The organism is Variovorax endophyticus, assembly GCF_025376855.1.
Lineage (GTDB): Bacteria > Pseudomonadota > Gammaproteobacteria > Burkholderiales > Burkholderiaceae_C > Variovorax.
This window is the reverse complement of sequence record NZ_JAHUTH010000016.1, coordinates 109,525-164,648: the sequence shown is the minus strand read 5'-3', so window position 1 is coordinate 164,648 and position 55,124 is coordinate 109,525. Positions and strand designations below refer to the sequence as shown.

The window sequence follows — 55,124 nt, the reverse complement described above, 5'->3', positions numbered from 1 at the left end:
GCGCCACAGCCTGCGCGAGTTCATGACCACGCATCCGAAGATCACCATCGACCTCGACGTGGCCAGCACCGACGAGATCGTGCGCCGCGTGGTCGAGGAGCGCGCCCACATCGGCATGCTGTTCCAGCCGCCGCGGGACGAGCGGCTGACCTCGCACCAGTCGCATCCGCAGCCGATCCAGGCGCTGGTGCTGCGCTCGCATCCGCTCGCGCAGCTGGGCCGGCCGCTCAAGCTCGCCGACCTGCTGCCCTACCCGGGCGCCACGCTGCACCGCAACTTCGGCGTGCGCCAGCACATCGAGGCGGCCGAGATCAGCGAAGGCGTGCGGCTGCCTTCGGTGCTGACCACCACCTCGTTCAGCGCGCTCGGCCATTTCGTCTCGGCCGGGCTGGGCTACACGCTGGGCACGCGGATCTCGCTGACGCCGAATGCCGACCATCCCGAGCTGATCGAGCTGCCGATGAAGAACCCGCTGCTGTCGCAGGGCCGCTCGCATATCGTGTCGCGCCACGGACGCCTGCTGTCGCCGGCCGCGGCCGAGCTGCTGCGCTGCGTGGTGCGCGACATGAAGCGCTACGCGGACGCCGGGCCGGCCAAGGTTCGCAAGCCGGCGCCACGCGCGCGCGCGGGCTGAGGGGCGCGCGGGGAGATCGTTGCGCGCAGCGGGCTTCGGTGGTCTGATCGCCGCCATGTCCTACCTGCTCCCGCTCTTCGTCCACCTGCTGTGCGCCGCCTTCTGGGTCGGCGGCATGGCCCTCATGCACTTCGCGGTGCGCCCGGCCGCCGTCGCCACGCTCGAGCCGCCGCTGCGCCTGCGCATGATGGCCGCGACCCTGCGGCGCTTCTTCGTCGGGGTCGATGCCTCGGTCACGCTGCTGTTCGTGACGGGCGTGGCGATGATCCTGGCCACGGGCGGCTTCCGCGGCGTGCACTGGCGCGTCGAGGCGATGATGGGCATCGCGATCGTGATGGCCGCGATCTACGTCTACATCCGCGCCTCGGTGTTCCGCGCGATGCGGCGCGCGGTCGACGACGGCGCCTGGCCGGTGGCCGCGGGCCGGCTCGACCTGGTGCGCAAGCTCGTGAGCCTGAACCTGGTGCTGGGCGTGGCGGTGTTCGCGGTCGCGGTGCTCGGGCGCGGTTAGGCCGCTGGCCCCTTGAGCTCGACGCCGTTGCCGTCGGGGTCGCGCAGGTAGATCGAGGGCCCCGTGCCCTCGGCCCCGTAGTTGTTCTGCACCTCGCCATCGACCTCGACGCCATGGCGCGCCATGCGCTCGCGGATCGCGGCCTCGTCGAAGGGCTCGATGCGCAGGCACAGGTGGTCGAGGTTGCGGCCTTCGCGGCCGGCCAGCGCGCCACCCGCGCGACCCAGCTTGCCGTCGTGCGCGACGAGGTCGATCAGGCTCGCGCCCGCGCGCAGGTGCACCAGGCCGAGGTCGTCGCGCCGCTTGTCGACCGTGCAGCCGAGCACGCCGACATAGAAGGCGATGGAACGCTCGGCATCGCGCACGCGCAGCACCACGTGATCGATGCGCCGCAGCGCGAACGGCGCGGCATCGGAAGGATCGTGCGGGCGGGTCATGCCCGCCAGTGTGTCAGACCACGCCCGAGGCGCGCAATGCCTCGAAACGCGCCGCGTCGATGCCCATCTCGCCGAGCACCTCGCGCGTGTGCTGGCCCAGCGCGGGCGGCGCGCGGCGCAGCACCGGCGGCGTGGCCGACAGGCGCAGCGGGCTCGCCACGCCGGTGATGGCCGTGATGCCGTCGCCCGCGTCGCGCGGCAGCGTGACCGCGAGGCCGCGCGCCTTGACCTGCGCATCGTCGAAGGCCTGCGCGATGTCGTTGATCGGGCCGCAGGGCACGGCCTTGTCCTCGAGCAGCGCGACCCAGTCGGCCGTGGTGCGCGTGCGCGTGAGCTCCTCCATCATCGGGATCAGCACGCCGCGGTGCTTCACGCGCAGGGTGTTGCTCGCGAAGCGCGCGTCGCTGGCCCAGCCGGGCTGGCCCGCGGCCTCGCAGAAGCGCGCGAACTGGCCGTTGTTGCCGATCGCCAGCAGCATCGCGCCGTCCAGCGTCGGGAAGTCCTGATAGGGCGCGAGGCTCGGATGGGTGTTGCCCTGGCGCGCCGGCGCCTTGCCGGTGTTGAGGAAGGCGCTGGCCTGGTTGGCGAGGATCGCCATGCCCACGTCGAGCAGTGCCATGTCGATGTGCTGGCCTTCGCCGGTGCGGTGCCGCACCTGCAGCGCGGCGAGGATCGCGGTGCTCGCGTAGACGCCGGTGAAGATGTCGGTGAGCGCGACGCCCACGCGCAGCGGGCCGCCGCCGGGCTCGCCGTCGGGGCGGCCGGTGATGCTCATCATGCCGGTCATGGCCTGGATCATCAGGTCGTAGCCCGCGCGCTCGGCATAGGGGCCGTCGTTGCCGAAGCCGGTGACGCTGCAGTAGATGAGCCGCGGGTTGGCACGGCGCAGCGTCTCCTGGTCGAGGCCGTACTGCTTCAGGCCGCCGGTCTTGAAGTTCTCCACCACCACGTCGGCCTGCGCCGCCATCTGCCTGAGCAGCGCCTGGCCGTCGGGCGTGGCCATGTCGATGGTGACCGAGCGCTTGTTGCGGTTGCACGCGGTGAAGTAGCTGGCCTGGTCGCTGTCGTTGCCGTTCGCGTCCTTCACGAAGGGCGGGCCCCAGGTGCGGGTGTCGTCGCCGACGCCGGGACGCTCGATCTTGACGACATCGGCGCCCAGGTCCGCGAGGATCTGCGTGCACCACGGGCCCGCGAGCACGCGGGACAGATCGAGAACCTTGATGCCGTCGAGGGCTGCTTGGGTCATGGCGATGCGGATGGAATTCGGGCTGCCCGGACGCGAAGAACGCGAAGGTTCCGCGAAGGGCGCAAAAGATTCATTTCAAGGAAGATGGACTTCCTTTCGCGTCCTTCGCGAATCCTTCGCGTCCTCTGCGTCCGGAAGTCCGTGTCTGGCTTCAGTTCGCGAACGCGGCGATGCCCGTGATCGCGCGACCGAGGATCAGCGCATGGATGTCGTGCGTGCCTTCGTAGGTGTTCACGACCTCGAGGTTCACGAGGTGGCGCGCCACGCCGAATTCGTCGCTGATGCCGTTGCCGCCCATCATGTCGCGCGCCAGGCGGGCGATGTCGAGGGCCTTGCCGCAGTTGTTGCGCTTCATGATCGAGGTGATCTCGACCGCGGCCGTGCCTTCGTCCTTCATGCGGCCCAGGCGCAGGCTGCCCAGCAGGCCCAGCGAGATCTCGGTCTGCATGTCGGCCAGCTTCTTCTGGATCAGCTGGTTGGCGGCCAGCGGGCGGCCGAACTGCTTGCGGTCCAGCGTGTACTGGCGCGCGCGGTGCCAGCAGTCCTCGGCGGCGCCGAGCGCGCCCCACGAGATGCCGTAGCGGGCGCTGTTGAGGCAGGTGAACGGACCCTTGAGGCCCTGTACCTCGGGGAAGGCGTTCTCCTCGGGGCAGAACACGTTGTCCATCACGATCTCGCCGGTGATGCTGGCGCGCAGGCCGACCTTGCCGTGGATCGCCGGGGCGCTCAGGCCCTTCATGCCCTTCTCGAGCACGAAGCCGCGGATCGGGCCGACGGCGCCGCTCTCGCTGACTTCCTTGGCCCAGACCACGAACACGTCGGCGATCGGCGAGTTGCTGATCCACATCTTGCTGCCGGTGAGCGCGTAGCCGCCCGGCACCTTCTTGGCGCGCGTGGCCATGCTGCCGGGGTCGGAACCGTGGTCGGGCTCGGTCAGGCCGAAGCAGCCGATCCATTCGCCGGTGGCGAGCTTGGGCAGGAACTTCTGCTTCTGGCCTTCGGTGCCGAATTCGAAGATCGGCACCATCACGAGCGAGCTCTGCACGCTGGCCATCGAGCGGTAGCCCGAATCGACGCGCTCGACCTCGCGCGCGATCAGGCCGTAGGCCACGTAGTTGAGGCCGGGGCCGCCGTACTGCTCGGGGATCGTCGGGCCCAGCAGGCCCAGCGAACCCATCTCGCGGAAGATCGCCGGGTCGGTCTCGCCGGTGCGGAAGCCCTCGAGCACGCGCGGTGCCAGGCGCTCCTGGCAGTAGGCATTGGCCGCGTCGCGGATCATGCGCTCGTCGTCGGTGAGCTGCTGGTCGAGCAGGAAGGGGTCGTCCCAGTGGAAGGAAGCTTTGGCGGCCATGCGGCTGTCTCCGGAAAAGGGGAAAAGAGGGGGATCGGCCGATCCTAGCGAGGCAGGGGGCGCGGCGCAAACGATGAATCCTCACCCAGATATGCGGATCCAGAATGTCTTGGGCGTTGCCGGAACCGTGCTTTCATTGATGAAAGCCCTTCGCCAGTCATACACTCGCGGCATACATGCGCCGCAAGATCCCGCCCCTGCAGACCCTCGTGTGCTTCGACGCGGCCGCGCGCCACGAGAGCTACACGCGCGCCGCGCAGGAACTCGCGCTCACCCAGAGCGCGGTGTCGCGCCAGATCGGCACGCTCGAGGCCTTCCTCGGCGTGGCGCTGTTCCGCCGCACGCGCCACGGCGTGGCGCTGACCGCGAGCGGCGCGGCCTATGCGCGGCAGACCGCCAAGCGGCTCGAGGCGATGGAGCGCGACACGCTCGACGCGATGGCCCACCAGGGCGAGGGCGGCTCGCTGTCGCTGGCGGCCGTGCCCACCTTCGCCACGCGCTGGCTGATGCCGCGGCTCAAGGGCTTCGCGGCGCTGCAGCCCGACGTGGTGGTGCACATCGAGACGCGCACCCGGCCCTTCCTGTTCGCCGACGCGGAGTTCGACGCCGCGCTCTACGCGGGCACGGTGGCGCAGGTGCAGAACTGGGCCGGCACGCACGCGCTGCCGCTGATGCAGGAGGACGTGGTGCCGGTCTGCAGCCCCGCGCTGCTGCCGCGCGGCAAGCCGGTCTCGCCCACGGCCATCGCGCACATGCCGCTGCTGCAGCAGAGCACGCGGCCCGACGGCTGGCGCCAGTGGTTCGATGCGCAGCAGGTCGACGCCCCCAATGCGCGCGGCGGCCCGCGCTACGAGCTGTTCTCGATCCTGGCGGCGGCCGCCTCGCAGGGCCTGGGCGTGGCGTTGATGCCGACCATGCTGGTGGCCGACGAACTCGCGCGCGGCGAGCTGGTGGTGGCCTGCCCGCGGCCGCTCGCGGGCGAGCGCGCCTACTACCTCGTGACGCCCGAGCGCGCCGACCAGCGGCCGCTCTTGAAGTTCTTCAGCGACTGGCTGCTCGCGCAGGCCCGCAAGGGTTGAAGGCTATGCCGCGCGACGAGCTGCCGGCCGGCCTTCGCGCACGCCGCTGTGAACGCGGCCTGAAAGCCGCGTCCGGAAACGGCGAGCCCGAAGCCTCCGCCCGGGCCACACTCGCCCCATGCCCTCCCCCGCTTCCGTGATCGATGCGCTCGACTGGCCCCGCATCGAAGCCGACCTCGCCGCGCGCGGCTGCGCCACCACCGGCCGCCTGCTCGGTCCGCGCCAGTGCGCGGCGCTGGCCGCGATGTACGACGAACCGCAACATTTCCGCAGCCGCGTCGTGATGCAGCGCCATGGCTTCGGCCAGGGCGAGTACCAGTACCTCGCCTATCCGCTGCCCGAACCGGTCGCGGCATGGCGCGCCGCGCTTTACGAACGGCTCGCGCCGCTGGCCAATGCCTGGGCCCAGGCGATGGGCCTGCCGGCCGACTATCCCGCCGCGCACGCGGACTATCTCGCGCGCTGCCACGCAGCCGGGCAACAGCGGCCGACACCCCTGCTGCTGCGCTACGGCGAGGACGACTACAACTGCCTGCACCAGGATCTGTACGGCGAACTGCAGTTCCCGCTGCAGCTCACGGTGCTCCTGAGCCGGCCCGGTGAGGACTTCACGGGCGGCGAGTTCGTGCTGACCGAGCAGCGCCCGCGCATGCAGTCGCGCGCCGAGGTGGTGCCGCTGGCGCAGGGCGAGGCCGTGATCTTCGCGGTCAACCAGCGGCCCGTGGCGGGCACGCGCGGCAGCTACCGCGTGACGATGCGCCATGGCGTGAGCCGCGTGCGCTCGGGCCGGCGCCAGACGCTGGGGCTGATCTTCCACGACGCCCAATAGGCGCGCGCCAAGGCCGAATCTCCGACTGTCCCGGCACAGCTTTCGCCCACTTCGAGGGAGTGGAGCGAGAATCCGCCCCGCATCCGGCACTCGCCAGCATTTCCGACGCACTGATCGGACAGCGAGACCGCCGGCTGCCGATCCGCGGCCCGTCGGCCCCGGAGGCGCGTGGGCAGACAGGGAGCAGTATGAACAGATATCCGTCCGGCGTGCCGGACCCGGCCGCGCGGCCGTCTTCCGAAGCGGCCGCTTCTGTCACACGGCCATCGGATCTCGGTCCCGCCTCGAACCCGGCGCCCTCGCGGCGCCGTACCCGTCACTTCCGGGTCGACGTGGGCACCATCGTGAGCGTGGTCGCGCTCACGCAATCGCTGCTGCTGGTCGCGCTCGGCTATTGGGGCTCGCAGCGGCTGGTCTCGCGCATCGGGATATCGGCCCACAAGTCGAACCACGACCGCACCGAGGACAAGGTCAATGCCTTCCTCGCCAAAGCCGAGTCGGTGGTCGGCGCCATCGCGGGCACGCCGAGCCTGCGGCCCGCGGGCGACCGCAGCGAATGGACGGCCGAGATGCTGTGGACCATGCTGCAGCAGTCGCCCGAGCTCGACAGCCTCTATGTCGCCAACGACGAGGGCCGGATGCTGATGGCGCTGCGCTATCCCGCGCCCGCGGTCCGCTACATCGAGGCCGGGCAGCAGGGCACCACCGAGACCTGGCAGTACAAGCGGCCGCTGGCGGCCGAGGCCGACTTCCAGCAGCGCTACGAGACGATCCGCCTCGAGGCCTTCCAGAGCGGCTACGACCCGCGCACCCGCAGCTGGTTCATCGAGGCGCGCACGGCCAGGGGCCCGGTGTGGACCCAGCCCTACGTGTTCGCGGCCGCGCAGGAGCTGGGCGTGACCTACGCGCTGCCGAGCCAGCGCCGCTACGCCGACGGCAAGCCGCAGGCGCTGGTGGTGGCCGGCGACGTGTCGCTGGGCCGGCTCTCGGATTTCGTGCGGCAGTTCAGCAGCAGCGGCTTCGGCGGCAGCGCGCTGCTCACGCGCGACTATCGCGTGCTCGCGCGCAGCGACATGCCCGGCGTGCAGCACCGGCTCGAAGCCAGCACGGGCGTGCTCGACGAACTGCATCGCCACATGGTGGACGACGGCACGGCGGGCAGCCAGGTCGACACCGCGTTCTCTTTCAGCTACCAGGGGCAGCGCTTCCTGGCACAGACCTCGCGCATCCAGGCCACCGGCTGGGAGCTGGTGAGCTGGGTGCCCGAGGACGTGCTGCTCGGCAGCCTGCGCCGCGCGGTGCTGTGGTCGATGCTGCTGGTGCTGGGCTTCCTCGCGGTGGCGCTCGCGATCTCGCTGCGGCTGTCGAAGCTGGTGACGGCGCCGGTCGAGAACCTGTCGCGCATCGCGCGCCGCATCGGCATGCTCGAGCTCGACAGCCTGCCGCGCGAGCCGAGCCGGGTGCTCGAGATCCAGCACCTGGACCAGGCGCTCGACGAGTCGGCGCGCAGCCTCAAGGCCTTCAGCAAGTTCGTGCCGGTGGACGTGATCAACCAGCTCATCGCGCAGGGCCATGCGCTCGCACCCAACGGCTCGCCGCGCCGCGTGACCGTGATGTTCACCGACGTGGAGGGCTTCACGAGCATCTCCGAGTCGATGCCGCCGGCCGTGCTGGTGGGCCAGCTCACCGACTACTTCAACCTCGCGGCGCGCGTGTTCGCGCGCCATGGCGGCGTGATCGACAAGTTCATCGGCGACGGGATCATGGTGCTGTGGGGCGCGCCCGCCGACCTGCCCGATGCCGAGTACAAGGCCTGCCTCGCGGCGCTCGAGCTGCAGGCCGAGATGCGCGCGCTCAACCGCCAGTGGCACAGCCAGGCGCTGCCCGAGTTCCGCACCCGCGTGGGCATCCACACGGGCATGGTGATCGCGGGCGTGCTGGGCTCGAACGACCGGCTGTCGTACACGGCCTTCGGCGACGTGATCAACGTGGCGAGCCGCATCGAGGGCATCAACAAGCAGCTCGGCACGCAGCTGCTGGTGTCGGAAGTGACCCATGCCGGGCTCAAGGGCCGGCTCGCGACGCGCCGCGTGGAAGAGCAGGTGGAGCTGCGCGGCCGGCAGACGAAGATGGTGCTCTACGAGCTGCTCGCTTGACGAGGTGTGAATCAACCTGCCGCGCGCCCCGATCTCGCACCTGCGGTCCTCACCGTACAAGGTACGGCTCCGGTCCTCGGCGCGACCTCGGGGCGCTCGCTACGGTTTCTTCACACCTCGTGAGGCTCAGCGCGGCGGCGGCGCGGGCGTGACGCGCACCAGCACCAGGTCCGCGCGCGTGCCCTGGCCCTGCGTGAGCACGCTGTACTGCGTGTCGTTGATGAACAGCAGCTGTTCGCCGCGCACGATGCGCGCCGCCACGGCGTAGCGCATGCGCGGATCGATGCGGGCCGCGTCGACCTGCAGCGTGTAGGCGAACGGCGGCTGGCGACCGTCGGCGCGGATGCGCTGCTCGGCCAGCACGACCGAGGGCGCGTCCATGCGCGAGACGTCGAGCAGCTGCACGCGCACCTCGGCGGCGGGATCGAGCGCGATGCGCTCGCGATAGCTCACGGTGCCGCTCACGACGAGCGGCGCGGCCGCGGGTGCGGGTGCGGGTGCGGGAGTGGAGGAGGTGGCGCAGGCGCTCAGCAGCGTGGCGCCGGCCACGCCGCCGGCGATCGCGAGAAGGAGGATGTTGCGTCTGGAAAGCATCGCGCCATCATACGGACGCGCGCTGCGCCGCGAAGGCCACGTACCAGTCGAGGCTGCCGGGGTTCGCCATCGCCTCGCGGTTCACCACCTTCTCGATCGGCTGGCCCAGCAGCAGCTTCTTGATCGGCAGCTCCTGCTTCTTGCCCGAGAGCGTGCGCGGGATCTCGGCCACCTGGAAGATGTCGTTGGGCACGAAGCGCGGCGACAGCGAGGTCTTGATCGCATGGTTGAGCCGCGCGCGCACCGCATCGTCGAGCGCGACGCCGGGGCGCAGCACCACGAACAGCGGCATGTAGCTCTCGCGGCCCAGGTACTCGAGGTCGACCACCATCGAGTCGAGCACCTCGGGCAGGCCCTCGACCGCGCTGTAGATCTCGCTGGTGCCCATGCGCAGGCCCTGGCGGTTGATGGTGGCGTCGCTGCGGCCGTAGATGATGCAGCCGCCGTCGCTGCCGATCCGGATCCAGTCGCCATGGCGCCAGACGCCGGGGTAGGTGTCGAAGTAGCTCGAGACGTAGCGCGCATTGCCCTCGTCGCCCCAGAAGTAGAGCGGCATCGACGGGATGGGCTGGGTGCAGACCAGCTCGCCGACCTCGCCGATCACCGGCTGGCCCTGCTCGTTCCAGGCCTCGACCGCATGGCCGAGCTCGCGGCACTGCATCTGGCCCGGCACCTCGGGCAGCTCGCGGTGGCCGCCGACGAAGGCGCCGCAGAAATCGGTGCCGCCCGAGATGTTGCACCACCACACGTCCTTCGAGCCCGCCTCGCGCAACTGCTGCGTGCCCCAGCGTTGCACCTCCTCGGGCAGCGGCGAGCCGGTGCTGCCGAGCGCGCGCACGCGCGAGAGGTCGCCGCAGTCCTTCGCGACCAGCCCGGCCTTCATGCAGTTGCTGAAGTAGGCCGCGCCCGCACCGAAGAAGGTGACCTGGTGCCGCGCGACGAAGCGCCACAGCACGCCCCAGTCGGGCTTCTCCTTGCTGCCGGCCGGGTTGCCGTCGTAGATGCAGATGGTGGCGCCGAAGGCCAGGCCCGAGAGCTGCGAGTTCCACATCACCCAGCCGGTGGAGCTGTACCAGTGGTAGCGCTCGCCGAAGTTGTTGGCACCGTAGCTCGCGCCCACGTCGTTGTGCAGGCCGCAGGCGTGCATGGTGAGGATGATGCCGCCCTGGCCGTGCACGATGGGCTTGGGCAGGCCGGTGGTGCCGCTCGAGTAGACGATCCAGATCGGATGGTCGAACGGCAGCCACTCGGGTTCGAAGGCGGCGACCTCGGCGTCGTCGCGCGCGGTGGCCCGGGCCCAGTCGACGTCGTGCGCCACCTGGCCCGTGGCATGGGGCGAGGGCACGAGCAGCAGCCGGCGCACGCTCGGCAGCTGGCCGCGCAGTTCCTGCAGCACGGCGCTGCGGTCGAGCGGCTTGCCGCCGTAGTGCACGCCGTCGACCGCGATCAGCAGGGTGGGTTCGATCTGGCGGAAGCGGTCGGCCACGGCGGCCGTGCCCATGTCGGGCGCGCACACGCTCCAGATCGCGCCGATGCTCGAGCAGGCCAGGAAGGCCACCATGGTCTCGGGCACGTTGGGCATGTAGGCCGCGACGCGGTCGCCGCGCTTCACGCCGAGCGATTTCAGCGTGAGCGCGACCGACGCGACCTGGCGCCGCATCTCGGGCCACGACAGCTCGCGCACCTCGCCGCGCTCGTTGTCGCTGACGATCGCGGGCATGCCGGCCGCGTGGGCCGCGTCGACGTGGCGCAACACCTCGCGCGCATAGTTGACCTGGGCGCCGGGAAACCAGCGCGCGAGCGGCATGCGCGATTCGGCGAGCACGGCCGTGTGCGGCGTGGGCGATTCGATGCGGGCGTAGTCCCAGATGCTCTGCCAGAAGGCATCGAGCTCGGTGACGGACCAGCGCCACAGGGCGTCGTAGTGGTCGAAAGCGAGGCCGCGCGTGTCGCGCAGCCAGTCTTGGTAGAGGCGGATCTGGGGAATGTTGGGAGCGGGCATGGACCGAGCGTAGCGCCGTGACGGAGTGCGCTCAAGGGGGGTTGACCTCAGGGTTTGTACGTGTGTTCAACATTTTTGTACAAGCGTTCAATACACCTCCATGAGCACCCGCACACCCACCGCCAAGCGCCGCGCCGCGCGTCCGAGCGCATCGTCCGCCGCCGCTGTCGCCATCGAGACGGCGCGGCCCGATCGCAAGCAGGCGATCCTGCTGGCGGCCGAGAAGCTGTTCGCGCAGCACGGCTACCACGCGGTGACGATCCGCCAGATCGCCGAGGAGGCCGGCGTGCCGCTGGCACTGGTGGGCTATTACCACGGCCAGAAGCACGAGCTGTTCCACGCCATCTTCGAGCACTGGGCCCACTCGATCGAGGCGCGGCTCGCGGGGCTGGCGGCGGTGAACCTCGACCCCGACGACGCGCGCACGCTGCCGCGCATCATCGAGGCCTTCATCGCGCCGGTGCTGGCGCTGCGCGCGAGCTCCGAGGGCGAGTACTACGCGCTGCTGGTGGCGCGCGAACTCGCCAACACCACCGAAGAGGCCGACCGCGTGCTGCGCGCCTACTTCGATCCGCTGGCCGAGGCCTTCATCGATGCGCTGCACCTCGTGCTGCCGCATGCCACGCGCGGCGAGGTCGCCTGGGGCTACCAGTTCGCGCTCGGCGCGCTCATGAACCACCTGAACAGCAGCCGCATCGCGCGCCTGTCGCGCGGCGAGAACACGCCCGGCGATCCGGCCATGGCGCCGATGCTCGTGAACTTCATCGTCGGCGGCCTGCGCCATGCGCTGCCACGGCCGAAGAGCGCCAAGTCACCCCAGAAGAAAGCACCCCTCAGGAGAGAAAAACCATGATGAAGAGACGCACCCTGCTGTCGGCCCTGGCCGCGGCATCGACGGCCGCGGCACTGCCCGCGCGCGCTCAGCCCCAGCCGAAGATCGTGTTCGGCTACACGGCCGTGACCGATTTCGGCTCGGTGTTCGTGGCGGCCGACGAGGGCTTCTTCAGGAAGCGCAGCCTCGAGGTCGAGCTCAAGTTCATCCCGCTCAACTCCACCATTCCCGCGGCGCTGCAGTCCGACTCGCTGCAGATCGGCGGCCCCACGCCCTCGGTGTTCCTGCAGGCGGTCGACGGCGGCCTCGACCTGGTGCTGGTGGCCGGCGGCGGCCTCACCTCGAAGACCCTCACGAGCACGGGCCTGGTGGCGCGCGCGGGCAGCGGCATCAAGAGCGCGCAGGACTGCGTGGGCAAGAAGATCGGCGTGCCGGGCCTGGGCGCGTTCCTGCACGTGACCTTCCGCGCCTGGCTCAAGGACAGCGGCGTCGACCACCGCAAGGTCAACTTCGTCGAGGCCGCCTTCCCGCAGCATGCCGACCTGCTGCGCGGCGGCTCGGTCGATGCCGTCGTGTCGACCGATCCGTTCATGACCCGCATCACCGAGAGCGGCGCGGGCTACGTGGCCTCGTACTACTCGACCTTCCTGCCCGACAACAACCAGACCATCGTGCACGCGGCCAAGCGCGAATGGGTGGCGAAGAACCCGGGCGCGGCACGCGCCTTCCGCGAGGCGCTGGTCGAAGCCGCGGCCTTCATGCAGCAGCCGAGGAACGATGCGAAGGTGCGCGCCTCGATCGGCAAGTACACCCGGCTGCCGGCCGACGTGCTCGCGAAGATCCAGGTCTCGCCGCCGGGCCCGGTGGTGAGCGAGAAGCAGCTCGCCTACTGGAGCGGGCTGATGAAGGACCAGGGCATGCTGCGCTCGGACATCGACGTGGCGAAGCTGTTGGCGCCATGATCGCGACGCCCCTTCCAAACCCGGCGCGCAGCGCGCTGCCGTCGGGCGCCGCGCTGCCGGGCAGCGGCCCCGCGCGGCACGCCGCGCCCTTCCTGCGCTTCGACGGCGTGACCATCCGCCTCGGTGGCCGCGAGATCCTCTCGCCCACCTCCTTCGACGTGGCGCGCGGCGAGTTCGTCTGCATCGTCGGCCCGAGCGGCTGCGGCAAGACCACGCTGCTGCGCGCGGCCAGCGGGCTGGTCGCGGCCAGCGCGGGCGAGGTGCGGCGCAACGGCGTGAAGATGCTCGAGCCCTCGCGCGAAGTGGCCTTCGTGTTCCAGGACTACGGCCGCGCGCTGCTGCCCTGGCGCACGGTCGAGGGCAACGTGAGCCTCGCGCTCGAGGCCGGCGGCGTGCCCGCGGCCGAGCGCGCGCCGCGCATCGCCGACGTGCTCGCCAAGGTCGGGCTCGCGAAGCATGCCCACAAGTTTCCGGTGCAGCTCTCGGGCGGCATGCAGCAGCGCGCGCAGATCGCGCGCTGCCTCGCGCAGAAGCCCGAGCTGATGATGATGGACGAGCCCTTCGGCGCGCTCGACGCGCTGACGCGCCAGAGCCTGCAGGACGAGCTCGCGCGGCTGGTGCGCGAGGACGGCCTCACGGTGCTGTTCGTCACGCACGACCTCGAGGAGGCGATCTACCTCGGCGACCGCGTGATCGCGCTGCAGGCCAACCCCGGTCCCGGGCGGCCCAGCCTCGCGCGCATGATCGACGTGAAGATCCCGCGCCCGCGCGACCAGCTCACGACCAAGGAGCATCCCGACTACCTGCGGCTGCGGCGCGAGCTGTTCGCCTTCATCGAGCACGGCCATGACTGAGAACCGGCTCGTGCGCGGGCTGCGGCCCTGGGTGTTTCCGGCGCTGCTGATCGGTGCCTTCGAGTGGTACGCGCGCCGCGCGGCGGCGCTGGGCAGTGATGCGCTGGCGCCGCCGAGCGCCGCGGCCAGGGCCTTCGCCGGCGCCGCGCTCGACGGCTCGCTGTGGCAGGCCACCGGCTTCACGCTCGGCACCGCCGCGCTGGGCCTGCTGCTGGGCGCGGTGCTCGGCATCGCGCTGGGGTTGGTGCTCGGGCTGTCGCGCCGCGCGGCCCGGCTCGGCTCGGTCACGATCGAGGTGCTGCGCCCCGTGCCCTCGGTCGCGCTGATCCCGCTCGCGATGCTGGGCTTCGGCTTCGGCGTGCGCATGGAGCTCGCGATCGTCGCCTTCGCCACCTTCTGGCCGCTGCTGGTGCTGGTGCAGGCGGCGGTGCAGCAGGTCGAGCCGCGGCTGCTCGAGGTCAGCCGCGTGCTGGGCCTGTCGGCGCGCGAGCGGGCCTTCAAGATCGTGCTGCCGGCCATCGTGCCGCGCCTGTTCGTCGCGCTGCGGCTCGGCGTGGCGGTGGCGCTGGTGGTGGCCGTGACGGTGGAGATCGCGGCCAATCCCAACGGCATGGGCTACGCGATGATGATCGCGCAGCAGAGCTTCGACCCCGCGCTGATGCTGGCCTGGCTGGGCTGGATCGGCGTGGTGGGCTTCGCGATCAACGCGGCCATGCTGTGGCTGCAGCGCGGCGTGTCGCGCCGCATGGGAGCCGCGCCATGAACGGCCACGACGAACGCCAGGGCCTGGAGCGGCTCGGCGCGCTGGGCGTGCTGCTGGCGCTGGTCGCGCTGTGGTGGGTCGCGAGCAACGCGGGCTGGGTCAGCCGCGTGTTCCTGCCGACGCCGCAAGCCACCTTCGCGAGCCTGCGCGAAGGACTGAACCTGTCGGGCGAAGGCGGCGGCGAGCTGCTCGCCTTCACCGGCGCCACGGTGGGCCGCATGGTGCAGGGCTGGCTGCTCGCCTCGCTGGCCGGCGTGCTGCTCGGCGCGGCCATCGGCGTCTCGCCCGCGGTGCGTGCCTGGGTCCAGCCCACGCTGGAGTTCGTGCGCCCGTTGCCGGCCTCGGCGCTGCTGCCGCTGGCGATCTCGATCTTCGGGCTCAACCCCGGCATGGTGCTGTTCGTGGTCGCCTTCGGCGCAATGTGGCCGGTGCTGCTGGCCACGGTGCACGGCTTCGCGGCCGTGGAACCGCGCCTGGCCGAGGTGGCGCGCTGCCTGCAGATGTCGCGCGCGGCCTATGTCTGGAAGATGGGCCTGCCCAACGCGATGCCCGACATCCTGGCCGGCATGCGGCTCGCGCTGACCATCGCGCTGATCGTCGCGGTGGTGGGCGAGATGATCGCCTCGCAGAGCGGCCTGGGCCAGGCCATCCTGCTGGCCGCGCGCGCCTTCCGCGCCAGCGAGCTGTTCGCCGGCATCGTGCTGCTCGGGCTCGTCGGCTTCGCGAGCAATGCGCTGCTGGCCCAGGCCGAACGGCGCCTGCTGCGCTGGCAGCAGCCCTGATTCCTCCCTTCTTCTCTTTTCTCTCCGCTCGAACGAACACCCCACAAGGACCCCACCCATGCCACGCAAACTGGTCGACCTCTCGATCTTCCTGGAGAACGACGTGCTCTCCGACCCGCCGGCCTTCGCGCCGAAGATCCAGTACTTCACGCACGACAACACCTACGAGCAGATCGAGCCCTTCTTCCCCGGCCTCAAGAAGGAAGACCTGCCCGACGGCGAAGGCTGGGCGGTGGAGATGGTGCAGCTGTCCACGCACAACGGCACCCACCTCGACGCGCCCTACCACTTCCATTCGACCATGGACAAGGCGCTCGGCGAGAAGAAGCCCGCGATCGCGATCCACGACGTGCCGCTCGACTGGTGCTTCCAGCCCGGCGTGAAGCTCGACTTCCGCCATTTCGCCGACGGCTACGTGGTGCGCGCGGCCGACGTCGAGGCCGAGCTCAAGCGCATCGGCCACACGCTCAAGCCGCTGGAGATCGTCGTGATCAACACGCGCGCCGGCTCGCGCTACGGCAACCCCGACTACGTCTCGGCCGGCGCCGGCATGGGCTACGAGGCGACGATGTACCTGCTCGAGCGCGGCGTGCGCCTCACGGGCACCGATGCCTGGAGCTGGGACGCGCCCTTCGTCCACACCGCGAAGAAGTACGGCGAGACGCACGACGCCTCGCTGATCTGGGAAGGCCACAAGGCCGGCCGCGACATCGGCTACTGCCACATCGAGAAGCTGCACAACCTCGAGGTGCTGCCGCCCACGGGCTTCTTCATCAGCTGCTTCCCGCACAAGATCCGCGGCGCCTCGGCCGGCTGGACGCGCGCGGTCGCGATCTTCGACGACGCATTGATGGCCTCGGTCTGAGGAGTCCTCTTTCATGCACACGCTCAACCACACGCACGACGTCCACGCCCGCAGCTGGGTCGAATCGGCCAACCCCACGGCCCCGACCGGCAGCGACTTCCCGATCCAGAATCTGCCGCATGCGGTGTTTCGCCGCGCCGGCGGCAGCGAGGCCTTTCGCGGCGGCGTCGCGATCGGCGACCAGGTGCTCGACCTGGCCGCGCTGGTGCATGCGCGGCAGCTCGACGGCCTCGCGCTCGAGGCCGCCACGGCGGCCGCGCAGCCCGCGCTCAACGACTTCTTCGCGCTCGGCCCCGCGGCCTGGAAGACGCTGCGCCATGCGCTGTTCGCGCTGCTGAAGAACGATGCGCCGGTGGCCGCGGTGCAGGCCGTGCGCGCCTGCCTGGTGCCGCAGGCCGAGGCCGAGTACGCGATCCCCGCGCGCATCGGCGACTACACCGACTTCTACACCTCGATCGACCATGCGCTCAACATCACGCGCCTCTTGAACCCGGGCGGCGACGTGACCTCGAACTTCCGCTGGATCCCGATCGCCTACCACGGGCGCGTGTCGACCATCGGCGTGAGCGGCCAGCAGTTCCGCCGGCCCATGGGCCAGGCGATGGCGCCGGGCGCGAAGGCGCCCACCTACCAGGCCTGCGCGCGGCTCGACTACGAGCTCGAGCTCGGCGTCTGGATCGGCACCGGCAACGCGCACGGCGAGGCCATTGCGCTCGAGCACGCGGAGCAACACATCTTCGGCATCTGCCTGCTCAACGACTGGTCGGCGCGCGACATCCAGTTCTGGGAGATGGCGCCGCTCGGTCCCTTCCTCGCGAAGAACTTCGCGACCACGATCTCGCCGTGGACCGTGACCATGGAAGCGCTCGCCCCCTACCGCCAGCCCTGGACGCGCGCGGCCACCGATCCGCAGCCGCTGGCCTATCTCGAGGACGCGGCCAACCGCGAGGCCGGCGCGATCGACATCCGGCTCGAGGTCTGGCTCGAGAGCGAGAAGGCGCGCGCCGAGAAGCGCGGGCCGTCGCGCCTGTCGTCCACCAGCTTCCGCCACCAGTACTGGAGCGTGGCGCAGATGGTGGCGCACCACACGGTGGGTGGCTGCCAGCTCAACCCCGGCGACCTGTTCGGCAGCGGCACCATCTCGGGCCCCGGCGAGGGCGAGGCCGGCGCCATCATCGAACTCGCGCGCGGCGGCCAGACGCCCGTGGCGCTGGGCGACAGCGGCGAGCAGCGCAGCTTCATCGAGGACGGCGACGCCGTGCTGCTGCGCGGCTGGTGCGAGAAGCCCGGCCACGCGCGCATCGGCTTCGGCGAGAGCCGCGGCACGGTGCTGCCGGCGCGCGGCTGAGACCCCGGACCTTTCTCAGTCGACGAAGATCAGCGAGCGGTGCAGCGAGGCCCCGGCCCGCACGCCATCGGCCGAGGCCAGCGTGGCGTTCTGCATCGCGAGCGCCGCGTCGCCGGCCGCGAACACGCCGGGCACCGAGCTCGTCTTCATCATCGGATCGGTGCGCACCACGAGGCCCAGCGGCCCCTCGTCGAAGGCGCAACCGAGTTGCGCTGCTAACGTGCTGCCCTGGCGCTGGGCCGGCGCCACGAACAGTGCGTCGAGCGGCAAGCGGCGCCCGTCGTCGAAGCGCACCGCCTCGAGCGCGTTCGCGGGGCCTTCGAGCGCGACCACGCGGCCCGGGTCGATCGCGATGCCGCGTGCATCGAGCTGCGCGCGCGTCCTGGCATCGAGCGGCGGCATGCCGTGCGTGAACAGCGTCAGCGGCCCCCAGTCTGCCACCAGCATCGCCTGGTGCACCGACAGCTCGCCGCTGCCGAGCACGCCGAGGCGGCGGTCGATGAACTCGTAGCCATGGCAGTAGGGGCAGTGCAGCACGCTGGCACCCCAGCGCGGCGCGAGGCCCTCGATGCCCTCGGGCAGCAGGTCGTGCACGCCCGTGGCCAGCAGCAGCCGGCGCGTCACCAGGGTCTGGCCCGAAGCCAGCGTGACGGCGAAGCGGGTGTCGCCCTCTTCGGCCGGCAGCACGCGCGCCGTCTGTGCTGCGTCGGCGACGAAATCGACAGAGGGATAGGCCAGCAGTTGCGCGCGCGCCTGGTCGCGCAATGCCAGCGGCGCCGCGCCGTCGTGGCCGAAGAAGCCGTGCGAGGCCTCGGCGAAGCGGTTGCGCGGCTGGCCCGCGTCGACCACGCAAATGCGCCGGCGTGCGCGCGCGAGTTGCATCGCGGCCGACAGGCCCGCGAAGCTGCCGCCGACGATCAGCGCGTCGTAGGGAAGAGGAGAACTCGTGGAATCAGGCATGGGCAATGTCCTTGGCAGTGAAGCCGCCTTCGTGCATGCGGCGGTGGAAATCCTTCGAGAGATCGGCCAGCGTGATGCGGCCCAGGCGCGCGAGCAGCAGCGCCTCGGCCTCGCGGCAGGCGCCGTCGAGCGCGGTGTTGACCGCCTGCTCGACGATGCAGCCCGGGCTCTCGGTGCGGTTGCCGAAGGCCAGCAGCGCGGGCGCGCCCACGGCCGCGTGGATGTCGGCCAGCGTCACCGCCGACAACGGGCACGACAGCACCCAGCCGCCGCCATGGCCCTTGGCCGAGCTCACGAAGCCGGCCTGCCGCAGCCCGGCCATGAGGCGGCGCACCACCACCGGATTGGTGCGCATCGCCTGCGCGAGCGACTCGGAGGTCGCGGGCTCGTCCATCTCGGCCATGTGCAGCAGCACGTGCAGGATGGCGGAAAGCTTGCTGTCTCGTTTCATGCAACATTATGAGTTGCTTGAAATGAAAAGCACGGCGGAGCCCGGCCAATGCCCCTTCACGGGAAACGGTTGGGTTGCGTCGACCCGCGGCTCAGGACACCGGATGCCACGCGAGCGCCGCGGCGTAGCCCGCGGGCGCGTCGAGCCGGATCGCGCGCACCGCCCGCCAGGCCGGCACGCGCATGACGATGTCGATCGCCGCGCCGACACCGGCCGCGATGTCGAGCGACTGCAGATGCTCGGCGATGCCGACGCCGATCGCCTTGAGCACCGCCTCCTTGCCGGTCCAGCGCAGGTAGAAGGCCGCGAGCCGGTCGTCGGCCGCGCGCAGCGCGGCGCGCTCGGCGGGCGTGAACACGAGCTCGCCCAGGGCCTCGATGTCGATGTCCTCGCTGCGGTGCTCGATGTCCACGCCCACCTCGAGCCCCAGGGCGGGGTCGGCCAGCGCGATCAACGCCTGCGTGCCCGAATGCGCGACGTTGAAGCGCGGCGCCCCGCGCACGAACGGCTTGCCCTGCGGGCCCGCCTCGAAGCGCAGCCCGAGCGGATCGCGGCCCATGCGCTCGGCCAGCAGGCCGCGCAGCGCCGAGCGCGCGGCCGCGAAGCGCACGCGATCGGCGCGCTGTACGAAACGCTGCAGCCGCGCGTCCTCCTCGCTCGACAGCGCGGCGCGCAGCGCGGTGGGTTCGGTGGCCAGGTCCAGCTCGAGGCGGAACAGCTCGATGCCGGCCGGCAGGGAGTCATCGGCCCAGGGAAGGATGCGCATGCGGCATTGTCTTGCACGCGCTGCTATCGTCCGGCCCGCGGCGCCCCACCTTCGCCGCGCCCGCATGCCTCTTTCCGATCCCGCCCCCCTGCTGCTCGATGCCGCCCTGCGCGGCGTGCTGATGGCCCTGCTGCTCGTGCTGGCGCTGGTGCTCGGCCGCGACCGGCCGCGGCTGCCGGCGGCACGCGTCGGGGTGGCCCTGGCGCTGGGCCTCGCGCTGCAGGTGGCGGGCTCGACGCCCTCCTTCGAGGCCTGGGCGCCACGGCTGTGGCAGGCGCCGCTGGTGGCGGTGGCGGCGGGCAATGCGGTGCTGTTCTGGGTGTTCGCGCGGGCCCTGTTCGACGACGACTTCGCGCCACGACTGCGGCACGCCGTGGCCTGGGCCGCGGTGGCGCTGCTCGCGGGCGCCAACTGCGCCGTGTTGATCGGAAGCGGCCTGGCGATCGCGCCCCTCGCGCTGGGCCTGCAGCGCGCGGCGCCGCTGGTGTTCGCGCTGCTGGCCATGGCCGCGGCGGCCGCGCGCTGGCGCGTCGACCTGGTGGAGCGGCGGCGCCGGCTGCGCGCCTTCATCGTGGGGACCGGCGCGCTCTACAGCATCGCCATGATCGGCGCGCGCTGGCAGTCGCCGCGCTGGCAGCTCGGCGGGGCAATGGCAACGCTGGACGTGGCGCTGCTGCTGGCCATCGTGGCGGTGGTCGCCTGGCGGATGCTGCGGCTCGCGGGGTCGGACCTGTTCCCGGCGGCAGCGCCGAGGCCGGCGCTGCCAGAGGCGGTGCTGGCGCCGGTGCCCGACATCGCGCCGGCGCCGACGGTCGAGTCTCCTCCGCTCGCACGCCCCGAACCCGCGCCCGCCCCTCCGGCACCGCCCGAGCCGGCGCCGGACGTCGATCCCGCCGAGGACCGCCTCGCCGACGCCCTGCACCGCCTCATGACGGCCGAACGCGCCTACCGCGACGAGAACCTGGGCATCGCCCAGCTCGCCGCGCGGCTCGCGGTGCCCGAGTACCGGCTGCGCAGGCTCATCAACCAGCGGCTCGGCCACCGCAACTTCAACGCCTACATCAACGGCTTCCGCCTGCAGGAAGCGTTGGCGGCGCTGGCCGATCCGGCCAGGCGCGAGCGGCCGGTGCTGAGCATCGCGCTCGAGGCCGGCTTCCAGTCGATCGGCCCGTTCAACCGCGCCTTCAAGGCCGCCACCGGGCTCACGCCGACCGAATTCCGGCGCCAGAAGCTGGCCGATTCCTGAAATCGCCGGGCCCGAAGCCGCCCTCGCGGTTTTCGGCGAGACGCGGCCCGGGTGGCGCCGGCATCGTGCCGGCTTCGTTCCATCACCAGGAGTTCTCTTGCTTCACCGTTGCTCATCGCTCGGCCGGATCGCCGGCATGCTGGCGCTCTTCGCCTTCCTCACCGGCCTGGCCCAGGCCGCCACGCTGGGCCTGGACCAGCTTCCCGCCACCCCCACCGACGGTCCGGTCACGCTGTTCTATCCCGCCGAGTCGCCGTCGCAGCGCGTGCAGCGCGGCCCCTTCGCCTTCGACGCCGCCTCCGGCGCGGCGCCCGTGCGCGGCAATGGCCGGCTGGTCGTGGTGTCGCACGGCTCGGGCGGGGCGCCGTGGGTGCACGTGGACCAGGCGCGCAGCCTGGTCGCGGCTGGCTTCGTGGTCGCGATGCCCGAGCACCGCGCCGACAACGCGCGCGACGGCAGCGACCCCGGCCCCGACAGCTGGACGCAGCGGCCGGCCGAGGTCTCGCGCGCGATCGACGCCGTGGGCCGCGACCCGCGCTTCGCGCCGCTGCTGCGGCTCGACCGGGTCGGCCTCTACGGCATCTCGGCCGGCGGGCACACGGCGCTGAGCCTCGCGGGCGGCCGCTGGTCGCCGGCGGCGTTCGCGCGCCATTGCGACGCCCACCTGGACGAGGATTTCCAGTTCTGCGTCGGCCTGATCACGCGGCTCACGGGCGGCCCGCTCGACGGCCTCAAGCGCTGGGGCGCGCGCACGGTGATCCACCACCGCTTCGCGGCCGACACGCGGGTGCGCGAGGACCACGACCCGCGCATCGCCGCCGCGGTGGCCGGCGTGCCGGGCGCGGCCGATTTCGACCTGGCCTCGCTCGCGACGCCGCGCATCCCGCTGGCGCTGATCGGTGCCCGGCAGGACCGCTGGCTGATCCCGCGCTTTCACGGCGACGCCGTGCTGGCGGCCTGCCGGCCGCGCTGCGAACTGCTGGCCGACCTGGCGCTCGGCGGCCACGGCTCGCTGCTGTCGCCCCAGCCGCCGGCGCTCGACGGGCTGATCGGCGACCTGTTGAACGACCCGCCGGGCTTCGACCGGGCAGCGGTGCGCGCTGCAGAAACCGCGACAACCTCCTTCTTCAGCCGCCATCTCCTGCCTTGATGCCGTCATTTCCGCTTCGAACGCGCTAACGCACGAGCTCCAGATTCCGCCGACGGACAGCTCCCACAGCCAGGCGCGGCCCCGGCGCTCACGGCCCCCACCCCGCCCTTCCCTATGTTTCATTCCGAGCCGGCACCCTGCCGGCTCTGTGTTTTCAGCGATCCCCGTATCACTCGAAAAGGAAGGAATCCCAGCCATGAAACAACAACACCATCGCATCGTCTTCGGCGCCCTGCTTGCGGGGCTGCTGGCCACCGCGGGCATCCAGGCCGGCGCGCAGGTCTCCACCCCGAACGTCGGGGTGGGCGTGGGCGTGAACGCCGGAGTGGGCGCCTCGGGCGGCGGCAGCGCGGGCGGCGCACAGGCCGGCGCGCGCGGCGATGCCGCGGCGCAGACCCGCGCCAATGCCGGCGGCACCGGCGTGAATGCCGGCACGAACGCCGGCGGTAGCGCGGCCGCGGCGGGCCATGCGAACGGCCATGGCGCGGGTGCGGCCGGCAACGCCGGCGCGGGCGGCAATGCCTCGGGCAACGCGAATGGCGGCGGCCTCGGCAATGCCGTGGGCGGCGTGCTCGGCGGCGCGACCGGCGCGGTGGGCAATGTCGGCAACACGGTCGGCGGCGCCACGGGGGCCGTGACCGGTGCCACCAATGCGGTCGGCGGCGTGGCGGGCACGGCCAATGGCGCGACCGGAGCGCTCGGCGGTGCGACCAGCACCGTGGGCGGCGCGGTGAATGGCGTCACCGGCGCGGCCGGCTCGGCAGGCGGCGCGCTGAAGCCGATCGGCACCGGGGCCGGCGCGGCCGGCCAGGCCGGTGGCAGCGGTGGCGTGAAGCTGGGCAAGTAAGCACGCCCCTCCCGGCGCGACAAGGCCCGTGGCCCTTCGAGGCCACGGGCCTTTTTCGCAAGCGCTCAGTTCGAAGCGTCTTCGCGCAGCCTGAACAGGCTCGTCACTTCCACATCGAGCACCATCAGCTCGCGCTGGTTGAACAGCCGCCAGCGCCAGCGCAGGATGCCCAGCGTGGGCTTGCTCTCGGAACGGCGCACCTCGATCACGTCGGCCACCAGCCGCAGCGCGTCGCCGGGGCGCACGGGGTTCGGCCAGCGCACGTGCTCGAGGCCCGGCGAGGCGAAGGATTCGGAACCCGCGAGCGCGGCCTCGACCACCAGCCGCATCGCGATCGCGCAGGTGTGCCAGCCGCTCGCGATCAGGCCGCCGAAGGGGCTCTCACGCGAGGCCTCGGCGTCGGTGTGGAACCACTGCGGGTCGTAGCTGCGGGCGAAGCCGACCAGCTCCTCCTCGCTGAGCAGGTAGGGGCCGGCCTCGATGACCTGGCCGGCATGGAAATCGGCGAACTTCATCGGCGCAGCCTACCCGGCACCCGAGCGAGGGTCAGTAGGTCTCGAGATGCAGCCGACCTTCGCGCTTGAGTGCGGCGCCCACGGTGTCCCAGTCCAGGCCCGCCTCCTTCGCCACGTCGCGCAGCGCGAGCACCACGCCCTCCTCCATGCTCTTGAGGCCGCAGACGTAGAAGTGGCTGGCGCCGTCCTTGAGCAGCGCGGCGAGGTCGGCCGCGCGCTCGCGCATCAGGTCCTGCACGTAGCGCTTGGGGCTTCCCGGCGTGCGCGAGAACGCGAGGTTGATGTCGATGAAATCCTTGGGCAGCGACTGCAGCGGGCCGAAGTACGGCAGCTCCTGCTGCGTGCGCGCGCCGAAGAACAGCATGAGCTTGCCGCCCTCGAACTTGCCGCTCTTGCGCAGCCGGCGGCGCCACTCGGTCATGGCGCGCATCGGCGCGCTGCCGGTGCCGGTGCAGATCATCACGATGTGCGACTTCGGATGGTTCGGCATCAGGAACGAGGCGCCGAACGGGCCGACCACCTGCACGGTGTCGCCGACCTTGAGGTCGCAGACATAGTTCGAGGCGATGCCGCGCACCGGGTTGCCCTGGTGGTCCTCGGTCACGCGCTTCACGGTGAGCGAGACGTTGTTGTAGCCGGGCCGCTCGCCGTTGCGCGGGCTGGCCACCGAGTACTGGCGCGCATGGTGGCGCTTGCCGATGGCGTCGACGCCGGGCGGCACGATGCCGATCGACTGGCCCTCGAGCACCGGGAACGGGATGGCACCGAAGTCCAGCACGATGTGGTGGGTCTCGCTGTCGAAGCCGGCCTCGGTGCAGTTGAAGTTGCCCACCACGGTGGCGGTGGTCGGCGTCTTCGGCGGGAACAGGTTGGTGTAGGCGTGCGCGGCCGACCAGGGCGGCACGGTGGCGCCGTACTGGGCCGAGTGGAAGACCGGTTCGGCCGCTTCGGCGGTCGCGGCCTGCGCCGGTGCCGCTTCGGCCACCTCGGCGGCATCGGCCGCGTCGGCCGTCACGCCCGCGGCCTCGAGCTCCTCGGGCGTGAGTTCGGCCGGCAGCGATTCCCAGCCGAGCTGTTCCTCGATCGAATAGGCGCGCACCACGGGCATGGTGCGCCAGTTGTCGATCGAGCCCGTGGGGCACGGCGAGATGCAGGCCATGCAGCCGTTGCAGACGTCGGCGCGCACGACGTAGTTGTTGTCGTCGTGCGTGATCGCGTTGACGGGGCAGGTGGCCTCGCAGGTGTTGCAGCGGATGCAGATCTCGGGGTCGATCAGGTGCTGCTTGATGACCCCGGCTTCAACGGCCATGTCCATGTTGTTCTCCATCCCCTCGCCGTGGGGACGAGGGATTCATATCCAGGCTTTCAGCCGAAGCGGACGTACTCGAAGTCCACCGGCTGGCGGTTGATGCCCATCACCGGCGGCGCGATCCAGCCCGCGAACTTGCCCGGCTCGACGACGCGGCCCATCAACGATGCCACGAAAGCGAAGTCTTCGGCGCTCGGCAGCCATTCGTCGCGCTTGGCGGCCCATTCCATGTCGTTCACCACGCGGCCCTCGGGCGACATCTTGATGCCGGCGAGCGCGCCGATCTGGCGGTTGAAGGCCTTGTGCGGCACGACCAGGCGGGTGGGAATGCCGGCCTTCTCGAGCACCTTGTTCCAGCGGCCGACGCCGGCCACCGAGTCCTTGATGAAGTCGTCGCGCAGCACTTCGTTGAGCGCGTTGAGCATCGGCACGTCCTTCTCGACGAGCTGGCCGTCCTTGACCTCGAGCACCTTGTAGGTCTGGCCCTTGAGCACGTGGTCGTCGGTGCGCTTGCCTTCCTCGTAGCGGCCCTTGAGGCCCGAGCTGTAGAAGATGGCGGCGTTGCTCGACTGGTCGGCGCCGAACAGGTCGATGGTCACGCTGTAGTGGAAGTTCAGGTAGCGCTGGATGGTGCCGAGGTCGATGGCACCGGCCGCGCGCACCTTCTGCGGATCGTCGGTCTTCAGCTCGTTCATGACCTGCGCGGTGCGCGCGATCACGCGCGACACGCCGCTCTCGCCCACGAACATGTGGTGCGCTTCCTCGGTCAGCATGAACTTGGTGGTGCGCGCCAGCGGGTCGAAGGCGCTCTCGGCCAGCGCGGAGAGCTGGAACTTGCCGTCGCGGTCGGTGAAGTAGGTGAACATGAAGAACGCGAGCCAGTCGGGCGTGCGTTCGTTGAAGGCACCGAGGATGCGCGGGTTGTTCTCGTCGCCCGAGGTGCGCTGCAGCAGCGCCTCGGCTTCCTCGCGGCCGTCGCGGCCGAAATGCTTGTGCAGCAGGTACACCATCGCCCACAGGTGGCGGCCTTCTTCCACGTTGATCTGGAACAGGTTGCGCAGGTCGTACATCGAGGGCGCGGTCAGGCCCAGGTGGCGCTGCTGCTCGACCGAGGCGGGCTCGGTGTCGCCCTGCGTCACGATGATGCGGCGCAGGTTGGCGCGGTGCTCGCCGGGCACGTCCTGCCAGGCCTTCTCGCCCTTGTGGTCGCCGAAGTGGATCTCGCGGTTGGCGTCGCCCGGATTCAGGAAGATGCCCCAGCGGTAGTCGCGCATCTTCACGTGGCCGAACTGGGCCCAGCCCTGCGGGTCGACGCTCACGGCCGTGCGCAGGTAGACCTCGTGGTTGATCGAGCCCTCGGGGCCGACGTCGTCCCACCAGTTGATGAAGTTGGGCTGCCAGCCTTCGAGCGCGCGCTGCAGCGTGCGGTCTTCGCCGAGGTTGACGTTGTTGGGGATCTTCTCGCTGTAGTTGATCGTGCTCATCGTTGTTCCTTGGGTTGTACGGGCTGCAGGTTCAGACGCGGTTGAGATCGAAGCCGGCCTTCTCGCCGGTGCCGTAGACCTTGAGCGCGCCCTTCTCGCCGACGGCGTTGGGGCGGTTGAAGATCCAGTTCTGCCAGGCCGAGAGGCGGCCGAAGACGCGGGTGATCATGTTCTCCTTGCTCGCGAAGCGCAGGTTGGCCTCGAGGCCGGTCAGCGAGTCGGGCGACATGGCGGCGCGTTCCTCGATCGCGATGCGGATCTCGTCGTCCCAGTCGATGTCGTCGGGCGCGGCCGTGACCAGGCCGAGCTTGAGCGCCTCGTCGGCATCGAGCGGCTTGCCGGCGGCCGCGCGTGCGGCCTCGAGCGGCGCGGCCTCTTCGTAGAAGCGGCGCTGCAGGCGGCTCTGGTCGTTGACCATCGGGAAGAAGCCGAAGTTGAACTCGTCGAGCACCAGCCTGGGCGCGCGCTCGGCGTCGTCGGGCAGCGCGAGCATGTAGGTGCGGTCGGCCGCGAAGGCCAGCTCGGCCAGCGTGCCGGCGAAGCAGGAACCGGCCTCGACCAGCGCGAACAGGCTGCGCGAGGACACGTCGAGGCGCGCCAGCGTGCGGCGCAGCGCGCCGAGGGTCTCGCGCACCAGCCAGTGGTCCTTGTTCGCGAGCATCACGGCGTCCGAGGCCAGCACGGCCTGGGCGTCGCCCTCGGTCTTCAGCAGCCAGGTGCCGATGTCGAGTTCGTTGGTGCGCAGGTTGAGGATCGCGTCGTCGAGCTCGCGGCACACGGCCAGCGGCCACCACGCGGCGCCCGCGGCTTCGATGGCGGCGATGTCGGCCGGCTGCGCGCCGCTCGGCGCCTTCACCGTGATGGAGGCGGTGCGCTTGCTGCGGTCGATCTGCACGTTCACGTGCGAGTAGGCGATGCCGTCGGCGCTGTCGGTGCGCTCGAGGCGCGTGAGGGCCACGCCCTTGGCGCCGGCGGGACGGTCGCTGCCGGCCGCGAGCTGCGAGGCGCGTTCCTGCACGGCGGCGGCGAACTGCGCGGGCTTGGCGACCGCGTCGACCAGGCGCCATTCGACGGCACGCTGGCCGCGCACGCCTTCGACGCTGGTGCAGAAGATGTCGGCCAGGTCGTGGCGCACGTGGCGCTTGTCGGTCACGCGGGTCAGGCCGCCGGTGCCGGGCAGCACGCCGAGCAGCGGCACCTCGGGCAGCGAGACGGAGGAGGAGCGGTCGTCGACCAGCAGGATCTCGTCGCAGGCCAGCGCCAGTTCGTAGCCGCCACCGGCGCAGGCGCCGTTCACGGCCGCGAGGAACTTCAGGCCCGAGTGCTTCGAGGTGTCTTCCATGCCGTTGCGGGTCTCGTTGGTGAACTTGCAGAAGTTCACCTTCCAGGCGTGGCTCGAGACGCCCAGCATGAAGATGTTGGCGCCCGAGCAGAAGATGCGGTCCTTGCCGCTGGTCACGATCACGCTGCGCACCTCGGGATGCTCGAAGCGGATGCGGTTGAGCGCGTCGTTGAGCTCGATGTCGACACCGAGGTCGTAGCTGTTGAGCTTGAGCTTGTAGCCGGGGCGGATGCCGCCGTCCTCTGCGATGTCGAGCGTGAGGCGCGCGATCTCGCCGTCGAAGCCGATCGACCAGTGGCGGTACTGGGAAGGCTCGATGCGGTAGTCGACGCGCGGGGCGGCGGTGGATGCGGTGGTTTCGGTCATGGCGGGGTCTCCTGGGTCTTCCGTGGGCTTGAAAGGCCGCGGGACAAGGTCGATGCACGAATAATAATGCACTTTCCTGCGGCGATGACATGCATCATGCTGCATGTTTACGGGCACGTCAATGCCTGATGCGTTTTTTTTCGAGGATGTGACCGAAGCCCGTTCCGGCGCGCGGCGGCGCCGGCCGGGTCAGGCCTTCAGGCCCATCGCCTGGCGGGCCGCGGCGCGCAGGTTCTGGAAGCTCTGCGGCAGGGTCTGGCGGCTGGTGTCGACCGTGAGATCGGCCTTCGAATAGAAGGCGGCGCGGCCGTTGAGGATGCGGCGCAGGTCGTCCATGGCCTCGCGGCTGGCGGCCATCGGGCGGGTGTCGCCCTGGGCGGCCACGCGGCCCATGTGCTCCTCGGGCGCGGCCTGCAGCCAGACGGTGGTGCAGTGCGCGAGCAGCTCGTTGAAGGTGGCGGGGTCGGAGACGATGCCGCCGGGCGTGGCGATCACCACCTCGCTGTAGATCTGGATCGCCTCCTCGAGCGCGCGGCGCTCGTAGCGGCGGTAGGCATTGGTGCCGTAGAGGTCGTGGATCTCGCGCACGCTGCAGCCGGCGAGCTTCTCGATCTCGCGGCTCAGCTCGACGAACGGCACCTCGAGGTCGTCGGCCAGCATCTGGCCCAGGGTGGACTTGCCCGCGCCGCGCAGGCCCACGAGCGCGATGCGCCGGTGCCGCGCCGGGTCGACCGAGGCCGTGCCCAGCAGTTCGCCGAGCGCCACGCGCACGCGGCGCAGGTCGGCCTCGCTGCGGTGCTCGAGCAGCTCGCGGATCAACAGCCACTCGGGCGAGCTGGTGGTCACGTCGCCGACCAGCTCTGCCAGCGAGCAGTGCAGCGCGCCCGCCACCTGCTGCAGCACCAGGATGGAGGCGTTGCCGATGCCGTACTCGAGGTTGGCGAGATGGCGCTCCGACACCTCGGCCGCGATCGCCACCGCCTTGCGCGTGAGCCCGCGCTGCGCGCGCAGGTTGCGCACGCGCTCGCCGAGCGCGACCAGCAGCGGGTTCTTCACCTCCCCGGGCGCGGCGGGGGCGGCGCCTTCCGGCGCGGTGGCCAGCACCGCGTCTACATGCTCATTCATGCCATTCCTCTTGTTTCGCCGGCATTGTGCGCGCTCAGGGTAAACACCATAGATGCACTATATTGCTTGACACTGATTGTCTCGATGCTTATTGTTCGGCCACACGCAAGATACTGCACGTGCAGCATTCCTGCAAGGCAATACCAAAGTTCGAGGCCCACGATGTCCGACAGCAGCCACCCTGCCAGCCCCAGCGGCAAGGAAGCCTTCCACCAACTGATTGCCGGCCTGACCGCCGAGATCGCCGGCCGACCGCTCGACGCCGAGCTCGACCGCTGGCTCAACGCGAACCATGGCGCCGGCAGCCCCAGCTTCGCGCGGCTCGGCGCCGCCTGCCGCCAGGGCGTGGCCGAAGGCTGGCTGTGCGAGCGCGAAGGCGGCGGCATCAAGTACGGCCGCGTCTTCAAGGCCGAGGACGCGCTGCACCGCTTCTCGGTCGACGTGGTCGACATGCAGGACATCGCCGGCCCGCACCACACCCATCCCCAGGGCGAGATCGACCTGATCATGCCGCTGGACGACAGCCCCGGCGCCACCTTCGACGGCCGCCCCGCGGGCTGGTGCGTCTACGGCCCCGGCAGCGCGCATCGCCCGACCGTCGCGCAAGGCCGCGCGCTCGTTCTCTACCTCTTGCCCGAAGGGCAGATCAAGTTCACCGTATGACCGAACTCCTCGCCAATCACGTCGCCGGCCGCTGGCAAAGCGGCTCGGGCGCCGGCACGCCCCTCTTCGACCCGGTGCTCGGCACCGAGCTCGTGCGCGTCGACGCCACCGGGCTGGACCTGCCCGGGGCCTTTTCGTTCGCCCGCGAACAGGGCGGCCAGGCGCTGCGCGCCCTTGGCTACCGCCAGCGCGCCGGCCTGCTGGCCGCCATCGTCAAGGTGCTGCAGGCGAACCGCGATGCCTATTACGAGATCGCGACCGCGAACTCGGGCACGGTGAAGAACGACTCCGCCGTCGACATCGACGGCGCGATCTTCACGCTGGGCCAGTACGCGAAATGGGGCGACGCGCTCGGCGACGTGCGCGCTTTACGCGACGGCGAGGCCGCCAGGCTCGGCAAGGAACCGCTGTTCCAGTCGCAGCACCTGCAGGTGCCCACGCATGGCGTGGCCCTGTTCATCAACGCCTTCAACTTCCCCTCGTGGGGCCTGTGGGAGAAGGCCGCGCCCGCGCTGCTCTCGGGCGTGCCGGTGATCGTGAAGCCGGCCACCGCCACCGCCTGGCTCACGCAGCGCATGGTCAAGGACGTGGTCGACGCGGGCGTGCTGCCCGCGGGCGCGCTGTCGGTGATCTGCGGCAGCTCGGCCGGCCTGATGGACCAGCTCCAGCCCTTCGACGTGGTCTCGTTCACCGGCTCGGCCGATACCGCCGCGCTGATCCGCTCGCACGACGCCGTGGCGCGGCGCTCGGTGCGCGTGAACATCGAGGCCGACAGCCTCAACAGCGCGCTGCTGCTGCCCGGCGCCGCGCCCGGCAGCGAGGCCTTCAACCTGCTGGTGCGAGAGGTGGTGCGCGAGATGACGGTGAAGGCGGGCCAGAAGTGCACCGCGATCCGCCGCATCCTCGTGCCGGCCGAGCTCTACGACGCCGCCGCCGAGGCGATCGCCGCCAAGCTCGCGGGCGTGAGCGTGGGCAACCCGCGCAACGAGGGCGTGCGCATGGGCTCGCTGGTGAGCCGCGCGCAGCTCGCCGCGGTGCGCGAGGGCCTCGATGCGCTCGCCGCGCAGACCCAGGTGCTGCACGACGGCCGCGATCGCCCGCTGGTCGACGCCGACCCCGCCGTGGCTGCCTGCATCGGCCCGGTGCTGCTGGGCGCGCGCGACGCCGACGCGGCGCGGCAGGTGCACGACATCGAGGTCTTCGGCCCGGTCGCCACGCTGCTGCCCTACCGCGACACGGCCCATGCCTTCGCCCTCGCCCACCGCGGCCAGGGCTCGCTCGTGACCTCGCTCTACGGCGCCGACGAAACCGCGCTCGCTCAGGCGGCGGTCGAACTCGCGGCCAGCCATGGCCGCGTGCACGTGATCACACCCGAGGTGGCGCAGGCCCAGACCGGCCACGGCAACGTGATGCCGATGTCGCTGCACGGCGGCCCGGGCCGCGCGGGCGGCGGCGCCGAACTCGGCGGCCTGCGCGCGCTGGACTTCTACCACCGCCGCAGCGCGGTGCAGGCGAGCAACGGCGTGCTCGCCGCCCTGGGGCTGTAGCCGCCCCTCTATCTAGATACCGACGCAGCGCCCCCACAGAGGCCCCAAGGAGACACACGATGAGCCTGCCACCCCGCTTCAACTTCGCCGAGCACCTGTTCGCGCTCAACCGCGAACGCGCCGCGCGCACCGCCTACATCGACGACCGCGGCACGCTGAGCTACGGCCAGCTCGAGGAACGCGCGCGCCGCCTGGCCGCGGCGCTCAAGGCCGCGGGCGTGCGCCGCGAGGAACGCGTGCTGCTCTTGATGCTCGACGGCAACGACTGGCCCGTGAGCTTCCTCGGCTGCCTCTATGCCGGCATCGTGCCGGTGGCCGTCAACACGCTGCTCACGCCCGAGGACTACGCCTACATGCTCGACCACAGCCGCGCGCAGGCCGCGCTGGTGTCGGGCGCGCTGCTGCCGGTGCTGCAGGAAGCGATGGCGCGCGGCGGCCACGAGCTGCACACGCTGCTGGTGTCGCAACCGGCGGGCGCGCTGCCCGAGGGCGCGCGGGACTTCGAGGCCGCGCTCGCCGCCGCCGAGCCGCTGGCCGCGCCCGCGCTCACGGCCTCCGACGATCCGGGCTTCTGGCTCTACTCCTCGGGCTCCACCGGCAAGCCCAAGGGCACGGTGCACACGCAGGCCAACCTCTGGTGGACCGCCGAGCTCTACGGCAAGCCGGTGCTGGGCCTGAGCGAGAACGACGTCTGCTTCTCGGCCGCCAAGATGTATTTCGCCTACGGCCTGGGCAATGCGCTGACCTTCCCGCTGTCGGTCGGTGCCACCGTGGTGCTGATGGCAGAACGGCCTACCCCCGACGCCACCTTCCGCCGCTGGGTGGAGCACAAGCCCACCGTCTTCTTCGGCGCCCCCACCGGCTTCGCGGGCATGCTCGCCTCGCCCAAGCTGCCGGCGCGCGAGGCGGTGGCGCTGCGCATGTGCTCGTCGGCCGGCGAAGCGCTGCCCGGCGAGATCGCGCAGCGCTTCAAGACGCACTTCGGCTGCGACATCATCGACGGCATCGGCTCGACCGAGATGCTGCACATCTTCATCTCGAACCGGCCCGACGACGTGCGTTACGGCACCACGGGCAAGCCGGTCGAGGGCTACGAGGTCGAGCTGCGCGGCGAGGACGGCCGCGCCGTGCCCGACGGCGAGGTCGGCGACCTCTACATCCGCGGCCCGAGCTCGGCGCTGATGTACTGGACCAACCGCGAGAAGTCGCGCGAGACCTTCCAAGGCGGCTGGACCAAGAGCGGCGACAAATACACGCGCGACGCCGACGGCTACTTCACCTATGCGGGTCGCAGCGACGACATGCTCAAGGTCAGCGGCATCTACGTCTCGCCCTTCGAGGTCGAGGCCACGCTGATGCAGCACCCGGCCGTGCTCGAGGCCGCGGTGATCGGCAAGGAGGACGGCGAGGGCCTCACGAAGACCAAGGCCTTCGTGGTGCTCAAGGACGGCGGTGCCACCACCGAGGACGAGCTCAAGGCCTTCGTGAAGGAACGCCTCGCGCCCTACAAGTACCCGCGCTTCCTCGAGTTCGTGGCCGAACTGCCGAAGACGGCGACCGGCAAGATCCAGCGCTTCCGGCTGCGCGAGCGCGAGAAGCAGGCATGAGCTTTCCGGACTTCGCCACCATCGACTGGCGCGGCCGCGCGGTGCGCATCGAGTGCCAGTGGATCGCGCCCGAGCGCGCCGACGCGCCGCTGCTCGTGTTCCTGCACGAGGGCCTGGGCTCGGTCGCGATGTGGAAGGACTTTCCCGCGCGCCTGTGCGAAGCCGCCGGCGTGCGCGGCCTGGTGTTCTCGCGTCCCGGCTACGGCTGCTCCACGCCGCGCGCCGAGGACGAGATCTGGGACGTGGACTTCATGCACCGCCAGGCGCACGAGGTGCTGCCCGCGCTGTTCGCCGCGCTCGCGCTCGACGGCGAGCAGCCCTGGCTGTTCGGCCACAGCGACGGCGGCTCGATCTCGCTGCTGTATGCCGCGCGCTTTCCCGACCGCGTCGCGGGCCTGGTCGTGCTGGCGCCGCACATCTTCGTGGAAGACGTGACGGTGGCGAACATCGAGCTCGCGCGCACCGCCTACCTCGGCACCGACCTGCCGCAGAAACTCGGCCGCTACCACGACAGCGCCGACTCGGCCTTCTGGGGCTGGAACCGCATCTGGCTGCATCCGCCGTTCCGCGACTGGAACATCGAGGCCGAGCTCGACACGATCCGCTGCCCCGTGCTCGCCGTGCAGGGGCTCGGCGACGAGTACGGCAGCCTCGCGCAGATCCGCGGCATCGCCGCGCGCGTGCCCGGCTGCGAGCTGCTCGAGATCCCCGAATGCGGGCATTCCCCGCATCGCGATCAGCCGGATCGTGTCATCGTCGCGGCCACTTCGTTCATCACCAAAAACAGGAGACAAACCTCATGACCATTCGCCACACCACCCGCCTCGCGCTGACCGCGCTGTCCTTCGCCGCGCTGTGCACGGCCGCCTCGGCCCAGGGCACGGGCAAGCTCAAGGTCGGCCTGATGCTGCCCTACAGCGGCACCTACACCGCGCTCGGCGTGGCGATCGAGAACGGCTTCAAGCTCTACGTCGACGAGCAAGGCGGCAAGCTCGCGGGCCGCGAGATCGAGTACTTCAAGGTCGACGACGAGTCCGATCCCGCCAAGGCCACCGACAACGTCAACAAGCTGATCAAGCGCGACAACGTCGACGTGATCGTGGGCACCGTGCACTCGGGCGTGGCGATGGCCATGGCCAAGGCCGCCAAGGAGAGCGGCACCGTGCTGATCGTGCCCAACGCCGGCGCCGACGCCGTCACCGGCCCGATGTGCGCGCCCAACATCTTCCGCAGCTCGTTCAGCAACTGGCAGCCGGCCTACGCCATGGGCGAGGTGGCGGCCAAGCAGCAGGGCAAGAAGAAGGTCATGACCATCACCTGGAAGTACGCGGCCGGCGAGGAGTCGGTCAACGGCTTCAAGGAAGGCTTCGAGAAGGCCGGCGGCAAGGTCGACAAGCAGCTCACGCTGCCGTTCCCGAACGTGGAGTTCCAGGCGCTGCTGACCGAGATCGCGGCGGCCAAGCCCGATGCCGTGTACGCCTTCTTCGCGGGCGGCGGTGCGGTGAAGTTCGTCAAGGACTACCAGGCCGCGGGCCTGAACAAGACCATCCCGCTGTACGGCCCGGGCTTCCTCACCGACGGCACGCTCGAGGCGCAGGGCGAATCGGCGCAGGGCATGCTCACCACGCTGCACTACGCCGACGGCCTGAACACGCCGCGGGACAACGCCTTCCGCACCGCCTACGCCAAGACCTTCAAGCTGCAGCCCGACGTGTACGCGGTGCAGGGCTACGACGCCGCGCAGATGCTGGGCGTGGGCCTCGCGGCCACCAAGGGCGACATCACGAAGAAGGCCGACTTCGCGGCCGCGGTCGAGAAGGCGAAGATCGACAGCCCGCGCGGCGCGTTCACGGTCAGCAAGTCGCACAACCCGGTGCAGGACATCTATCTGCGCAAGGTGGACGGCAAGGAGAACAAGCTGGTGAGCACGGCGATCAAGGGGCTGGCCGACCCCGCGCGCGGCTGCAGGATGTAACCCACCCCCGTCCCTCGCTCACTTCGTGTAGCTCGACTCCCCCCTCGAGGGGGCGACACCTGCGGACCGGCCAAGCCGGATCCGCGGTGTCTCCCGAACATCGCGGCGCTTCGCGCCCGCTTCTCCAGCCCAACCCGGATGACCTAACGTGGACTTCGGCACCTTCCTCGTCCAGTGCCTGAACTCGGTTCAGTACGGACTGCTGCTCTTTCTCGTGGCCTCGGGCCTGACGCTGATCTTCGGGATCATGGGCGTGATCAACCTCGCGCACGGCAGCTTCTACATGATCGGCGCCTACATGGCGTTCTCGCTGGCGCCGCTGTTCGGCGACCAGTTCCTTTTGATGCTGGCGGCCGGCGTGGTGCTCGCCGCCATCTTCGGCTACCTGCTCGAGTGGGCCTTCTTCAGCTACCTCTACCAGCGCGACCACCTGCAGCAGGTGCTCATGACCTACGGCCTGATCCTGGTGTTCGAGGAACTGCGCTCGATCCTGGTGGGCAACGACGTGCACGGCGTGAAGGTGCCGGCCTGGCTCGACGGCAGCTTCGCGCTGGGCAGCGTGATGAGCTATCCCTGGTATCGCCTGTTCGCCTCGGCCGCCTGCATCGTGCTGGCGCTGGCGCTGTACTGGGTGGTCAACCGCACGCGCCTGGGCATGATGATCCGCGCCGGCGCGAGCAACCGCGACATGGTGCGCGGCCTGGGCATCGACGTGAAGCGGCTCTACCGCATCGTCTTCGCGGCCGGCGTGGCGCTCGCGGCGCTGGCCGGCATGATCGCCGCGCCGATGTCCTCGGTCTATCCCAACATGGGCGCGAGCGTGCTGATCATCTGCTTCGTGCTGGTGGTGATCGGCGGCATCGGCTCGATCACCGGCGCGCTCGTCGCCTCGCTGCTGGTGGGCTTCGTCGACACCTTCGGCAAGGTGTTCTTCGCCGACTTGAGCGGCATCGGCATCTACCTGCTGATGGCGATCGTGCTGATCTGGAAGCCCGAGGGGCTGATGGGACGGCGTCCATGAGTTCGATCCCCAGGACCTCCACGCGCATGATTGCCTCCACGCCCTCTTCTTCACTCGCCCGGAACGCCGGCTCGTTCGGCGGCGCGGCACTGCCGCTGGCCTGCGCGCTGGCCATCGGCATCGCCGGCCCGCTGCTGGGCAACTACGCCTCGGACTTCATCGTCAAGGTGATGATCCTGTCGATCTTCGCGCTGAGCCTCGAGCTGCTGGTCGGCATGACCGGCCTCGTGAGCCTGGGCCACGCGGCCTTCTACGGCATCGGCGCCTACGTCACGGTGCTGGCCTCGGGCGCGGAGGGCGGCAACTTCGCGCTGCTGCTGCCCGCGGCCATGGGCGCGGCCGGGCTCTATGCCCTGTTCGTCGGCGCGCTGAGCCTGCGCACGCGCGGCGTCTACTTCATCATGGTGACGCTGGCCTTCGCGCAGATGGCCTTCTTCGTGTTCCACGACACCAAGGTCGGCGGCGGCAGCGACGGCATCTACCTCTACGTGCGCCCGGCCCTCGGCGCGCTCGACCTCGAGAACCGCACGGTGCTGTTCTACGTGGTGCTGGCGTCGCTGGTGTTCACCTACGCGCTGCTCGCGCTGCTGCGCCGCTCGCGCTTCGGCGCGGCGCTCGCGGGCATCCGCGTCAACGAGCAGCGCATGCGCGCGGCGGGCTTCCCCACCTACGCCTACAAGCTCGCGGCCTTCGTGCTGGCCGGTGCGCTGGCCGGCCTCGCGGGCTTCCTGCTGGCCTCGCGCGACGGCGTGGTCAACCCCGAGCTGATGGCCTGGCACAACTCGGGCGAGGTGCTGCTGATGGTGATCCTCGGCGGCCTGGGCCACCTGCGCGGCGCGGTGATCGGCGCCATCGCCTTCACGCTGCTCAAGGAGATCTTCTCGACCCATGCGCTGCTCGGGCCGCTGGCCGACCACTGGCAGCTCACGCTGGGGCTGACCATCATCGTGTTCGTGGCGCTGCTGCCCAAGGGCCTGATCGGGCTGGTGCAGCGGCTGTCGCCGAGGAGCGGGGCATGAACGATTCGGTGCTGCTGTCCGTCGAGGGACTGACCCGCCGCTTCGGCGGCCTGGTCGCGGTCAACGCGGTCACGCTCGACCTGCACGTGGGCGAGGTGCATGCGGTGATCGGCACCAACGGCGCGGGCAAGTCGACCCTGATCAACATGCTCTCGGGCGAAATCGAGGCCTCGGCCGGCCGCATCCGCCTCGACGGCGAGGACATCACGACGCGCGCGCAGTTCCGCCGCGCGCTCGCGGGCGTGGGCCGCAGCTACCAGCGCACCACCATCTTCCCGGAGTTCAGCGTGCACGAGAACTGCCGCCTCGCGGCGCAGGCGGCCATGCCGCGGCCCTGGGCGATCTGGCAGTCGTCGCGCGGCTGCGCCGCGAGCTCGGCCTCGGCCGACGCGGCGCTCGAGGCCGCGGGCCTCGCCGCCGAAGCGCACCGCATCGCCGGCACGCTGAGCCACGGCGCGCAGCGCCAGCTCGAGGTGGCGATGTGCCTGGCCACGCATCCGCGCGTGCTGCTGCTCGACGAGCCGCTGGCCGGCATGGGCGCGGAGGAGACCGACCGCATGCTGAACCTGCTCGCGCAGCTCAAGGCCACGCACGCCATCCTGCTGGTGGAGCACGACATGGACGCGGTGTTCCGCGTGGCCGACCGCATCACGGTGATGGTCAACGGCACGGTGATCGCCACCGGCAGCCCCGACGCGATCCGCGAGAACCCCGAAGTCCGCACCGCCTACCTGGGAGAGGAACACTGATGCTCAACGTCAAAGACCTCAACACCTACTACGGCAACAGCCACATCCTGCGCGGCGTGCATGCCGAGATCCCGGCCGCGACCTCGGTCGGCCTGCTGGGCCGCAACGGCATGGGCAAGACCACGCTGATCCGCACGATCATGGGCTACGTGCGCCCCGCCTCGGGCGAGGTGCAGGTCGACGGCCGCACGGTCACCGGCCTGCCGCCCGAGAAGATGGCGCGCCTGGGCATCGGCTACGTGCCCGAGGGCCGCGGCATCTTCCCCAACCTCTCGGTGCGCGAGAACCTCGTGATGAGCGAGCGCGCGGGCATCGACGGCCAGCGCGCCTGGACCTTCGAGCGCGTGATGGCCACCTTCCCGCGGCTGGCCGAGCGGCTGTCGCACGGCGGCCAGCAGCTCTCGGGCGGCGAGCAGCAGATGCTGTCGATCGGCCGCGCGCTGATGACCAACCCGCGCCTGCTGATCCTCGACGAAGCGACCGAGGGCCTCGCGCCGCTGATCGTGGCCGAGATCTGGCGCGTGATCGAGCAGATCCGCCAGACCGGCATCGCCACTCTGATCGTGGACCGCGACTACCGCAAGGTGCTGGCCCACACCGAGCTCGCGGTGGTGATGGAGAAGGGCCAGATCGTGCGCCAGGGCGCCTCGGGCGCGCTGCTCGCGCAGCCGCAGGCGCTGGAGGCCTTGCTCGGGGTCTGAGAACGTGCCATGACGCGCGAGATCAGCCTGCTCGACACCGCGGGCAAGCCGCTGCGCATGGACGGCCGGCTGCTGCTGAACGCCGGCGCCACGGCGTGGCAGGGCTTCGCGCTCGAGGTCCGCTCGATGATCGGCGACGGCGAGAACCCGGCCTGCTACAACCCGCATCCGCTGATCGCGCTGTGCGTGCGCGGCCATGTGCACGGCGTCATGACGCAGGGCCGGCGTTCGCACCGCATCGAGACGCGCGCGGGCAGCATGAGCATCTTCGAGCGGGGCTACGAGGTCGACCGCGCGAGCTGGACCGGCTGCCTCGAGGAAATGATCGCGATCGAGATCCGCCCCGAGGCGCTGCGCAGCCTCATGCCCGAGAGCGACGGCGAGCTGCACCTGCAGACCCAGCTGTCGACCACCGACGCCACCTTGCAGCTGCTGGCCACCGCCATGCGCGACGAGATCGAGCGCGGCTGCAGCTCGGGCCGGCTGCATGCGCAGGGGTTGTCGATGGCGCTCGCGAGCTACCTGCAGGGCCGCTACGGCTGCGCGCGCAGCACGCAGCGCCCGCGCGGCCGGCTCTCGCAGGCCGACCTGCGCCGCGTCTACGACTGGGTGATGGCGCACCTGGCCGAGGATTTCGGCATCGACGCGCTCGCGGCCGAGCTGCAGCTGAGCGCGGTGCACTTCACGCGCCTCTTTCGCGCCAGCACCGGCGCCACGCCCTATCGCTACGTGATGGAGCAGCGCGTGCGGCAGGCGCTGGCGCTGCTCGACGGCCCGCTCGCGCTGGCCGAGATCGCGCAGGCGGTCGGCTTCTCGAGCCAGGCGCATTTCACGCAGGTGTTCCGCCAGCTCGTGGGCAGCACGCCCGCGCGCACGCGTGCATCGCGGGTAAGTCCGAAGGCCGGTTGAGGGAATCCTGCAAGCGCCGATCGCATGTCGATAGACCGTGCGAGGCACGCTCGGCACATTCGATGTCTGCCAACACAGGAGACAGAAGATGCGCCACGACAACAGATCCCACACCCGTTCCGTTCCACCCTCCATCGCCCTGCTGTGCCTCGCCGCGGCCGCCGCGCTCTCGGCCTGCGGCGGCAGCGGCTCGTCGGGCACCGTGCTGCCGATCGTGCCGGCCGCGCCGCCACCCGCCGCACCGCTCGCGCTGACTTGCGACGACAGCCTCAAGACCGCGTTCAAGCCCGATGCGAACACCACCGTGCGGCTGGTGAAGCAGTTCAGGAAGGGCGACGACCTCAACCTCGACGGCAAGGCCACCGGCACGCTCGCGGCCAGCGACCTGTGCATGGTCAAGCTCAACGTCGGGCCGGGCAACCCAGGCCCCGCGGGCGCGCCCTCGACTTCGCCGGGCATCGGCATCGAGGTCTGGCTGCCGGCCAGGGCCGCGTGGAACCAGCGCGTGCGCGTGCTCGGCGGCGGCGGCTTCGCGGGCGAGCCCTCGATCGGCGCGCTCGACCGCACCGGCAGTTCCACCGGCCTCAACTCGCCCGCGCTCGTCGCCGGCATCGAGGGGTCGGTCAGTGCCGTCACCGACACCGGCCATGCCTCGTCGAACCCGGTGGCCGGCGCCGACGGCTCCTTCGCGATGAACCCCGACGGCACCATCAACACCGCGCTGTGGACCGACTTCGCGAGCCGCGGCATCCACGAGATGGCGGTCAAGGCCAAGGCGCTCGCGGCCGGCTTCTACGGCGCGGCGCCGAAGTACTCGTACTGGGACGGCTGTTCCACCGGCGGCCGCCAGGGCCACATGCAGGCGCAGGCCAATCCCGACGACTTCGACGGCATCCTCGCGGGCAACAGCGCGATCAACTGGACCCGCTTCATCACGGCCGAGCTCTATCCCCAGGTCGTGATGCAGCGCGACCTCGGCGGCACGCCGCTCACGCCCGCGCAGGCCACGCTGGTGTCCTCGGCCGCGGTCAGCGCCTGCGACAGCCAGCTCACCGGCAAGCACGAGGGCTTCATCAGCGACCCCGCCGCCTGCCGCTACGACCCGGTGCAGGACAAGGCCGTGCTGTGCACCGCGAGCGGCGGCAGCAATGCCACCGCCGCCTGCCTGAGCACCGCGCAGGCGCAGGCCGTCAACAAGATCTGGTATGGCCAGACCCGCGACGGCAGCGTGCCGCCGGCCGCGGCCGACATCGGCTACGGCCCCGTGCTGGCGTCGAACCAGCTCTGGTACGGCCTCCCGCGCGGCACCGCGCTCTCGGGCCTGGCCGGCTCGGCCGGCGGCGTGCCCGCGCCCTTCCCCGTCGCCGTGCACCAGGTCGCGCTGAACCTGCAGGACCCGACGCTCGCCACGCCCGATTTCATCAACGCCACCGGCAACGGCGCCGACCGCTGGAAGGGCCTGGGCTACGCGCAGCTCGCCAATGCCGGCGACCGCGGCAAGGCGCTGCAACACGCGTTCGCGAACATCGACACCGACAACCCCGACCTCGCGCGCTTCCGCGACCGCGGCGCGAAGATGCTGACCTACCATGGCCTGGCCGACCAGCTGATCCCGAACTCGGGCACCGCCCACTACTACGAGCGCGCGGCCGGCGCGATGGGCGGCATCGATGCGCTGCAGAAGTTCTACCGCTACCTCGAGATCCCCGCGATGGGCCATTGCCTGGGCGTGGGCTCGGTCGACGGCCTGCCCGGCACCAGCCCCGCGGCCAACCCGCCGCTGCCCGCGCCGAACCAGTTGTTCACCGCGCTCACCGACTGGGTCGAGAAGGGCATCCCGCCCGAGAACATCGTGCTGAGCAACAGCGACAAGTCGCTCGCGCGGCCGCTGTGCACCTATCCGAAGAAGATCGCGTACCTGGGCGGCGATACCTCGAAGGCGGAGAGCTTCGCCTGCCGCTGAGCGGTGTGCTCAGGCCACGCGCCGCTTGACCACCGTGGGCTCGATGGCCGGTGCCGGCCACAGCGCGAGGTGGTAGCGGTCCTCGCCCTCGAGCCCGTCCTCGGACAGCGTCGCGAGCCCCGCGTAGCAGGCACGCACGCGGTAAGTGCCCGGCGCGATCGCCATGCGCGCCGCATCGGGAAAGTAATCGGTGCAACCCGCGATCGCGAGGCGCCCGCTCGTCGTGGCGAGCGTGCACTCGACCACGTGGTCCCAGGCATCGGCAGCGAGCGGCGGCGCGGCCTCGAGGATCTCGAGCGTGACCGGCACGTTCATGTTGCGCGCCGTGCCGATGCCGACCACGCCGGGCGCGGTCGCGAGCATGCGTTCCACGGCCTCGTCGCTCCATGCATCGGAAAGATCGCCTTCGGCGGATTCGTCCTGGATGTAGAACTGAAAGTAGTCGGCGAAGAGCTGGAAGGTGTGCATGCATCGGTCTCCGGTGGAAACGAAGCGTAGCGCGTCCCGGTGAAAGTCCGGTGGCGCACCGGGTTTCACCTCTGTGCTGCGACAGCGCGACAGCCGAATGATGTCCGGCTGCGCGGCCGCGCCCCGATCTTCCGGCGGCCGCGTGCCATCGCGAGGTCGAGCATGCCTTCCCTGCAATCGCGCCACATCGACAACGTCTATTCGATCGCCACCGGCACCGCGCTGGCCGATCCGGCGACCAGCCTGGTCCACAAGTCGTGGGCGCGCTGCGTGCGCGACCATGGCCTCGATCCCTCGCGGCCCACGCCCGCGCGCATCCTGCCGGCGCACGAGGTGCGCGCGCACCAGCAGCAGCTCGAGCACTTCCTCTGCACCGCGCGCGCGGGCATGGAGGACATCTATCGCCGCGTGGCCGACCTCGGCTACATGGTGCTGCTGACCGATGCCGAGGGCATCACGGTCGACTACATCGGCAACCCGGCCTGGGACGACCAGCTGCGCAAGGCCGGCCTCTACCTCGGCGCCGACTGGAACGAGGCGCATGCGGGCACCTGCGGCGTGGGCACCTGCCTGGTCGAGCAGGCACCGATGACCTGCCACCAGACCGAGCACTTCGACGCCACCCACATCGCGCTGACCTGCACCACCGCGCCGCTGTTCGACCATGGCGGGCGGCTTACGGCGGTGCTCGACGTGTCGGCGCTGCATTCGCCCGAGGCCAAGGAGAGCCAGCACCTGGTGCGGCACCTGGTCGCGATCTACGCGCGCATGATCGAGGACGCCGATTTCCTGCGCCACTTCCGCGGCCACTGGGTGCTGCGGCTGGGCAGCGCCTTCGGCCTGGTCGACGTGGCCGGCGAGCTGATGCTCGCGCTCGACGAGGCCGGCACGGTGGTCGGCGCGAACAGCAGCGCGCGGCGGCTGTTCGCGGCCCATCCGGTCGGCACCGGCGTGGCCGAGCTGCTGCGCATGCCGCTCGATGCGATCTGGCGCCTGGGCGCGAGCGCATCGGCCATGCCCTTCGCCCACACGGTGCTGCTGCCGGACGGCGGCGAGTACCACGCCTCGCTGCTCGCGCCGCGCGTGGCGCGCCGCACGGCCGCGCCGGTGCCGCCCGCCGAGCGCAAGCCTCTCCATGGCGTCGACCGGCTGCCGCCGCTCGAGCGCATCGCGGGCGACGATCCCGCGATGCAGTCGCTGCTCGCGCAGGCGCGCCGGCTGGTCGACCGCGGCATCCACGTGCTGATCGAGGGCGAGACCGGCAGCGGCAAGGAGGTGCTGGCGCGCGCGCTGCACGACGCGAGCCGCCGCGCGGCCCTGCCGTTCGTGGCCGTGAACTGCGCGGCCATTCCCGATTCGCTGATCGAGAGCGAGCTGTTCGGCTACCTGCCCGGCACCTTCACCGGCGGCCGCAGCAAGGGCATGAAGGGCCTGATCGCGCAGGCCGACCGCGGCACGCTGTTCCTCGACGAGATCGGCGACATGCCGATGGCCCTGCAGACACGGCTGCTGCGCGTGCTGTCCGAAGGCGAGGTGCTGCCGCTGGGCGGCGACGCACCGCAGCGCATGGACCTCGCGGTGGTGGCCGCCACGCACCGGGGCCTGAGCGAACTCGTCGCGGCAGGCCGCTTCCGCGAGGACCTCTACTACCGCCTGTGCGGCGCCGTGCTGAAGCTGCCGCCGCTGCGCGAACGCCGCGACCGCCGCCATCTGATCGACAGCCTGTTCGCCGAGGAGGCCGCCGCCGTGGATTCGAACGCGCGGCTCTCGGCCGAAGCGATCGAGGCGCTGATGGCGCACCGCTGGCCCGGCAACCTGCGCGAGCTGCGCAACGTGCTGCGGCTCGCGCTGGCGTTGTGCACGGGGCGCGAAGTGAGGATGGAGGATCTTCGGCTGCCGGAGCGTGTTGCGGTGGCGATGCCCGCGGCGGCCGTGGTCGACGCGGCCGAGGACACGGCCGCCGAATCGGACCGGCTGCTCGCGGCACTGCGCCAGCACCGCTGGCGCGTCGCGCAGGCGGCCGATGCGCTGGGCCTGAGCCGCGCCACCGTGTACCGGCACATGAAGCGGCTCGGGATCGTCGCGCCCCGGCGCGGCTGATCGCACACCGCTACAGCGCGGTCCATGCGTTCGATTCGTAGCAGGCCTTCAGGCGCTCGTGCAGCGGATGCGTCACCGGGAACTCGGTCGCATCGATGCGCCGCAGCGGCCGCACGGTGTCGGGCACGTTGGTCCAGAAAGCCAGCTCGAAATCCTTGATCTCGTCGATGCGGATGTCGCGCTCGACGAAGGGAATGCCATGCGAGCGCATGCCCAGCCGCAGCAGGTGGATCGCACCGCCGGGCAGCGCGGGCGCGGTCGGCAGCACCACCCGGCGCCCGTCGTAGAAGCCGACGTTCCACGTGCTTCCCTCCGAGATGCTGCGCCGCGCGTCGAGGAACAGCGCGTCGTCGAAACCCGCCGCCTGCGCGAGCTTGCGGTGGTGGAACAGGCCGAAGGTGCCGACGTGCTTGACCTCGGGCAGCACGCGCTCGTGCTGCACCGAGCGCACGGCGCGTGGCGGCGGCGCCTCGGCCGCGAGCGGCGACCGGGTGACGAACACGCCGGCGGGCATCGGCCTGGTGAGATCGGCGAAGCCCGCCACGCGCGGGAAGACGTTGATGCGCACCAGCCAGGTCCGGTCGTCGTCGGGCACGGCCTCGCGCACCAGCCGGCGCACCCGCTCGCCCTCGAGCTCGCTGCCGAACAAAAGCCGCGTGCTGCGGTCCAGCCGGGCCAGCTGGAAGTCCAGGCCCTGCACGCTGCGCCGGCGGATGCGCATGGTGCTGAAGTGCCCGTAGTTGGCGAGCGCCATCGCGCGCAGGTCGCCGACCGAGGGCGGCTCGCCGTCGATGCGACCCACGGCCGGTGCGGGTGCGGGCACATCGGCCGCGCCGACGCCGCCGACGGCCGACAGGCCCATGGCGAGCATCGCGCGACGCCCGAGGAAGGAAGCGTTCTCGAATCGCATCTCAAGCTCCTGCAGTTGGAAAACCCTGGCGCGCGCCGGCCCAGGCGTCGACGAGAAAGGCCAGCACCGCGGCGTTGAAGTTCTGCGCCTGTTCGAAGTACGGCGAGTGCCCCGCGGCCGCGATCTCGGCCACGCGGCTGCCCTCGACCTGGCGCGCGATGTCGCGCACCACCGCGGGCGTGACCACGCGGTCCTCGGCCCCGACCACGAACAGCGTCGGGCAGCGCAGGTGGCGCAGGTCGTCGAGCGCGAGCAGCTGCCCCGGTGCGAACAGCGATGCGAGGCGCTCGCCCCACCCCGGGCCGCCGCGGCCGGCCGCGGCGCCGTGCACCGCGGGATTGAACTGGTTGATCTGCCGGTACAGCCAGGCCATCGCGGGCCGCTCGCGCACGAAGGCCGGGCTCAGCGCGCGGTCCTCGAGCTCGGTCGCCGCCACCTCGCCGAGGAAGGCCGCGACGTTGGCCAGCATCCGCGGATGGTCGATCGCCAGCGGCGAGTCGCAGCAGGCGAAGGCCCACACCCGCTCGGGATGGCGCAGCGCGAGCCGCGCGCCGGTCATGCCGCCGAGCGACTGGCACACCAGCGCGGCGCTGTCGATGCCCTCGGCATCGAGCACCGCGAGCGCGTCGGCCACCAGGGCCTCGTGCCCGAAGGCCTCGAGCGGCGCGAGCGAACGGCCGAAGCAGCGCGCGTCGAACGCGATGCAGGTGAAGCGCTGCGAGAACGCGGGAATCTGCTGCCACCAGGTCGCGGCATTCGATCCCGCGCCGTGGCAGAACAGCAGCGCCGGCCCCTGGCCCGTGCGCTCGTAGTAAATGTCGACGCCGCCGGAATGCACGAAGCTCATGCCGATGTCCCTTGCGTCATGGTCATTCGGGCCGCACGCCGATGCGGCGCGCGAGCGTGCGGTAGCGCTCGGCTTCCGCGGCCAGGAAGCGCGTGGCCTCGGCCAGGCTCATGCGCTCGGACACCTGCGAGCCCGAGGCCTCGAGGGTCGTGCGCACCTGCGGGTCGGCCAGGCTCGCCTGCAGCGCCTTGTGCAGGCGCTCGACCACGGCCTCGGGCGTGCCCCTGCGCACCATCGGCCCGGCCCAGGCGCCGGCCTCGAAACCGGCGGCGACGCGGCTTTCCGCGAAGGTCGGCACGTTCTTCATCTGCGCGAGGCGCTGCTTCGAGGCGACCGCGAGGATTTTGAGCCGGCCGGTCTCGGCCAGTCCCAGGTAGCCGGTGGTGAAGGGCATCAGCGCGAAGTCGAGGTTGGCGCCGCCCAGGTCCTGGATCAGCGGCGCGCCGCCGCTGTAGGGCACGTGCATGACCCTCGCATCCATGCGCGCGGCCAGGTCCTCGGCCGCGAGGTGGAACATCGAGCCCACGCCCACGCTGCCGTAGGTCAGCGGCTGCGCGGCGGAAGAGCGCGCGAGCGCCGCGAAGGCATCGAGGTCGTCGGCCGCGAGCGCCTTGCGCGTCACCAGCACCAGCGGGTTGTTGGTGGCCGGCGAGACCAGCACGAAGTACTCGAGCCTGAGCTTCACCGCGGCGCGCGCGAGCGGCGCGAGGATGACTTCGTTGGGCGAGCCCTGCAGCACCGTGTAGCCGTCGGCCGGCGCGTTCAGCACCTTCTGCGCCGCCAGCGCGCCGCCCACGCCGCCGAGGTTCTCCACCAGCACCGGCTGGCCCAGCTCGCGGGCCATGCGCGGCGCGATGGCGCGGGCGATCACGTCGGCCGGGCCGCCCGCGGGATAGGGCACGACCCAGTTCACCGGCCTGGCGGGCCAGGCCTGCGCACCCGCGACCAGGGGAAGCACCGCGAGGCCGATGGCCAGGCGGCGCGCGATCCATGTCAGGCTCATCTCGAACTCCGGCTGTGGTTGACGTGGGAGCGGATGCTACAAACGCGGTCCCGCGCGGCACAGGACCTTTTCGGCCACTCGGGGTACACAATCCGCCAAGCCCATGATCCGCTTCGACCTCTACCTGCCGCATGGCGGCCTGCCCGGCAGCGTCTTCGGTGCCATCGACATCCTGCGCGAGGCGAACTCGCTGGCGCGTGCGCGCGCGGGGCGGCGCATCGACGCGCCGGTGGCCTGGCGGCTGCTCGGGCCCGACGGCGGACCGCATGCGATGCGGCGCCTCGCGTTCCAGTCGGACGAGGAGGCGAAGCGCTCGCGCCGCGCGCCCGCCACCGCGCTCGCGGTGGTGCCGCCGCTGATGATGGTGACCATCCCGGGCCTGCGCCGGCTGGTGGCGCAGAACGCCGCGCTCTGTGCGCAGCTCGCGAGCCGCCACGCGGCCGGCGACTGGATCGGTGCCTGCGGCACCGGCCTGTGGCTGGCCGGGCGCGCGGGGCTGCTCGCGCACCAGCCGGTGCCGCTGTCGTGGCTCTACCAGTCGGGCTTCGCGCACGACTTCCCCGACACGCCGATCCACAGCGAGACGCCGCTGACGCTCGGCCCGCACATGGTGCTGGCGGCCACGCCCGACCTGATGCATGCGATGGTGCTCAAGCTGCTCGACGGCGTCGGCCTGTCGGACCTCGCCGCGGCCTGCCGCGACAAGTTCCTCGCCAACCCCGAACGCCAGCACCTGGTGCTCGACATCCCCGAGCAGGTGGTGGGCACCTCGCGCGATGCGCCGCTGCACCGCGCCATTGCCTTCATCGAGGCCAACGCGGGCCGGCCGCTGACGGTGGCCGAGATGGCCTCGGCCGCGGCGGTCAGCGAACGCACGCTGGTGCGGCTGTTCGCGCGCCACATCGAGCGTTCGCCGATCCAGTTCCTGCACGAGCTGCGCGTGAAGCGCGCGCGCATGTGGCTCGAGGCCACCTGGCGCTCGATGCACGAGATCGCCGACGCCTCGGGCTACGCGGACGTCTCGACCTTCCGGCGCACCTTCAAGCGCATCGCCGGCATGAGCCCGTCGGAATACCGCGAGCGCTACACGGTGCGCACGCCGCGCGCGGTGTGGCAGTTGCAGGCCTATGACGACGTGCTGGCGCCGACGCCGGCCAGCGGCAAGCCCGCAACGCTGCCACCGCGCCCGCGGACCGCGCGCTGACGAGGCCGGCCGCGCGATAGGCCGCCACCGTCGCACGGCTGTCTCACCCTGTTTCGCAGCCAGTGAGACAACGCATCACGCCCGCGACAAAACCCCCGCCAAGTCCCTGATTCACCGTGCGCCGCCATGCGGCACGAAAGCTGCGCCACGCAACCCGCGCCGTCCGCGGCGCAGCGTTCGTTCTCATCCATTCATACACGGAGACATTCGATGACCGCATCCACCGCCGCCCCCACGCGGGCTGCCGCCACCTGGCTGGCCGACTTCGGCGCCGCGCTCGCGCGCAACGACGTCGAGGCCACGGTCGCGCTGTTCGAGGCCGAGGGCTTCTGGCGCGACCTCGTGGCCTTCACCTGGAACATCCGCACGCAGGAAGGCGCGGGCGCGATCCGCGCGATGCTGGCGGCGCGGCTGGCCGACACGCAGCCCTCGAACTTCGCGCTCGAGGGCGAGGCCAGCGAGGCCGACGGCGTGACCGAGGCCTGGTTCACTTTCGAGACCCGGGTGGCGCGCGGCCGCGGCCACCTGCGGCTGCGCGGCGGCAAGGCCTGGACCTTGCTGACCACCATGACCGAGCTCAAGGGCTTCGAGGAGAAGACCGGCGCGAACCGCATCAAGGGCGCGGAGCACGGCGTGCACAAGGGACGCCAGAGCTGGCTCGAGAAGCGCGAGGAGGAAGCCCGCACGCTGGGCTACACCGAGCAGCCCGAGGTGGTCATCGTGGGCGGCGGCCAGGGCGGGATCGCGCTCGGCGCGCGGCTGCGCCGGCTCGGGGTGCCCACGATCATCATCGAGCGCAACGCGCGCGCGGGCGACTCCTGGCGCAACCGCTACAAGTCGCTGTGCCTGCACGACCCGGTCTGGTACGACCACCTGCCCTACATGCCGTTCCCCGACGACTGGCCGGTGTTCGCGCCCAAGGACAAGGTCGGCGACTGGCTCGAGATGTACACCAAGGTGATGGAGCTCAACTACTGGAGCTCGACCACGGCGAAGAAGGCGCGCTTCGACGAGGCCACGCAGCGCTGGGAAGTGCGCGTGGAGCGCGAGGGCAAGGAGGTGGTGCTGCGGCCGAAGCAGCTGGTGTTCGCGCTCGGCGTGTCGGGCTATCCGAACGTGCCCGTGCTCGCGGGCGCCGAGAACTTCCAGGGCGACCAGCACCATTCGAGCAAGCACCCCGGGCCCGAGGCCTACGCGGGCAAGAAGTGCGTGGTGCTGGGCTCGAACAACTCGGCGCACGACATCTGCGCGGCGCTGTGGGAGCACGGCGCCGACGTGACGATGATCCAGCGCTCGTCGACCCACATCGCGCCCTCCGACTCACTGATGGAACTGGCGCTCGGCGGCCTGTATTCGGAGCAGGCGGTGAAGAGCGGCATCGACCACCACAAGGCCGACCTGATCTTCGCCTCGGTGCCCTACCAGGTGATGCACACCTTCCACATCCCGGTCTACGACGAGATGAAGAAGCGCGATGCCGACCTCTATGCGCGGCTGGAGAAAGCGGGCTTCATGCTCGACTTCGGCGCCGACGGCTCGGGCCTGTTCATGAAGTACCTGCGGCGCGGCTCGGGCTACTACATCGACGTGGGCGCCTCGGAGCTGGTGGCCAACGGCAGCGTGAAGCTCAGGAGCGGCGTGAACATCGAGCGCGTGAACGAACGCTCGGTGACGCTGACCGACGGCAGCGAGCTGCCGGCCGACCTGCTGGTCTATGCCACCGGCTACGGCTCGATGAACGGCTGGCTGGCCGACCTGATCTCGCCCGAGGTCGCCGACCGGGTCGGCAAGTGCTGGGGCCTGGGCTCCGACACGCCGAAGGATCCGGGCCCGTGGGAAGGCGAGCTGCGCAACATGTGGAAGCCGACGCAGGTGCCGAACCTCTGGATCCACGGCGGCAACCTGCACCAGTCGCGCCACTACTCGCAGTTCCTCGCGCTGCAGCTCAAGGCGCGCGCCGAAGGGCTCGACACGCCGGTGTACGAGCTCGCGCCCTCGCACCACCGGCGCTGAGGCGCGAGGCGCTCAGCCGTCGATGCGGCGGCGCAGGCCGTCCAGATCGGTCACGGTGATGCCGCCGTACTCGATGCGCAGCAGTCCGGCCGATGCCAGCCGCCGCAACGCCGCGTTGCAGCGCTGGCGCGACAGGCCCGAGAGGTTGGCGATCTCCTCCTGCGACACCTCCAGGTGCGGATCGCTGCCCGGATGCAGCCACTCGTGGAACAGGCCAACGAGCGCGCGCGCGACCTGGCTGTCGGTGTCCAGCAGGTGGTGGGCGGCGAAGTTGCCGAGGAACCAGTGCATGCGCTCGTTGATCTGGCGCAGCAGGAAGTCGTCGAAGCTGCGGTGCGTGGCGCGCAGCCAGTCGAAGGTCTCCAGCGGCATCAGCGCCACCCGGCTGGGGCGCAGCGCGATGATGTCCGCGGTGCGGGGCACGCCGCGCAGCAGCGTGCCTTCGCCGAACCAGCTGCCGGTCGACAGGCCGCCCAGGGTGACCGAGCGCCCGTCGGGCGAGCTCACGCACCACTTGAGCAGGCCGTCGATGGTGCCGTACCAGTGCAGCGGGGTGTCGCCGCAGCGGCACAGCGCGGCGCCGGTCGCCACCTCGACCTCGCGCATCTCCTCGAGCACGCGCTCGCCGGCGGCCACGCCGAGTTGCGGAAACCAGGCCGAGCCCTGCAGCAGTTGAGCCAGGGTCAGCGAGGCGGGGGGAGGAACAGGCCGGGCAGCGGGCATCTTCTCTCGAGGCTCAGGGCAGGTCCTTGACGCGCTGCAGCTCGGCCTGGGCTTCGCGCAGCTTGTCCTCGCGGCGCGCGATCTTGTCGCGATCGCCCTTGCGGCGCGCCTCGGCCAGCTCGCGTTCGCGCTGCGCGACCTTGCGCTCCTCGCCGCGGATGCGCTCCTGATGGCGCGCGGCCAGCCTGGCATCGCTGCAGTTGCGCCGCACCTCGGCCAGCGCGCGTTCGAGGCCGCGCACGCGGTGGTCCTGGCCCTCGGCCTTGGCGGCTTCGATATCGCGCGAGATCGCCTCGCGCTTGGCGGCGCAGCCCGCCTCGGGACCGCCCTGCGCGAAGGCCTGGCCCGACGCCAGGACCGCGGCGGCCGCGAGGACCAGCGATGACAGTTTCATGAGCGCTCCTTGTTGTGGATGAATGCGAACGACAGGGGCGACTGTAGCCTCTGCACGCCGCGTAAACCCTGCCCCCGAATGTCGTCGCGATGACTGAGTGCGCTGCCCGCGCCAAAAATAATGGCGCGCTCCACGAAGGACTCCAGGAACCCCGCCATGTCGAAGCGCAAAGTGATCGTGACCATCGCCCCCACCGGCGGCATGGCGCACAAGTCCCAGAACCCTCACCTCCCCACGCAGCCCGCCGAGATCGCGGCCGACGTGCTGCGCTGCTGGAACGCCGGCGCCAGCGTGGCGGCGATCCATGCGCGCCGCCCCGACGACGGCGCGACCTGCGACGCCGGGGTCTACCGCGAGATCAACAGCCGGATCCGCGCGGGCGGCTGCGACATCGTGCTCAACAACTCCACCGGTGGCGGCGTGCACGGCGACATGGTCAAGCCGCTGGCGGGCGACCGCTGGGAGATCGCGTGGGAGGAACGCATCAAGGGCATGGACGCGGGCGCCGAGATGTGCACGCTCGACGCCACCACGCTGAACCTCAGCTTCGAGGGCAGGCAGATCCTGATGGACACGCCGATCACGCGCGGGCGCGAGCTCGCCGCCGGCATGAAGGCGCGCGGCATCAAGCCCGAGTGGGAGGTGTTCAGCCCCACGCACATCCTGCAGGACGCGACCACGCTGATCGGCGAGGGCCACGACGACGAGCCCTACTTCATCAACCTGGTGATGAACGTGCACCGCAACTTCCAGAACGCGATGCCCTACTCGCCGCGCTTCCTGCAGATGATGGTCGACACGCTGCCCAAGGGCAGCATCTTCGGCGTCAGCGGCATCGGCACCTCGCAGCTCGAGGCCAACGTGGCGGCGCTGCTGCTGGGCGGCCATGCGCGCGTCGGCCTGGAGGACAACCTCTACTTCCGCCAGGGCGAGCTGGCCACCAACGTGCAGCTCACCGAGCGCATCGTGCGCGTGATCCGCGAGCTCGACATGGAAGTGGCGACGCCCGCCGAGGCGCGCCAGCTCATGGGCCTGCCGCGCGTGGGCACGCCGCGGCCCGAGTTCGCGCTCGGCTGAACCCGCACCCGCCAGAACAACGAACGGAGACAGATCGAATGAAGCTTTCCCGCACCGCCCTGGCCCTCGCGCTCGGCGCCGCCTTTTCCGCAAGCGCATCGGCCCAGGTGTCCGACGACACGATCCGCATCGGCTTCATCAGCGACATGTCGGGCCTGTACCGCGACTACGACGGCCCGGCCGGCGCCGAGGCCATCCGCATGGCGATCGCCGACATGGGCGGCGCCATCGGCGGCAAGAAGATCGAGCTGGTGACGGCCGACCACCAGAACAAGCCCGACATCGCCGCCGCCAAGGCGCGCGAATGGTTCGACGTGCAGAAGGTCGACATGCTGATCGGCGGCGTCAACTCGGGCGCGGCCATCGCCATGGCCGGCGTGGCGGCGGACAAGAAGAAGCCCTACTTCGTGGTGGGCTCGGGCGCGTCGAGCCTCACCAACGAGTACTGCTCGCCCTACACGGTGCACTACGCCTACGACACGGTGGCGATGGCGCGCGGCACCGCGAGCGCGGTGGTCAAGGCCGGCGGCAAGAGCTGGTACTTCGTGGCGGCCGACTATGCCTTCGGCGCCGCGCTGCAGAACGACGCGACCAAGACGGTGCTGGCGAACGGCGGCACGGTGGCGGGCTCGGTCAAGCACCCGCTGGGCGCGAGCGACTTCTCGTCCTTCATGCTGCAGGCGCAGAGCTCGAAGGCGCAGGTGCTGGCGCTGGCCAACGCGGGCGGCGACACGGTCAACGCGATCAAGTCGGCGGCCGAGTTCGGCATCGGCAAGAACATGAAGCTGGCGGGCATGATCATCACCATCAACGACGTGCATGCACTGGGCCTGAAGGCCTCGCAGGGCATGTACCTGACCGACAGCTGGTACTGGAACCAGAGCCCCGAGGCCCGCGCCTGGGCGCGCCGCTTCTTCGACAAGCACAAGCGCATGCCCTCCTCCTTCCATGCCGGCGACTACTCGGCCGCGCTGCAGTACCTGCAGGCCGTGAAGGCCGCGGGCAGCGACGATGCCGACAAGGTGATGGCGCAGCTGCGCAAGACGAAGTTCGACGACATGTTCGTCAAGGGCGGCTGGCTGCGCGACGACGGCCTGATGGTGCACGACATGCACCTGATGCAGGTGAAGTCGCCCGAGGAATCGAAGGAGCCCTGGGACTACTACAAGGTGGTGGAAGCGATCCGCGGCGAGGCCGCCTGGACGACCAAGGCCGAGAGCCGCTGCGCGCGGTGGAAGTCATGAGCGCGGCGCACGGCGTACGGCGCGTCGCGGTGGTCGGCACCGGCGTGATCGGCGCGAGCTGGACCGCCTACTTCCTCGCGCAGGGCCTCGACGTCAACGCGACCGATCCCTCGCCGGGCGCCGAAGAAAGACTGCGCCAGGCGGTGGCGCAGCACTGGCCCACGCTCGAGCGCTTCGGGCTGGCCGCGGGCGCTTCGGTCGACCGGCTGCGCTTCCACGACAGCCTGGAAGACGCGGTCTCCGTGGCCGACTTCGTGCAGGAGAACGGCCCCGAGCGCATGGACTTCAAGATCGAGCTGTTCCGCCGCATGGACGCGGCCGCGCCGCCAGACGCGATCCTGGCCTCGAGCTCCTCGGGCCTCGCGATCAGCGGCGTGCAGTCGGGCTGCGCGCATCCGGGCCGCGTGGTGCTGGGCCATCCGTTCAACCCGCCGCACCTGATCCCGCTGGTGGAGGTGATCGGCGGCGAGCTCACCTCGGCCGACGCCATCGAGCGCACCCTGGCCTTCTACGCGGCCATCGGCAAGCGGCCGATCCACGTGAAGCGCGAGGTCAAGGGCCACATCGCGAACCGGCTGCAGGCCGCGCTGTGGCGCGAGGCCTTCCACCTGGTCGAGCAGGGCGTGGCCTCGGTGGCCGACATCGACACCGCGATCGCACACGGCCCGGGCCTGCGCTGGGCCGTGATGGGACCGTTCATGAACCTGCACCTGTCGGGCGGCGCGGGCGGCATCGCGCACGTGCTCGCGCACCTCGGCGGGCCGATCGAGGACTGGTGGCGGGACCTGGGCGCGCCGTCGATGACGCCGGCGCTGAAAGCGCAGGTGAGCGAGGGCGTGGCGCAGGAACTGGGCGCGCGCCGCACGGCCGAGCTCGAGGCCGCGCGCGACACCCTGCTGTTGAACCTGATTCGCGCCAAGGCCGGCACCGGCACACTCGATTGACCATGACCGACTTCCTCCAGGACGACAGCCTGATCGCCCCGCCCCGCACGGTGCGCATCGACTTCGACGACGGCTCCTTCGCGCTGCGCTCGCCGCAGGCGCTGAAGCCCTATGCGCGCTGCATCGGCGAATGGATCGAGCGCTGGGCGCGCGAGACGCCCGATGCGCTGGCCTTCGCCGAGCGCGACGACAGCGGCGCGGACTGGCGCCGGCTCGACTACCGCGCGCTGCGCCAGGCCGTCGGCGCGGTGGCGCAGGGCCTGCTCGACCTCGACCTGCCGGCCGACGCGCCGGTCGTGATCCTGTCGGACAACGCGATCGACCACGCGGTGCTGATGCTGGCCACGATGCACATCGGCCGTGCGGCCTGCTCGCTGTCGAGCGCCTATTCGCGCATGGCCAAGGATCCCTCGCGGCTGCACGAGATGCTGCGCGCGCTGCGGCCGGGGCTGGTCTATGCATCGGACGCCAGGGCCTACGGCGCCGCGCTCGCGGGCAGCGGCGTGGAGGCGGTCGCGGTGTTCAGCCGCAACGCCGACGCGCACCCCGGCGCGCTGGCCTTCGCGCAACTGCTCGCCAGCGTCGAGACGCCCGCCGTGATGCAGGCCTTCGAGGCGGTGCTGCCCGACACCCATGCCAAGTACCTGCTGACCTCGGGCTCGACCGGCAAGCCCAAGGTGGTGATCAACACCCACCGCATGCTGTGCGCCAACCAGCAGATGATGGCCCAGACCTGGCGCTTCCTCGCGCACGAGAAGCCGGTGCTGGTCGACTGGCTGCCCTGGAGCCACACCTTCGGCGCCAACCACGACCTGAACATGGTGCTGGCGAACGGCGGCGCGCTCTACATCGACGAGGGCCGGCCCGCGCCGGGACTGATCGAGAAGACGGTGCGCAACCTGCGCGAGGTCAAGCCCACGCTGCTGTTCAACGTGCCGCGCGGCTACGACATGCTGCTGCCCTTCCTCGAGGCCGACGACGCGCTCGCCACCGAAGTGTTCTCGCGCCTGCGGCTGGCCTTCTACGCGGCCGCGGCGCTCGCGCCCTCGACCTGGCAGCGGCTCGAGGCGGTGGCGCGGCGCGTGCGGCCCGACCGGCCGCTGTGGCTCACCACCTCCTGGGGCGCCACCGAGACCTCGCCCGCGATCACCTCGGCGCACTGGAAGCTCGACGGCGCGGGCTGCATCGGCGCGCCGCTGCCGGGGCTGGAGCTGAAGTTCGTGCCCAACGGCGAGAA

The 55,124-nt window shown here is 70.9% G+C and carries 52 protein-coding genes (2 of these 52 only partly in view); 33 read left to right on the top strand and 19 right to left on the bottom strand.

The window, feature by feature from the left end:
* Positions 1 to 634 carry the 3' portion of a LysR family transcriptional regulator gene (locus tag KV106_RS21655; protein WP_261212253.1) on the top strand. The gene continues 329 nt to the left of window position 1, outside the view, so 634 of the gene's 963 nt are visible here — the last part of the coding sequence; its start codon lies off the left edge, out of view; it ends in the stop codon at positions 632 to 634.
* Positions 635 to 689: 55 nt separating this feature from the next.
* Complete coding sequence (locus tag KV106_RS21650) at positions 690 to 1,145, top strand: CopD family protein (protein ID WP_057592357.1); 456 nt, start codon at positions 690 to 692, stop codon at positions 1,143 to 1,145.
* Here the strand turns inward: KV106_RS21650 and KV106_RS21645 are convergent.
* The 3 genes from KV106_RS21645 to KV106_RS21635 all read right to left on the bottom strand — a co-directional run bounded on the left by KV106_RS21645 (position 1,142) and on the right by KV106_RS21635 (position 4,179).
* Complete coding sequence (locus KV106_RS21645) at positions 1,142 to 1,582, bottom strand: VOC family protein (protein ID WP_057592356.1); 441 nt, start codon at positions 1,580 to 1,582, stop codon at positions 1,142 to 1,144. The two genes, KV106_RS21650 and KV106_RS21645, sit on opposite strands and share 4 nt — an antisense overlap.
* A 13-nt stretch (positions 1,583 to 1,595) precedes the next feature.
* The gene (locus tag KV106_RS21640) at positions 1,596 to 2,828 is read right to left on the bottom strand and encodes a CaiB/BaiF CoA transferase family protein (RefSeq protein WP_261212252.1); all 1,233 of its coding nucleotides are present in this window, start codon (positions 2,826 to 2,828) and stop codon (positions 1,596 to 1,598) included.
* A 151-nt stretch (positions 2,829 to 2,979) separates the two neighbouring features.
* Positions 2,980 to 4,179, bottom strand: coding sequence for an acyl-CoA dehydrogenase (locus tag KV106_RS21635; RefSeq protein ID WP_057592354.1), 1,200 nt, complete (start codon positions 4,177 to 4,179; stop codon positions 2,980 to 2,982).
* A 176-nt stretch (positions 4,180 to 4,355) separates the two neighbouring features.
* Between KV106_RS21635 and KV106_RS21630 the strand changes: the two genes are divergently transcribed.
* The 3 genes from KV106_RS21630 to KV106_RS21620 all read left to right on the top strand — a co-directional run bounded on the left by KV106_RS21630 (position 4,356) and on the right by KV106_RS21620 (position 8,243).
* On the top strand, positions 4,356 to 5,258 hold the full coding sequence (locus KV106_RS21630; protein ID WP_261212251.1) for a LysR substrate-binding domain-containing protein: 903 nt from the start codon (positions 4,356 to 4,358) through the stop codon (positions 5,256 to 5,258).
* Positions 5,259 to 5,376: 118 nt separating this feature from the next.
* Positions 5,377 to 6,087, top strand: a complete 711-nt coding sequence (locus KV106_RS21625; protein ID WP_261212249.1) for a 2OG-Fe(II) oxygenase — start codon at positions 5,377 to 5,379, stop codon at positions 6,085 to 6,087.
* Between the two features lie 188 nt (positions 6,088 to 6,275).
* Complete coding sequence (locus KV106_RS21620; RefSeq protein ID WP_057592349.1) at positions 6,276 to 8,243, top strand: adenylate/guanylate cyclase domain-containing protein; 1,968 nt, start codon at positions 6,276 to 6,278, stop codon at positions 8,241 to 8,243.
* Between the two features lie 126 nt (positions 8,244 to 8,369).
* On the opposite strand, the gene KV106_RS21615 is transcribed toward KV106_RS21620, so the two are convergent.
* Positions 8,370 to 8,837 (bottom strand): YbaY family lipoprotein, encoded by a 468-nt coding sequence (locus tag KV106_RS21615; RefSeq protein WP_261212246.1) that lies wholly within the window; start codon positions 8,835 to 8,837, stop codon positions 8,370 to 8,372.
* Between the two features lie 7 nt (positions 8,838 to 8,844).
* Positions 8,845 to 10,839, bottom strand: a complete 1,995-nt coding sequence (locus KV106_RS21610; protein WP_261212244.1) for an acetoacetate--CoA ligase — start codon at positions 10,837 to 10,839, stop codon at positions 8,845 to 8,847.
* A gap of 100 nt (positions 10,840 to 10,939) precedes the next feature.
* Here KV106_RS21610 and KV106_RS21605 point away from each other — a divergent pair, with 100 nt between their 5' ends.
* The 7 genes from KV106_RS21605 to fahA are packed head-to-tail and all read left to right on the top strand — an operon-like array spanning position 10,940 to position 17,245.
* Positions 10,940 to 11,692, top strand: coding sequence for a TetR/AcrR family transcriptional regulator (locus KV106_RS21605; protein WP_057592346.1), 753 nt, complete (start codon positions 10,940 to 10,942; stop codon positions 11,690 to 11,692).
* On the top strand, positions 11,689 to 12,633 hold the full coding sequence (locus KV106_RS21600; protein WP_261212242.1) for an ABC transporter substrate-binding protein: 945 nt from the start codon (positions 11,689 to 11,691) through the stop codon (positions 12,631 to 12,633). Before KV106_RS21605 ends, KV106_RS21600 begins: the two co-directional genes overlap by 4 nt.
* Positions 12,630 to 13,487: an ABC transporter ATP-binding protein gene (locus KV106_RS21595; protein ID WP_261212241.1), complete on the top strand. Its 858-nt coding sequence runs from the start codon at positions 12,630 to 12,632 to the stop codon at positions 13,485 to 13,487. The genes KV106_RS21600 and KV106_RS21595 overlap by 4 nt, the downstream gene beginning before the upstream one ends.
* Positions 13,480 to 14,250, top strand: coding sequence for an ABC transporter permease (locus KV106_RS21590; protein ID WP_057592343.1), 771 nt, complete (start codon positions 13,480 to 13,482; stop codon positions 14,248 to 14,250). Before KV106_RS21595 ends, KV106_RS21590 begins: the two co-directional genes overlap by 8 nt.
* Positions 14,247 to 15,032 carry an ABC transporter permease gene (locus KV106_RS21585; protein WP_261212238.1) on the top strand — a complete coding sequence of 262 codons (786 nt, stop codon included), beginning with the start codon at positions 14,247 to 14,249 and terminating at the stop codon, positions 15,030 to 15,032. Before KV106_RS21590 ends, KV106_RS21585 begins: the two co-directional genes overlap by 4 nt.
* Positions 15,033 to 15,090: 58 nt before the next feature.
* Positions 15,091 to 15,897, top strand: a complete 807-nt coding sequence (locus tag KV106_RS21580; RefSeq protein WP_261212236.1) for a cyclase family protein — start codon at positions 15,091 to 15,093, stop codon at positions 15,895 to 15,897.
* Between the two features lie 13 nt (positions 15,898 to 15,910).
* The gene (fahA, locus tag KV106_RS21575) at positions 15,911 to 17,245 is read left to right on the top strand and encodes a fumarylacetoacetase (protein ID WP_261212234.1); all 1,335 of its coding nucleotides are present in this window, start codon (positions 15,911 to 15,913) and stop codon (positions 17,243 to 17,245) included.
* Between the two features lie 15 nt (positions 17,246 to 17,260).
* Here the strand turns inward: fahA and KV106_RS21570 are convergent, their stop codons facing one another.
* From KV106_RS21570 to KV106_RS21560, 3 genes are all read right to left on the bottom strand, one after another.
* On the bottom strand, positions 17,261 to 18,205 hold the full coding sequence (locus KV106_RS21570; protein WP_261212233.1) for an NAD(P)/FAD-dependent oxidoreductase: 945 nt from the start codon (positions 18,203 to 18,205) through the stop codon (positions 17,261 to 17,263).
* Positions 18,198 to 18,656: an Rrf2 family transcriptional regulator gene (locus tag KV106_RS21565; protein ID WP_261212232.1), complete on the bottom strand. Its 459-nt coding sequence runs from the start codon at positions 18,654 to 18,656 to the stop codon at positions 18,198 to 18,200. Before KV106_RS21565 ends, KV106_RS21570 begins: the two co-directional genes overlap by 8 nt.
* 91 nt (positions 18,657 to 18,747) lie before the next feature.
* A complete protein-coding gene (locus KV106_RS21560; RefSeq protein WP_261212230.1) occupies positions 18,748 to 19,422 on the bottom strand; it encodes a 4'-phosphopantetheinyl transferase family protein in 675 nt (224 codons plus the stop codon).
* 64 nt (positions 19,423 to 19,486) lie between these two features.
* On the opposite strand from KV106_RS21560, the gene KV106_RS21555 reads away from it, so the two are divergent.
* The 3 genes from KV106_RS21555 (at position 19,487) to KV106_RS21545 (ending at position 22,665) form a co-directional block, all read left to right on the top strand.
* A complete protein-coding gene (locus KV106_RS21555; protein ID WP_261212228.1) occupies positions 19,487 to 20,668 on the top strand; it encodes an AraC family transcriptional regulator in 1,182 nt (393 codons plus the stop codon).
* Between the two features lie 136 nt (positions 20,669 to 20,804).
* Positions 20,805 to 21,818 (top strand): alpha/beta hydrolase family protein, encoded by a 1,014-nt coding sequence (locus KV106_RS21550; protein ID WP_261212227.1) that lies wholly within the window; start codon positions 20,805 to 20,807, stop codon positions 21,816 to 21,818.
* 196 nt (positions 21,819 to 22,014) lie between these two features.
* Complete coding sequence (locus KV106_RS21545) at positions 22,015 to 22,665, top strand: adhesin (protein ID WP_261212225.1); 651 nt, start codon at positions 22,015 to 22,017, stop codon at positions 22,663 to 22,665.
* Between the two features lie 65 nt (positions 22,666 to 22,730).
* Here KV106_RS21545 and KV106_RS21540 read toward each other — a convergent pair whose 3' ends face one another.
* The 5 genes from KV106_RS21540 to KV106_RS21520 all read right to left on the bottom strand — a co-directional run bounded on the left by KV106_RS21540 (position 22,731) and on the right by KV106_RS21520 (position 28,806).
* Positions 22,731 to 23,180 carry a MaoC family dehydratase gene (locus tag KV106_RS21540; RefSeq protein ID WP_057595301.1) on the bottom strand — a complete coding sequence of 150 codons (450 nt, stop codon included), beginning with the start codon at positions 23,178 to 23,180 and terminating at the stop codon, positions 22,731 to 22,733.
* Between the two features lie 31 nt (positions 23,181 to 23,211).
* Positions 23,212 to 24,495: a benzoyl-CoA 2,3-epoxidase subunit BoxA gene (boxA, locus tag KV106_RS21535; protein WP_261212222.1), complete on the bottom strand. Its 1,284-nt coding sequence runs from the start codon at positions 24,493 to 24,495 to the stop codon at positions 23,212 to 23,214.
* 50 nt (positions 24,496 to 24,545) lie between these two features.
* On the bottom strand, positions 24,546 to 25,973 hold the full coding sequence (gene boxB, locus KV106_RS21530) for a benzoyl-CoA 2,3-epoxidase subunit BoxB (protein WP_057595302.1): 1,428 nt from the start codon (positions 25,971 to 25,973) through the stop codon (positions 24,546 to 24,548).
* Between the two features lie 31 nt (positions 25,974 to 26,004).
* Positions 26,005 to 27,681 carry a 2,3-epoxybenzoyl-CoA dihydrolase gene (gene boxC, locus KV106_RS21525; RefSeq protein ID WP_261212220.1) on the bottom strand — a complete coding sequence of 559 codons (1,677 nt, stop codon included), beginning with the start codon at positions 27,679 to 27,681 and terminating at the stop codon, positions 26,005 to 26,007.
* 189 nt (positions 27,682 to 27,870) lie between these two features.
* Positions 27,871 to 28,806, bottom strand: coding sequence for a helix-turn-helix transcriptional regulator (locus KV106_RS21520; protein WP_203203572.1), 936 nt, complete (start codon positions 28,804 to 28,806; stop codon positions 27,871 to 27,873).
* Between the two features lie 162 nt (positions 28,807 to 28,968).
* On the opposite strand from KV106_RS21520, the gene KV106_RS21515 reads away from it, so the two are divergent.
* From KV106_RS21515 to KV106_RS21465, 11 genes are all read left to right on the top strand, one after another.
* Positions 28,969 to 29,469 (top strand): DUF4863 family protein, encoded by a 501-nt coding sequence (locus KV106_RS21515; protein WP_057595305.1) that lies wholly within the window; start codon positions 28,969 to 28,971, stop codon positions 29,467 to 29,469.
* Positions 29,466 to 31,016, top strand: a complete 1,551-nt coding sequence (locus KV106_RS21510; protein WP_261212217.1) for a 3,4-dehydroadipyl-CoA semialdehyde dehydrogenase — start codon at positions 29,466 to 29,468, stop codon at positions 31,014 to 31,016. Before KV106_RS21515 ends, KV106_RS21510 begins: the two co-directional genes overlap by 4 nt.
* Before the next feature lie 59 nt (positions 31,017 to 31,075).
* On the top strand, positions 31,076 to 32,623 hold the full coding sequence (locus KV106_RS21505) for a benzoate-CoA ligase family protein (protein ID WP_261212216.1): 1,548 nt from the start codon (positions 31,076 to 31,078) through the stop codon (positions 32,621 to 32,623).
* A complete protein-coding gene (locus KV106_RS21500) occupies positions 32,620 to 33,426 on the top strand; it encodes an alpha/beta fold hydrolase (protein ID WP_261212215.1) in 807 nt (268 codons plus the stop codon). Before KV106_RS21505 ends, KV106_RS21500 begins: the two co-directional genes overlap by 4 nt.
* Positions 33,423 to 34,598, top strand: a complete 1,176-nt coding sequence (locus KV106_RS21495; RefSeq protein ID WP_057595309.1) for an ABC transporter substrate-binding protein — start codon at positions 33,423 to 33,425, stop codon at positions 34,596 to 34,598. The genes KV106_RS21500 and KV106_RS21495 overlap by 4 nt, the downstream gene beginning before the upstream one ends.
* Before the next feature lie 148 nt (positions 34,599 to 34,746).
* A complete protein-coding gene (locus KV106_RS21490) occupies positions 34,747 to 35,619 on the top strand; it encodes a branched-chain amino acid ABC transporter permease (RefSeq protein WP_057595310.1) in 873 nt (290 codons plus the stop codon).
* Positions 35,620 to 35,645: 26 nt separating this feature from the next.
* Entirely contained in the window at positions 35,646 to 36,638 is a 993-nt protein-coding gene (locus tag KV106_RS21485) for a branched-chain amino acid ABC transporter permease (RefSeq protein ID WP_395353043.1), read from the top strand.
* Complete coding sequence (locus KV106_RS21480; protein ID WP_261212208.1) at positions 36,635 to 37,387, top strand: ABC transporter ATP-binding protein; 753 nt, start codon at positions 36,635 to 36,637, stop codon at positions 37,385 to 37,387. The genes KV106_RS21485 and KV106_RS21480 overlap by 4 nt, the downstream gene beginning before the upstream one ends.
* Positions 37,387 to 38,088, top strand: coding sequence for an ABC transporter ATP-binding protein (locus KV106_RS21475; RefSeq protein ID WP_057595313.1), 702 nt, complete (start codon positions 37,387 to 37,389; stop codon positions 38,086 to 38,088). Before KV106_RS21480 ends, KV106_RS21475 begins: the two co-directional genes overlap by 1 nt.
* A 9-nt stretch (positions 38,089 to 38,097) precedes the next feature.
* Positions 38,098 to 38,997 (top strand): helix-turn-helix domain-containing protein, encoded by a 900-nt coding sequence (locus KV106_RS21470; RefSeq protein ID WP_261212206.1) that lies wholly within the window; start codon positions 38,098 to 38,100, stop codon positions 38,995 to 38,997.
* 88 nt (positions 38,998 to 39,085) lie between these two features.
* Positions 39,086 to 40,960, top strand: a complete 1,875-nt coding sequence (locus KV106_RS21465) for a tannase/feruloyl esterase family alpha/beta hydrolase (RefSeq protein WP_261212204.1) — start codon at positions 39,086 to 39,088, stop codon at positions 40,958 to 40,960.
* A gap of 9 nt (positions 40,961 to 40,969) precedes the next feature.
* On the opposite strand, the gene KV106_RS21460 is transcribed toward KV106_RS21465, so the two are convergent.
* Positions 40,970 to 41,428, bottom strand: coding sequence for a hypothetical protein (locus KV106_RS21460; protein WP_261212203.1), 459 nt, complete (start codon positions 41,426 to 41,428; stop codon positions 40,970 to 40,972).
* A gap of 162 nt (positions 41,429 to 41,590) precedes the next feature.
* On the opposite strand from KV106_RS21460, the gene KV106_RS21455 reads away from it, so the two are divergent.
* Entirely contained in the window at positions 41,591 to 43,528 is a 1,938-nt protein-coding gene (locus KV106_RS21455; protein ID WP_261212200.1) for a sigma-54-dependent Fis family transcriptional regulator, read from the top strand.
* A 10-nt stretch (positions 43,529 to 43,538) separates the two neighbouring features.
* On the opposite strand, the gene KV106_RS21450 is transcribed toward KV106_RS21455, so the two are convergent.
* From KV106_RS21450 to KV106_RS21440, 3 genes are read right to left on the bottom strand one after another with little or no spacing between them, the layout of a single operon-like run.
* The gene (locus KV106_RS21450; RefSeq protein WP_261212198.1) at positions 43,539 to 44,438 is read right to left on the bottom strand and encodes an aminotransferase class IV; all 900 of its coding nucleotides are present in this window, start codon (positions 44,436 to 44,438) and stop codon (positions 43,539 to 43,541) included.
* A gap of 1 nt (position 44,439) precedes the next feature.
* Positions 44,440 to 45,285 (bottom strand): alpha/beta fold hydrolase, encoded by an 846-nt coding sequence (locus KV106_RS21445; protein ID WP_261212196.1) that lies wholly within the window; start codon positions 45,283 to 45,285, stop codon positions 44,440 to 44,442.
* A 22-nt stretch (positions 45,286 to 45,307) separates the two neighbouring features.
* Positions 45,308 to 46,288: a tripartite tricarboxylate transporter substrate binding protein gene (locus KV106_RS21440; protein ID WP_261212194.1), complete on the bottom strand. Its 981-nt coding sequence runs from the start codon at positions 46,286 to 46,288 to the stop codon at positions 45,308 to 45,310.
* Between the two features lie 103 nt (positions 46,289 to 46,391).
* Between KV106_RS21440 and KV106_RS21435 the strand changes: the two genes are divergently transcribed.
* Together KV106_RS21435 and KV106_RS21430 are read left to right on the top strand one after the other, a co-directional pair.
* Entirely contained in the window at positions 46,392 to 47,492 is a 1,101-nt protein-coding gene (locus KV106_RS21435; RefSeq protein ID WP_261212192.1) for a GlxA family transcriptional regulator, read from the top strand.
* A gap of 210 nt (positions 47,493 to 47,702) precedes the next feature.
* A complete protein-coding gene (locus KV106_RS21430; RefSeq protein ID WP_261212190.1) occupies positions 47,703 to 49,505 on the top strand; it encodes an NAD(P)/FAD-dependent oxidoreductase in 1,803 nt (600 codons plus the stop codon).
* A gap of 12 nt (positions 49,506 to 49,517) precedes the next feature.
* Here the strand turns inward: KV106_RS21430 and KV106_RS21425 are convergent, their stop codons facing one another.
* Both KV106_RS21425 and KV106_RS21420 read right to left on the bottom strand, forming a co-directional pair.
* Positions 49,518 to 50,228, bottom strand: a complete 711-nt coding sequence (locus tag KV106_RS21425) for a Crp/Fnr family transcriptional regulator (RefSeq protein ID WP_093343707.1) — start codon at positions 50,226 to 50,228, stop codon at positions 49,518 to 49,520.
* Positions 50,229 to 50,241: 13 nt separating this feature from the next.
* Positions 50,242 to 50,622 (bottom strand): DUF1090 domain-containing protein, encoded by a 381-nt coding sequence (locus KV106_RS21420; RefSeq protein WP_057595324.1) that lies wholly within the window; start codon positions 50,620 to 50,622, stop codon positions 50,242 to 50,244.
* 156 nt (positions 50,623 to 50,778) lie between these two features.
* Here KV106_RS21420 and KV106_RS21415 point away from each other — a divergent pair, with 156 nt between their 5' ends.
* The 4 genes in view from KV106_RS21415 to KV106_RS21400 are tightly spaced (at most 38 nt apart) and all read left to right on the top strand, a layout consistent with a single transcriptional unit that may run on beyond the window.
* Entirely contained in the window at positions 50,779 to 51,699 is a 921-nt protein-coding gene (locus tag KV106_RS21415) for a beta-keto acid cleavage family enzyme (RefSeq protein WP_093343704.1), read from the top strand.
* Positions 51,700 to 51,737: 38 nt separating this feature from the next.
* On the top strand, positions 51,738 to 52,943 hold the full coding sequence (locus KV106_RS21410; RefSeq protein WP_261212187.1) for an ABC transporter substrate-binding protein: 1,206 nt from the start codon (positions 51,738 to 51,740) through the stop codon (positions 52,941 to 52,943).
* Complete coding sequence (locus KV106_RS21405) at positions 52,940 to 53,887, top strand: 3-hydroxyacyl-CoA dehydrogenase NAD-binding domain-containing protein (protein WP_261212186.1); 948 nt, start codon at positions 52,940 to 52,942, stop codon at positions 53,885 to 53,887. Before KV106_RS21410 ends, KV106_RS21405 begins: the two co-directional genes overlap by 4 nt.
* A 2-nt stretch (positions 53,888 to 53,889) precedes the next feature.
* On the top strand, positions 53,890 to 55,124 hold the 5' portion of the coding sequence (locus KV106_RS21400) for a feruloyl-CoA synthase (RefSeq protein ID WP_261212184.1). Its footprint extends 574 nt past the window's final position; 1,235 of the gene's 1,809 nt are visible here — the first part of the coding sequence; the start codon lies at positions 53,890 to 53,892; its stop codon lies off the right edge, out of view.

Bases quoted from the DNA above. Each gene is read 5' to 3' on its own strand.
- KV106_RS21650 (WP_057592357.1), top strand. From the start codon at position 690: ATGTCCTACCTGCTCCCGCTCTTCGTCCACCTGCTGTGCGCCGCCTTC.
- KV106_RS21645 (WP_057592356.1), bottom strand. From the start codon at position 1,582: ATGACCCGCCCGCACGATCCTTCCGATGCCGCGCCGTTCGCGCTGCGG.
- KV106_RS21640 (WP_261212252.1), bottom strand. From the start codon at position 2,828: ATGACCCAAGCAGCCCTCGACGGCATCAAGGTTCTCGATCTGTCCCGC.
- KV106_RS21635 (WP_057592354.1), bottom strand. From the start codon at position 4,179: ATGGCCGCCAAAGCTTCCTTCCACTGGGACGACCCCTTCCTGCTCGAC.
- KV106_RS21630 (WP_261212251.1), top strand. From the start codon at position 4,356: ATGCGCCGCAAGATCCCGCCCCTGCAGACCCTCGTGTGCTTCGACGCG.
- KV106_RS21625 (WP_261212249.1), top strand. From the start codon at position 5,377: ATGCCCTCCCCCGCTTCCGTGATCGATGCGCTCGACTGGCCCCGCATC.
- KV106_RS21620 (WP_057592349.1), top strand. From the start codon at position 6,276: ATGAACAGATATCCGTCCGGCGTGCCGGACCCGGCCGCGCGGCCGTCT.
- KV106_RS21615 (WP_261212246.1), bottom strand. From the start codon at position 8,837: ATGCTTTCCAGACGCAACATCCTCCTTCTCGCGATCGCCGGCGGCGTG.
- KV106_RS21610 (WP_261212244.1), bottom strand. From the start codon at position 10,839: ATGCCCGCTCCCAACATTCCCCAGATCCGCCTCTACCAAGACTGGCTG.
- KV106_RS21605 (WP_057592346.1), top strand. From the start codon at position 10,940: ATGAGCACCCGCACACCCACCGCCAAGCGCCGCGCCGCGCGTCCGAGC.
- KV106_RS21600 (WP_261212242.1), top strand. From the start codon at position 11,689: ATGATGAAGAGACGCACCCTGCTGTCGGCCCTGGCCGCGGCATCGACG.
- KV106_RS21595 (WP_261212241.1), top strand. From the start codon at position 12,630: ATGATCGCGACGCCCCTTCCAAACCCGGCGCGCAGCGCGCTGCCGTCG.
- KV106_RS21590 (WP_057592343.1), top strand. From the start codon at position 13,480: ATGACTGAGAACCGGCTCGTGCGCGGGCTGCGGCCCTGGGTGTTTCCG.
- KV106_RS21585 (WP_261212238.1), top strand. From the start codon at position 14,247: ATGAACGGCCACGACGAACGCCAGGGCCTGGAGCGGCTCGGCGCGCTG.
- KV106_RS21580 (WP_261212236.1), top strand. From the start codon at position 15,091: ATGCCACGCAAACTGGTCGACCTCTCGATCTTCCTGGAGAACGACGTG.
- fahA (WP_261212234.1), top strand. From the start codon at position 15,911: ATGCACACGCTCAACCACACGCACGACGTCCACGCCCGCAGCTGGGTC.
- KV106_RS21570 (WP_261212233.1), bottom strand. From the start codon at position 18,205: ATGCCTGATTCCACGAGTTCTCCTCTTCCCTACGACGCGCTGATCGTC.
- KV106_RS21565 (WP_261212232.1), bottom strand. From the start codon at position 18,656: ATGAAACGAGACAGCAAGCTTTCCGCCATCCTGCACGTGCTGCTGCAC.
- KV106_RS21560 (WP_261212230.1), bottom strand. From the start codon at position 19,422: ATGCGCATCCTTCCCTGGGCCGATGACTCCCTGCCGGCCGGCATCGAG.
- KV106_RS21555 (WP_261212228.1), top strand. From the start codon at position 19,487: ATGCCTCTTTCCGATCCCGCCCCCCTGCTGCTCGATGCCGCCCTGCGC.
- KV106_RS21550 (WP_261212227.1), top strand. From the start codon at position 20,805: ATGCTGGCGCTCTTCGCCTTCCTCACCGGCCTGGCCCAGGCCGCCACG.
- KV106_RS21545 (WP_261212225.1), top strand. From the start codon at position 22,015: ATGAAACAACAACACCATCGCATCGTCTTCGGCGCCCTGCTTGCGGGG.
- KV106_RS21540 (WP_057595301.1), bottom strand. From the start codon at position 23,180: ATGAAGTTCGCCGATTTCCATGCCGGCCAGGTCATCGAGGCCGGCCCC.
- boxA (WP_261212222.1), bottom strand. From the start codon at position 24,495: ATGGACATGGCCGTTGAAGCCGGGGTCATCAAGCAGCACCTGATCGAC.
- boxB (WP_057595302.1), bottom strand. From the start codon at position 25,973: ATGAGCACGATCAACTACAGCGAGAAGATCCCCAACAACGTCAACCTC.
- boxC (WP_261212220.1), bottom strand. From the start codon at position 27,681: ATGACCGAAACCACCGCATCCACCGCCGCCCCGCGCGTCGACTACCGC.
- KV106_RS21520 (WP_203203572.1), bottom strand. From the start codon at position 28,806: ATGAATGAGCATGTAGACGCGGTGCTGGCCACCGCGCCGGAAGGCGCC.
- KV106_RS21515 (WP_057595305.1), top strand. From the start codon at position 28,969: ATGTCCGACAGCAGCCACCCTGCCAGCCCCAGCGGCAAGGAAGCCTTC.
- KV106_RS21510 (WP_261212217.1), top strand. From the start codon at position 29,466: ATGACCGAACTCCTCGCCAATCACGTCGCCGGCCGCTGGCAAAGCGGC.
- KV106_RS21505 (WP_261212216.1), top strand. From the start codon at position 31,076: ATGAGCCTGCCACCCCGCTTCAACTTCGCCGAGCACCTGTTCGCGCTC.
- KV106_RS21500 (WP_261212215.1), top strand. From the start codon at position 32,620: ATGAGCTTTCCGGACTTCGCCACCATCGACTGGCGCGGCCGCGCGGTG.
- KV106_RS21495 (WP_057595309.1), top strand. From the start codon at position 33,423: ATGACCATTCGCCACACCACCCGCCTCGCGCTGACCGCGCTGTCCTTC.
- KV106_RS21485 (WP_395353043.1), top strand. From the start codon at position 35,646: ATGATTGCCTCCACGCCCTCTTCTTCACTCGCCCGGAACGCCGGCTCG.
- KV106_RS21480 (WP_261212208.1), top strand. From the start codon at position 36,635: ATGAACGATTCGGTGCTGCTGTCCGTCGAGGGACTGACCCGCCGCTTC.
- KV106_RS21475 (WP_057595313.1), top strand. From the start codon at position 37,387: ATGCTCAACGTCAAAGACCTCAACACCTACTACGGCAACAGCCACATC.
- KV106_RS21470 (WP_261212206.1), top strand. From the start codon at position 38,098: ATGACGCGCGAGATCAGCCTGCTCGACACCGCGGGCAAGCCGCTGCGC.
- KV106_RS21465 (WP_261212204.1), top strand. From the start codon at position 39,086: ATGCGCCACGACAACAGATCCCACACCCGTTCCGTTCCACCCTCCATC.
- KV106_RS21460 (WP_261212203.1), bottom strand. From the start codon at position 41,428: ATGCACACCTTCCAGCTCTTCGCCGACTACTTTCAGTTCTACATCCAG.
- KV106_RS21455 (WP_261212200.1), top strand. From the start codon at position 41,591: ATGCCTTCCCTGCAATCGCGCCACATCGACAACGTCTATTCGATCGCC.
- KV106_RS21450 (WP_261212198.1), bottom strand. From the start codon at position 44,438: ATGCGATTCGAGAACGCTTCCTTCCTCGGGCGTCGCGCGATGCTCGCC.
- KV106_RS21445 (WP_261212196.1), bottom strand. From the start codon at position 45,285: ATGAGCTTCGTGCATTCCGGCGGCGTCGACATTTACTACGAGCGCACG.
- KV106_RS21440 (WP_261212194.1), bottom strand. From the start codon at position 46,288: ATGAGCCTGACATGGATCGCGCGCCGCCTGGCCATCGGCCTCGCGGTG.
- KV106_RS21435 (WP_261212192.1), top strand. From the start codon at position 46,392: ATGATCCGCTTCGACCTCTACCTGCCGCATGGCGGCCTGCCCGGCAGC.
- KV106_RS21430 (WP_261212190.1), top strand. From the start codon at position 47,703: ATGACCGCATCCACCGCCGCCCCCACGCGGGCTGCCGCCACCTGGCTG.
- KV106_RS21425 (WP_093343707.1), bottom strand. From the start codon at position 50,228: ATGCCCGCTGCCCGGCCTGTTCCTCCCCCCGCCTCGCTGACCCTGGCT.
- KV106_RS21420 (WP_057595324.1), bottom strand. From the start codon at position 50,622: ATGAAACTGTCATCGCTGGTCCTCGCGGCCGCCGCGGTCCTGGCGTCG.
- KV106_RS21415 (WP_093343704.1), top strand. From the start codon at position 50,779: ATGTCGAAGCGCAAAGTGATCGTGACCATCGCCCCCACCGGCGGCATG.
- KV106_RS21410 (WP_261212187.1), top strand. From the start codon at position 51,738: ATGAAGCTTTCCCGCACCGCCCTGGCCCTCGCGCTCGGCGCCGCCTTT.
- KV106_RS21405 (WP_261212186.1), top strand. From the start codon at position 52,940: ATGAGCGCGGCGCACGGCGTACGGCGCGTCGCGGTGGTCGGCACCGGC.